This window comes from Nocardia donostiensis, from assembly GCF_002081715.1.
Taxonomy (GTDB): Bacteria; Actinomycetota; Actinomycetes; order Mycobacteriales; family Mycobacteriaceae; genus Nocardia; species Nocardia donostiensis.
The window spans coordinates 113,020-154,603 of record NZ_MUKP01000012.1; the positions used below are offsets into that span (position 1 = coordinate 113,020).

The 41,584-nt window shown below is 65.6% G+C and carries 44 protein-coding genes, 1 other RNA gene and 1 pseudogene (1 of these 46 cut by a window edge); 16 read left to right on the forward strand and 30 right to left on the reverse strand.

The genetic code is table 11. The features are described from left to right. Positions 1-926, reverse strand: the 5' portion of a protein-coding gene (casG, locus tag B0T44_RS10715; RefSeq protein ID WP_077117210.1) for a steroid-24-oyl-CoA synthetase. 718 nt of this gene lie to the left of the window's left edge; the window shows 926 of its 1,644 coding nt (coding positions 1-926); its start codon is at positions 924-926; the stop codon falls past the left edge of the window. 174 nt (positions 927-1,100) lie between these two features. On the opposite strand from casG, the gene B0T44_RS10720 reads away from it, so the two are divergent. Then, a complete protein-coding gene (locus B0T44_RS10720) occupies positions 1,101-1,856 on the forward strand; it encodes a DUF6319 family protein (RefSeq protein WP_077117411.1) in 756 nt (251 codons plus the stop codon). Between the two features lie 67 nt (positions 1,857-1,923). Here the strand turns inward: B0T44_RS10720 and B0T44_RS10725 are convergent, their stop codons facing one another. The 3 genes from B0T44_RS10725 to B0T44_RS10735 are packed head-to-tail and all read right to left on the reverse strand — an operon-like array spanning position 1,924 to position 4,606. After that, a complete protein-coding gene (locus B0T44_RS10725) occupies positions 1,924-3,444 on the reverse strand; it encodes a GGDEF domain-containing protein (RefSeq protein WP_077117212.1) in 1,521 nt (506 codons plus the stop codon). Further along, positions 3,444-4,031, reverse strand: a complete 588-nt coding sequence (locus B0T44_RS10730; RefSeq protein ID WP_245839462.1) for a hypothetical protein — start codon at positions 4,029-4,031, stop codon at positions 3,444-3,446. The genes B0T44_RS10725 and B0T44_RS10730 overlap by 1 nt, the downstream gene beginning before the upstream one ends. Continuing rightward, a complete protein-coding gene (locus B0T44_RS10735) occupies positions 4,028-4,606 on the reverse strand; it encodes a pyruvoyl-dependent arginine decarboxylase (RefSeq protein WP_245839460.1) in 579 nt (192 codons plus the stop codon). Before B0T44_RS10735 ends, B0T44_RS10730 begins: the two co-directional genes overlap by 4 nt. A gap of 435 nt (positions 4,607-5,041) precedes the next feature. Here B0T44_RS10735 and galK point away from each other — a divergent pair, with 435 nt between their 5' ends. Then, entirely contained in the window at positions 5,042-6,190 is a 1,149-nt protein-coding gene (galK, locus tag B0T44_RS10740; RefSeq protein WP_245839458.1) for a galactokinase, read from the forward strand. A 42-nt stretch (positions 6,191-6,232) separates the two neighbouring features. On the opposite strand, the gene B0T44_RS10745 is transcribed toward galK, so the two are convergent. The 12 genes and pseudogenes from B0T44_RS10745 to B0T44_RS10790 form a co-directional block, all read right to left on the reverse strand. Further along, entirely contained in the window at positions 6,233-7,684 is a 1,452-nt protein-coding gene (locus B0T44_RS10745; protein ID WP_077117218.1) for a PepSY-associated TM helix domain-containing protein, read from the reverse strand. A 209-nt stretch (positions 7,685-7,893) separates the two neighbouring features. After that, entirely contained in the window at positions 7,894-8,457 is a 564-nt protein-coding gene (locus B0T44_RS10750; RefSeq protein ID WP_077117220.1) for a hypothetical protein, read from the reverse strand. A 129-nt stretch (positions 8,458-8,586) separates the two neighbouring features. Next, positions 8,587-10,233 (reverse strand): acyl-CoA synthetase, encoded by a 1,647-nt coding sequence (locus tag B0T44_RS10755; protein ID WP_077117222.1) that lies wholly within the window; start codon positions 10,231-10,233, stop codon positions 8,587-8,589. Between the two features lie 178 nt (positions 10,234-10,411). Beyond that, on the reverse strand, positions 10,412-12,052 hold the full coding sequence (locus B0T44_RS10760; RefSeq protein WP_077117415.1) for an acyl-CoA synthetase: 1,641 nt from the start codon (positions 12,050-12,052) through the stop codon (positions 10,412-10,414). 362 nt (positions 12,053-12,414) lie between these two features. Next, positions 12,415-12,654: a DUF7660 family protein gene (locus B0T44_RS10765; protein ID WP_077117224.1), complete on the reverse strand. Its 240-nt coding sequence runs from the start codon at positions 12,652-12,654 to the stop codon at positions 12,415-12,417. Between the two features lie 529 nt (positions 12,655-13,183). Further along, positions 13,184-14,863, reverse strand: coding sequence for a coiled-coil domain-containing protein (locus tag B0T44_RS10770; RefSeq protein WP_077117226.1), 1,680 nt, complete (start codon positions 14,861-14,863; stop codon positions 13,184-13,186). Between the two features lie 32 nt (positions 14,864-14,895). After that, positions 14,896-15,441: a hypothetical protein gene (locus B0T44_RS10775; protein WP_139347826.1), complete on the reverse strand. Its 546-nt coding sequence runs from the start codon at positions 15,439-15,441 to the stop codon at positions 14,896-14,898. A 57-nt stretch (positions 15,442-15,498) separates the two neighbouring features. Then, positions 15,499-16,044: an SAM-dependent methyltransferase gene (locus B0T44_RS10780; RefSeq protein WP_254854193.1), complete on the reverse strand. Its 546-nt coding sequence runs from the start codon at positions 16,042-16,044 to the stop codon at positions 15,499-15,501. Between the two features lie 101 nt (positions 16,045-16,145). Then, positions 16,146-16,388, reverse strand: a pseudogene (locus B0T44_RS28535) (SAM-dependent methyltransferase); the annotation flags it as partial. A 151-nt stretch (positions 16,389-16,539) separates the two neighbouring features. Beyond that, positions 16,540-16,692, reverse strand: a complete 153-nt coding sequence (locus tag B0T44_RS27120; RefSeq protein ID WP_175648031.1) for a hypothetical protein — start codon at positions 16,690-16,692, stop codon at positions 16,540-16,542. Further along, on the reverse strand, positions 16,692-16,865 hold the full coding sequence (locus B0T44_RS27125; protein ID WP_175648032.1) for a hypothetical protein: 174 nt from the start codon (positions 16,863-16,865) through the stop codon (positions 16,692-16,694). Before B0T44_RS27125 ends, B0T44_RS27120 begins: the two co-directional genes overlap by 1 nt. Beyond that, a complete protein-coding gene (locus tag B0T44_RS10790) occupies positions 16,862-17,059 on the reverse strand; it encodes a hypothetical protein (protein WP_139347827.1) in 198 nt (65 codons plus the stop codon). The genes B0T44_RS27125 and B0T44_RS10790 overlap by 4 nt, the downstream gene beginning before the upstream one ends. A gap of 166 nt (positions 17,060-17,225) precedes the next feature. Here B0T44_RS10790 and B0T44_RS10795 point away from each other — a divergent pair, with 166 nt between their 5' ends. Both B0T44_RS10795 and B0T44_RS10800 read left to right on the forward strand, forming a co-directional pair. Beyond that, positions 17,226-18,413 (forward strand): helix-turn-helix domain-containing protein, encoded by a 1,188-nt coding sequence (locus tag B0T44_RS10795; protein ID WP_077117231.1) that lies wholly within the window; start codon positions 17,226-17,228, stop codon positions 18,411-18,413. Between the two features lie 139 nt (positions 18,414-18,552). Further along, positions 18,553-19,386 (forward strand): aldo/keto reductase, encoded by an 834-nt coding sequence (locus B0T44_RS10800; RefSeq protein ID WP_077117233.1) that lies wholly within the window; start codon positions 18,553-18,555, stop codon positions 19,384-19,386. 214 nt (positions 19,387-19,600) lie between these two features. On the opposite strand, the gene B0T44_RS10805 is transcribed toward B0T44_RS10800, so the two are convergent. Then, a complete protein-coding gene (locus B0T44_RS10805) occupies positions 19,601-19,945 on the reverse strand; it encodes a MerR family transcriptional regulator (RefSeq protein WP_077117235.1) in 345 nt (114 codons plus the stop codon). 377 nt (positions 19,946-20,322) lie between these two features. Between B0T44_RS10805 and B0T44_RS10810 the strand changes: the two genes are divergently transcribed. Next, complete coding sequence (locus B0T44_RS10810) at positions 20,323-20,913, forward strand: hypothetical protein (protein ID WP_077117237.1); 591 nt, start codon at positions 20,323-20,325, stop codon at positions 20,911-20,913. A 138-nt stretch (positions 20,914-21,051) separates the two neighbouring features. Here the strand turns inward: B0T44_RS10810 and B0T44_RS10815 are convergent, their stop codons facing one another. The 8 genes from B0T44_RS10815 to B0T44_RS10845 all read right to left on the reverse strand — a co-directional run bounded on the left by B0T44_RS10815 (position 21,052) and on the right by B0T44_RS10845 (position 28,724). Further along, entirely contained in the window at positions 21,052-22,278 is a 1,227-nt protein-coding gene (locus B0T44_RS10815) for an acyl-CoA dehydrogenase family protein (RefSeq protein ID WP_077117239.1), read from the reverse strand. A 32-nt stretch (positions 22,279-22,310) separates the two neighbouring features. After that, on the reverse strand, positions 22,311-23,717 hold the full coding sequence (locus B0T44_RS10820; RefSeq protein WP_081511915.1) for an acyl-CoA dehydrogenase family protein: 1,407 nt from the start codon (positions 23,715-23,717) through the stop codon (positions 22,311-22,313). A 161-nt stretch (positions 23,718-23,878) separates the two neighbouring features. Beyond that, a complete protein-coding gene (gene ftsX, locus B0T44_RS10825; RefSeq protein ID WP_077117243.1) occupies positions 23,879-24,784 on the reverse strand; it encodes a permease-like cell division protein FtsX in 906 nt (301 codons plus the stop codon). Further along, positions 24,784-25,464 carry a cell division ATP-binding protein FtsE gene (ftsE, locus tag B0T44_RS10830; RefSeq protein ID WP_425436860.1) on the reverse strand — a complete coding sequence of 227 codons (681 nt, stop codon included), beginning with the start codon at positions 25,462-25,464 and terminating at the stop codon, positions 24,784-24,786. Before ftsE ends, ftsX begins: the two co-directional genes overlap by 1 nt. 69 nt (positions 25,465-25,533) lie before the next feature. Then, positions 25,534-25,731 carry a WLR motif membrane protein gene (locus B0T44_RS28775; protein WP_497006530.1) on the reverse strand — a complete coding sequence of 66 codons (198 nt, stop codon included), beginning with the start codon at positions 25,729-25,731 and terminating at the stop codon, positions 25,534-25,536. Next, on the reverse strand, positions 25,670-26,521 hold the full coding sequence (locus B0T44_RS10835; RefSeq protein WP_175648039.1) for a mechanosensitive ion channel family protein: 852 nt from the start codon (positions 26,519-26,521) through the stop codon (positions 25,670-25,672). The genes B0T44_RS28775 and B0T44_RS10835 overlap by 62 nt, the downstream gene beginning before the upstream one ends. A gap of 29 nt (positions 26,522-26,550) precedes the next feature. After that, positions 26,551-27,666 carry a peptide chain release factor 2 gene (prfB, locus tag B0T44_RS10840; protein WP_077117417.1) on the reverse strand — a complete coding sequence of 372 codons (1,116 nt, stop codon included), beginning with the start codon at positions 27,664-27,666 and terminating at the stop codon, positions 26,551-26,553. A gap of 206 nt (positions 27,667-27,872) precedes the next feature. Further along, positions 27,873-28,724 (reverse strand): helix-turn-helix domain-containing protein, encoded by an 852-nt coding sequence (locus B0T44_RS10845; RefSeq protein ID WP_077117249.1) that lies wholly within the window; start codon positions 28,722-28,724, stop codon positions 27,873-27,875. Between the two features lie 143 nt (positions 28,725-28,867). Here B0T44_RS10845 and B0T44_RS10850 point away from each other — a divergent pair, with 143 nt between their 5' ends. The 6 genes from B0T44_RS10850 to ssrA all read left to right on the forward strand — a co-directional run bounded on the left by B0T44_RS10850 (position 28,868) and on the right by ssrA (position 33,958). Then, entirely contained in the window at positions 28,868-29,467 is a 600-nt protein-coding gene (locus B0T44_RS10850; RefSeq protein WP_077117251.1) for an NADPH-dependent FMN reductase, read from the forward strand. 110 nt (positions 29,468-29,577) lie between these two features. Next, positions 29,578-30,378: a histidinol-phosphatase gene (gene hisN / locus B0T44_RS10855; RefSeq protein WP_077117253.1), complete on the forward strand. Its 801-nt coding sequence runs from the start codon at positions 29,578-29,580 to the stop codon at positions 30,376-30,378. A gap of 330 nt (positions 30,379-30,708) precedes the next feature. Continuing rightward, on the forward strand, positions 30,709-32,610 hold the full coding sequence (gene recQ / locus B0T44_RS10860; protein ID WP_077117255.1) for a DNA helicase RecQ: 1,902 nt from the start codon (positions 30,709-30,711) through the stop codon (positions 32,608-32,610). A gap of 128 nt (positions 32,611-32,738) precedes the next feature. Then, positions 32,739-32,954: a WLR motif membrane protein gene (locus B0T44_RS10865; protein WP_077117257.1), complete on the forward strand. Its 216-nt coding sequence runs from the start codon at positions 32,739-32,741 to the stop codon at positions 32,952-32,954. Positions 32,955-33,019: 65 nt separating this feature from the next. Continuing rightward, positions 33,020-33,493, forward strand: a complete 474-nt coding sequence (gene smpB / locus B0T44_RS10870; protein WP_062972833.1) for an SsrA-binding protein SmpB — start codon at positions 33,020-33,022, stop codon at positions 33,491-33,493. A gap of 96 nt (positions 33,494-33,589) precedes the next feature. Further along, positions 33,590-33,958, forward strand: a transfer-messenger RNA (tmRNA) gene (gene ssrA / locus B0T44_RS10875). Between the two features lie 63 nt (positions 33,959-34,021). On the opposite strand, the gene B0T44_RS10880 is transcribed toward ssrA, so the two are convergent. Together B0T44_RS10880 and B0T44_RS10885 are read right to left on the reverse strand one after the other, a co-directional pair. Next, positions 34,022-34,651, reverse strand: coding sequence for a hypothetical protein (locus tag B0T44_RS10880; RefSeq protein ID WP_077117259.1), 630 nt, complete (start codon positions 34,649-34,651; stop codon positions 34,022-34,024). 120 nt (positions 34,652-34,771) lie between these two features. Further along, positions 34,772-34,960 (reverse strand): hypothetical protein, encoded by a 189-nt coding sequence (locus B0T44_RS10885; protein WP_245839453.1) that lies wholly within the window; start codon positions 34,958-34,960, stop codon positions 34,772-34,774. A 154-nt stretch (positions 34,961-35,114) separates the two neighbouring features. Here B0T44_RS10885 and B0T44_RS10890 point away from each other — a divergent pair, with 154 nt between their 5' ends. Continuing rightward, positions 35,115-35,858, forward strand: coding sequence for an SIR2 family NAD-dependent protein deacylase (locus B0T44_RS10890; protein ID WP_077117263.1), 744 nt, complete (start codon positions 35,115-35,117; stop codon positions 35,856-35,858). On the opposite strand, the gene B0T44_RS10895 is transcribed toward B0T44_RS10890, so the two are convergent. The 3 genes from B0T44_RS10895 to B0T44_RS27130 form a co-directional block, all read right to left on the reverse strand. Beyond that, the gene (locus tag B0T44_RS10895; RefSeq protein WP_077117265.1) at positions 35,823-37,154 is read right to left on the reverse strand and encodes a D-arabinono-1,4-lactone oxidase; all 1,332 of its coding nucleotides are present in this window, start codon (positions 37,152-37,154) and stop codon (positions 35,823-35,825) included. The two genes, B0T44_RS10890 and B0T44_RS10895, sit on opposite strands and share 36 nt — an antisense overlap. 64 nt (positions 37,155-37,218) lie before the next feature. After that, positions 37,219-37,884, reverse strand: a complete 666-nt coding sequence (locus B0T44_RS10900) for a TetR/AcrR family transcriptional regulator (protein ID WP_077117267.1) — start codon at positions 37,882-37,884, stop codon at positions 37,219-37,221. A 220-nt stretch (positions 37,885-38,104) separates the two neighbouring features. Then, entirely contained in the window at positions 38,105-38,290 is a 186-nt protein-coding gene (locus B0T44_RS27130; RefSeq protein WP_175648033.1) for a hypothetical protein, read from the reverse strand. Here B0T44_RS27130 and B0T44_RS28540 point away from each other — a divergent pair. The 4 genes from B0T44_RS28540 to B0T44_RS10920 form a co-directional block, all read left to right on the forward strand. Beyond that, positions 38,277-38,546, forward strand: a complete 270-nt coding sequence (locus tag B0T44_RS28540) for a fluoride efflux transporter FluC (RefSeq protein WP_367946989.1) — start codon at positions 38,277-38,279, stop codon at positions 38,544-38,546. The genes B0T44_RS27130 and B0T44_RS28540 overlap by 14 nt on opposite strands. 85 nt (positions 38,547-38,631) lie before the next feature. Then, a complete protein-coding gene (gene crcB / locus B0T44_RS10910; protein ID WP_077117269.1) occupies positions 38,632-38,994 on the forward strand; it encodes a fluoride efflux transporter CrcB in 363 nt (120 codons plus the stop codon). A 41-nt stretch (positions 38,995-39,035) separates the two neighbouring features. Beyond that, on the forward strand, positions 39,036-40,673 hold the full coding sequence (gene pgm, locus B0T44_RS10915) for a phosphoglucomutase (alpha-D-glucose-1,6-bisphosphate-dependent) (protein ID WP_077117271.1): 1,638 nt from the start codon (positions 39,036-39,038) through the stop codon (positions 40,671-40,673). A 12-nt stretch (positions 40,674-40,685) separates the two neighbouring features. Continuing rightward, positions 40,686-41,584 (forward strand): MFS transporter (locus tag B0T44_RS10920; RefSeq protein WP_081511934.1); only part of this gene is annotated, 899 nt, incomplete at its 3' end.

Genomic DNA, 41,584 nt, shown 5'->3' on the forward strand with positions numbered 1-41,584 from the left:
AGATCCTGTTCCAGAAGGCGGGCGGCCATGGTCGGCATCGCGCCCCAGTTGGTGACGCGCTCGCGCTCCATCAGCCGCAGCACCCGGTCGGCGTCGAACGAACCCTGATGGATGACCGCGGTATCACCGGTCACCAGTCGCGGCACCACCAGATTGTGCAGGCTGGCGATATGGAACAGCGGTGAGGTGAGCAGGAAACATCGCCGGCTCGGCTCCGCGCCGCTCAGCGCTGCGATCAGGGCATCGTTGTAGGCGTGGTAGCCGATGACCGCGATGAGGTTGCGATGCGAATGCGTGACGCCTTTCGGGCGTCCGCTGGTGCCGCTGGTGTAGAGGATCACGGCGGGTTCGTCTTCGCCCACCATGACGGGCTCGGGTGAGCGACCGGCGAATTCGCTGATCAGAGCAGGGATATCGCGTCCCATGGTCAGCACAGGCGTGCTCGTGGCTGATTCGGCGAGCACGGTGGCGCGGGTGGCGTCGGCGACCAGTACCGCGGGGCGGGTGTGGCCGAGCCCGTATTCGATTTCCGGCCTCGCCCACCACGCGTTGTAACCCACCGCGATCGCGCCGAGCAGCTGGGACGCCCAGAACGTGAGTACCCATTCGATGGTATTGGCGGCCAGGATCCCGACGCGATCGCCGCTGCCGATGCCGTAGCGTTCGCGCAGTGCGCAGGCCAGCGCGTTGGCCGCGGCGGCGTGCTCGGCGAACGACAGCCGCCGGTCCGCCGTCACCAGGTAGTCGCGCTCGCCCCACCGCATCGACTCCGCCAGCACATCACCGAGGCACCTGGCACGCTGCCGCAGCACGGGCATGGGTACGCCGCGCACTTCCTCGGTGACCATCTCGAACGGCCCGCCGGGGCCGGTCAGGGCGGTGACGGCCGCCGCGGTGCGCGTCTGCTGGTCCACTGAATCGCTCATCGGAGGGTCCGTCCTGCCTGTGAAATCACCTGCGCAAACACTGTAACGTGTTCTATTTTTTCGCATGGTAGTCCGGTATCACACCGCCGGGATGCAAATGTGTCGGAGCGGTGGGGCATCATCTGTGCTCGCAGCTATTTCACGAAACCGCGAGAATTGCCCGGAGAGCACACCATGTCGTCGCCGCGAACCAAGCCCAAACCCTTGTCGGAGCAGGAGATTCAGCAGATCGCCGCGGAAATTACCGAGGGCCGCCCACCGATGGTGTGGTTCACCGCCGCCGCGGTGGGCGTACCGGAAGGACGCTCGGGCAAGGTTGTGGCCCTGGGGGATCCAGCCGACGGTGATTTTCTGCAGGTCCGTCCCACCGGCTCCAAAGATGTGCTGTCGTTTTCCCCCACCGAGATCACCTTGACCAAACCGCCGCGTGATCGCGCGGCGGCTCCAGCGAAACAGCCGACCAGTAAGGAAAACAGCGTGCCCCAGCCGCCGTCCGCGCCGAGCCCCGTATCAGACGCTCCCACCGGCAGCGCGCCCCGCACACCGGCGAAAACCGCCCCCGCATCGACGGCAGGCACCGCCAAACCCGCTGCGCCGAAGCCGGCCGCGCCCGCCACCCCGGCCGCAGGCAAACCGGCCAAGTCGACCGCGCCCCGTAAAGCGAAAACACCCGAGGTGACGGTGACCCTCGTCGGTACAGCCGACGGCGAATGGACCGTCGATGTGGCCAGCGGTAAGAAGCGCACCGTGCGCGCGCTGCCGGTGGCCAGCTCGGCCGTGGCGCAGGCCGCGAAACTGCTGCACCCCGAAGTCGCCGACGTGGTGGCCGGGGTGCTGGAGGCCGCGCGCGACGCGCAGCAGGCGAAGGTGGAGCAGTTACAGGCCGAATTGGAGCAGGCCAAACGGCTGCTCGAGGATCTGTCGGACTGACACCGACCGGCCGGGCCCGAGCAGGCGCCGTCGCTACCCGCCCGCGCTCACAGCCGGGCGGGTTCGCTCACACCGCTGTTTCGCGGTGGTGCCAGGGGCGGGGCAACGATTCGGGCAGCGCGGTACGGATATCGTCGTGGAAGGCGTATCCGAGCGAGCACTCCTTCGCGTGGTACATCGCCGCGTCGGCGTCCCGGATCAGGTCGTGCACACCTGCCACACTGCTGCGCGGCCCACCGCAGGCCAACCCGACGCTGGCGGTGATGGGAACCTCGCCTGCGCTCAACTCGAACGGCCGCATGAACGCGCCGATCAGCCGTTCGGCAAGGCCGATCGCTTCCTGGCGATCCAGCGGCGCCACGATCACGAATTCGTCGCCGCCGTAGCGGGCCACCGCGTCGTCGCGCCGGACGGTGTGCCGGATCCGGGACGCCGCGTTGGCGATGAGCTCGTCGCCGACGGCGTGACCGTAGCTGTCGTTGACCATTTTGAATCCGTCCAGGTCGATGAACAGCACGCACAACGGCCGCTGCGCCCAGGTTTCCTGATTGCGGTCGAGGGTGCGCAGCAGCGCCGATCGGTTCAGCAGGCCGGTGAGCATATCGTGGTCGGCTTGGAATTGGGCGCGGCGTTCGCTGCGCGCGCTGCGCACGATCGCGCGTTCGCTGCGCACCAGCACTCCGATCAGTAGCAGCGCGAACAGCGAGGACACCACCACCCGGTCCAGCGTGCCCAGCCGCGACCCGACCACCGGCACCAGCGAGGCGACGATCAACGCCACCGCAATGAAACTGGCCCGCTGCCGGGAATGATGCGGGTGGATGGGCCGCGGGGCGCCGAGTGCGGCCATGGTCGGATGCAGCGCCGCGACACCCACCGTCGTATAGGCCACCAGCAGCGGCACCAGCAGCACCTCTCGGTCGGCGACCGGGGTGCCCGCAGTCTCCAGGCTGTAGCCCAGATCCCCCAGCAGTACCGCCAGCAGCCCCACATGCAGTAACCGCAGCGAGGTCTCGGAGCGGGTGGAGGTGGCGATCGAATGCGCGATCAGGGCGAGTAGCAGCGCGTCCAGCACCGGATAGATCGACGCGGTCACCAGATGCGCCGCATCGACATCGGTGCGCAGGATCGGCGAGATCAGGAACGTCCAGGAGGCGAGCAGCGCGCCCAAGCCGATCAGGCAGGAGTCCAGCAGCAGGTCGAAGTCGGTGCGGACCTGCCGGGGTCGCAGCCACAGCACGGCGGCCAGGCCGACCCCGAGGTAGCCCGCGAGGCTGAACATGTCGTCGAGCGGGCCGACCGCGGCCGCGACGAAATCGCGTAACGCGGTGCCCACCGCGAACAGCACCGCCGACACCGAGAGCACATACCAGGGCAGCGGCCTTGTCGGCCGGTGGCGGCAGACGCCGATCGCGATCATGGTGAGGGTGGCCGTTACAGCCACGGCCATGGTGAGCAGCCATAACGAGTAAGAACCGAGGAACAGATGCACAACGATCGGCACCGCTGCGACAGCGAGAAGTACCGCGAACAAACACATCCGGCAGTGCGAACGGACGTCAGCCGACTGCCCTCCGCTGAGCTCCATCAGTCCCCCTTCATCGCTCCATTCCCGGTGAACAGAGCCGCGTAGTAGGTCTGAGAATCCTCAACTGCTACCTCGACCTCGGCTTGCTCGTCGAGCACCGCGCGAATGCTGTCGGCGAAGGAGAATCGAGTATTGTTGTACGAGCAGATGTCCCAGCCGACTGCGGCGCGCTCGGCCACCAAAATCTGGACAACTGATCCGATCATGACATGAAAAGCCGCCCCTTGTCGCATAGTTGGCGCAACAAGAGTAAACCCCGCATAGTAAATTGCATTCCGGGCCGCGTGTTCCGGGTATCGCGCCGCGAAGTATTCAGGGCTGATCCACGGCACGGTTTCCAAATGCCTGGTCAGCGTGGTCAACCCGATCGGCTCGCCCGCCGCCGACCACGCCACATGCTTGAGCACTCGCGGATCGGTCATCTCGGCCCGGAATTCCTCGGGATGCAGCACCTGCCGCGCGGCCGCCCTGGTGCGCAAGGGGCCGAAAGTCTCCTCGTACAGCCGCTGGAACATCGCGATCCCGTCGTCGGGGACGACCGTCTCGACAGTAACGTGTAAGCCGTTCATTCCCTCCGCGTCGGTCATACCCGCCCCCAACCACGCGCCGCATAGGCGGCCAAGACCAGCGCACACGCCGGCCCACCGTCGGAGCGGGTTTCGCTGGTACACACTTGCACCGGCCCGAAACCGCCCGGCCGATGCCGGGTCATGTCGGCCAGGCTGGACCGCACCAGTTCCTCCACTTCTTCGGCGGTTTCCGCTTCGTGCTCGACGAAAAGCCCCGCACCGGAGCCATCGTCACGCACCGTCCAGCCCATGCCCGCAGCGGCCCGTTCACCCCGCTTGCCCGCATGCCGCACCGCGTAGACGCAGTAGAGCCGATCCCCCCAGTCGATGGGCTGTCCTACCCGCCCCATCCGCCGCAGCCGCGCCCGTGGGGGGATCACCGACGAGAGCCGGATCAGATTCGCATCCCCGACACCCAGACTGCGCAACGCCGCGTCGAACGCCGCCAACGATGTCGGACCCGCCCCGGTGGAGCCGCCGATCTCGATGGTCAGCGGCAGCGTGAAACCGCTCGCCACCAGCTGCCGCGGCCGGCGTAATCGTTCCAGCCATGTTGCGCTCAGCCCGCTGTCATATCCCGTCCGATGAAACACGTGAACTCCCCATACTGTTCGGTCCGCATTGCGCGGGCCGGTCTTCCTTCGAATCGAGCTGGTTTCAGAATTCCCCATTGCGCGCTGTGCGGCGGCGAAACCCGTTCCAGCGCGGCATATCTCACTGCGACAGGACGGGCCGCCGATAGGCGCACAGGTGCGACAGTGTATTGGTTTCCCAGGAAAGCGCGCTCGGGCGAACAACCGCCGCAACGAAACCGGTGCGTTGTCTCCGGCGGCGATCGCCTCGGTGACGGCACTCAGCCGACTTGGCCGCCGCAGTTGTTCGGGTGAGTATTCCGCGCTGACATGCGGATCACGATCTGCGGACAGCGACGGGACGCCCCGCGACACGCAGAGTATCGAGGTCGGGTGCAAAGCTACGGGGTAGCGGGGATCGGATGCGTCTCGAGGCGCGCGGAGCGGAGGTAGCGGTTGCGGGATACGGAGTCCGATGGGCGGCGACAACAGACGGCCCGAGTGTGGCGAGCACCGGGGCGGGTCAACCTGATCGGCGAGCACACCGACTACAACGACGGATTGGTGCTGCCGATCGCGGTGCCGCTGGTGGTGACCTGTGCGGCGCGGCCGACGACAGACGGTGTGGTTCGGGTTGTTTCCGTGCAGCGGCCCGGCGAACGGATCGGTGTGCCGGTAGGGGCGTTGACGACCGAGCGGGACCGAGTGCCGGACTGGGCGCGGTACCCGGTGGGTGTGGTCGCCGAGTTCGTGCGTCGCGGGCACCGCGTGGACGGGGTGGAGTTACGGCTGGACGGGCAGGTGCCGATCGGGGCTGGTTTGTCGTCGTCTGCCGCGTTGTGCTGTTCGGTCGCGGTGGCGATCCGCGATCTGTACACAACCGGTGTCGGGGACAGGGAACTGATCGATATGGCGCAGGCGGCCGAAAACGAGTACGTGGGCGTGCCGACCGGTGTGCTCGATCACGCCGCGTCGCTGTTGTGCACGGCGGGTCATGCGCTTTTCCTGGATGTGCGCCGGTTCCGCGAGACCGGAAACGCAGGGTATGAACATATTCCGTTCGATCTTCCCCGGCACGGACTGAGCCTGCTGGTGATCGATACCGGCCAACCGCACCGGCTGGCCGACGGCGGTTACGCACGGCGGCGCGCCGAGTGTGCAGCGGCGGCGGACGCACTGGGCGTCGCCGTTTTGCGTGATGCCGAGCTCACCGACGTCCAACGATTGGACGATTCGGTGCTGCGGCGGCGGGCCAGGCACGTCGTCACCGAGAACGAGCGGGTGCGCGCCGTCGCAGACCTGCTGCGCGGGGGCGCGGACCCGCGCGAAACAGGTCCCCTGCTGCGTACAGGCCATATTTCCCTGCGCGACGATTTCGACGTCTCCACACCGGCGCTCGATACCGCTGTCGACGCCGCGCTGACCGCCGGAGCGTACGGCGCGCGGATGGTCGGCGGCGGGTTCGGCGGCAGTGTAATCGCGTTGGTCGACGACGCTGCCGCGGACAAGACGGGCGATGCGGTGCGTGCGGCGTTCGCTCGGGCCGATTTCGCCGAGCCCCGGATCAGCCGGGTGATCGCCGCAGCGGGCGCGGTGGGGAAGTGATTTCCGGTCGTCTTGTCCTGGTGCGGCGGCGTCGCCGGTTCGTCATGCGGCGGCGCGGAACCGTTGTTTCAGTCCGACCAGTGCGTCGACCAGCAGGAAACCGAGCAGGCTCAGCCCGAACAGAGGGGCGAACACACCGATCATCACTGCGGTGGCGGTCACCGGTACGGCGATCACTACCCCGGCACGACGCAGCCCACCGCGCTGGGGTGGGCGACCTGCGGCGAAGCGGCCCGCCCCGGTGGTGGGCCGTCGCCGCCACCACATCACATAGCCGCGCACGATCACCGCGACCAGCCCGATCATCGACGCCAACAGCAGCAACTGGTTGAGCAGACCGAACATCAGACCCATATGGAATTGAATGCCCCAATTCGCGAGCTTGGCCATCAGCGGCCAGTCGGAGTAGGGGAGGCGCGCGGTGATGGTGCCGGTCGCCCCGTCGACGGCGACGGAATCGACCGTGTACACCCCGGGCATCCGCCGTTCCTTCACCGCGAACGCCGTCCCGTCAGCCGCAGGCACGGCGATTTCGGCGGGATGGGTCACTCCGGCCGCGTGTGCCGCCACCACGACCCGGTCGAGTTGCGCGATCCGATCCCCGGCATCGGCGGGCGCTACGGATGCCGCCGCGCCGTCGTGATGATGATGCTCACCCGGCGTGGGCCCCGTATCGGTCGCACCGGGTAAGGCGGTGCTGACGGCAGGCGTAGCCCAATTGAGGCTCTCCCGCAAGGAAGTGACGTTCTCACCGGCGTAGGTCGACCAGGTCAGGCCGGTCGCCGACAACAACAGCAGTACCGGCAGAATCCACACCCCGACCGCACCGTGCCAGTTCAGGGTGCGGACGCGCCCCTGGGAGCGGTCGGGGAGGAACACCCATCCTGCCGAGTTGCGGTTACGGCGGGCGCGGACCCGGCGCACCCACAGCAGCAGCCCGGCGAGCGCTACCACCCACAGCCACGACGCCGCCAGTTCGGCGTAGAGCCGCCCCGGTTCGCCCAGATGCAGATTGCGGTGCAGCAGGTCGATCCAGGTGCGGGTAGGCAGCGCGCCGGAACTGCCGTAGACGACGGATTCGCCCACGGGTGTCGCGGTTACCGGGTCGACGAATACCGCGTGCCGCTGCGATTCGCCCAGCGTCGGGTCGGCGAACAGCACCCTGGTGGTTTCCCCGTCCCCGGGGGCTGGGGCGACGGCGACCAACGCCAGGTCCGGGCGTGTGGCGACTGCGGCACCCACCTGCTCGGACAGCGGGCGCGGGGGTCCGCTGGAATCCACCCGCAGCAGATCCCGGTCGAGGAAGGATTCGAGGGTGGGTGAGATTGCGTACAGTCCCCCGGTCACCGCGGCGATCAGGAGGAACGGGCCGACGAATATGCCCGCGTAGAAGTGCAGCCGCAGGGCGAGAGCGCGTAGCGCCCCGCCGGTCCGCCGCTGTCCGTTCGGTGGCGCAGCTTCCTGCTTCGGCGCCGCGTCGTCAATAGTGCTCATGAATTGGCAGTCCTGTGCTGAAACCCGGCACACGGCACAGCACGGCGACAGTGCTCGAAATACGCCGCGCTTGTATGCCGCTGGCCACAACTGGCGCAAAGGCCGGGTCGAGGTGGGCCCGGGCGTTGCTGAGGTGAAGCCGGGCACTGTGCGACGAGCTGCCGTCGACAATTCCGCGGCTCACCCGACAGTGCCCGGGTGAGAGGAAATCAGAAACAGGCAGCCAGGGGAGGAGCTCGGGTCCGAGCCGTATCAGCCGCGAAGACGCGAAGAATGACCCGATCGGTGTGGGTGGTGTGCAGCGGCGCGGGATCGTCGGCCGGTTGCGGGTTACCGAGCACCCGCACAACCTGCGTCAGCACCGCGGTAGCGACCTGGTAGGCGAACTCGGCGCCGCGTATGACGAGCGCGGCGGCCAGGGCGGCAGCTGTGTGCGCGCCGATCATGGCAGGCGTGAGCTGGGCGTCGCCGTGATGCAGATGACCGGAATCCCAGCCCATACCGATATGGCCGAGGAGCTGCCCGCCGACGAGCGCGGCGACCAGGCCCGTCGAGCGGGTCCGTAACGAGGCGATGCTGGTGACCAGCGCGCCGATCACCGCAGAGGTGGCGGCGAGCAGCATGAGCGAGGTACCTCCGGGGGCCGTGCCCCCGGACGCCCACCCATGCGCCGCGACCGAAATCGCCCCCGAGATCAGTCCGGCCGCGCCACCGCGAATCCGCGCGATGTCGCTACGGTCGCCCGCAGCGCCGGGGCCGTGCCTGCAACTCACCCGCTGATGGTAGCTGAGCGCACTGACGCCCCTGGCTGTCTCGAGGCCCGGCTACCCGCTCGAACATCTCCGAGCGTGCGCGCGTCCCGGCTGTGCGACCCTGGCCGACGGCGGCCTGGGCTGCCGGAGTCAGTCGGCGATCTCCATCTCCGCCAGCGGCTTGCGCAGCAGTTTTCCGGTGGCATTGCGCGGGAGTTCGTCGAGGAAGATCACGTCGCGGGGCACCTTGTAGCGGGCCAGGTTCTGTTTGACGTAGTCCTTGATCTCCTGGGCGTCGCGGGTGGAATCCGGGCCGGGGACGACGAACGCTCGCAGCCGTTTACCGAATTCGCGGTCGTCGACGCCGACCACGGCTGCCTCGAGCACATCGGGCCGGTTCGACAGCAGGTGCTCGACCTCCTGCGGGAAGACGTTCTCGCCGCCGGAGACGATCATGTCGTCGTCGCGGCCGTCGATGAACAGTAGGCCGTTTTCGTCGAAATGCCCGACGTCGCCGCTGTTCATCATGCCGTTGACGCGTTCTTTGGTGCGGCCGTCGGTGTAGGCGGTGAACGCGTGGGCGTTATCGATGAAGATCGTGCCGGTGACGTTCGGTTCGGTGATGCGGTTGCGGTTCTCGTCCAGCAGCGCCAGCCGGATGCCGACCGGTGGGCGGCCCGCCGTGCTCGGCGCGATTCGCAGGTCCTGTGGGGTGGCAACGGTGATCACGGTGCATTCGGTGGACCCGTACAGGTTGTAGAGCACGTCGCCGAAGTGTTCGCCGGCGCGCACCACTACGTCCGGCGGGATCGCCGAACCGGCTGCGAAGATCACTTTCAGTGACGAAACATCGTATGCGGCGAGTACGTCCCTGGGCAGGTCGAGGATGCGCTGCAGCATGGTCGGCACCACGACCAGCGAATCGGCTTTGTGCTCGGCGATATTGGCCAGGGTGCGTTCCGGGTCGAATTTGCGCTGCTGGAAGACGACCCGATTGCCCAGCGCCAGACCGAGCAAGAACTGTGACAGGCCGGTGCCGTGGAAGATCGGTGCGGCCATCACCATGGTGCCGTGGTTGGGCAGCGGTACCCGGTCGATGAACTGCGCGGAGATGAACGGGCTCACCTTGTCGCGCGGGGCGCCCTTCGGGGCGCCGGTGGTGCCGCTGGTGAGGATCACCAGACCACCGGGCTTATCGGGAGTCTTCACCGGCGCTGAGGACCGTCCCGCCGACAGCGATGCGACGGTATCGATGGCCGGGTCGGCGTTGTCCTTGTCGTCGACCCAGGTCAGGATGCGCGGGACCGAGTCGGGGATCGCGCTCATCAACTCGATGAACTCGCTGTCGTGCAGCACTGCCTTGACCTTTTCGCGCTCGGCGACACCGGCGAACTGTGGTGTGGCGAACCCGGTGTTCATCAGCACCGCACGCACACCCAGCTTGCCGGTGGCCAGCAGGCTCAGCACCATACCGCGGTGGTCGCGGGCCAGCACGGCCACAACGTCACCGGGCCGCAGCCCGCGCTCGCTCAGTCCGCGGGCCAGGGAATTGGACAGGCGGTCGAGCTGGCGGAAGGTCAGTTCGCCCTGTTCGTCCACAATCGCGGCTGCGTCGGGCCTGGTCTGCACGGCGTGCATGACGACCCCTGCGAACGGGCCGTATTTGGTGACGTTGTAGGCCGAGCGGAGCGCAAGGTCGGGACGCAGCGGGTTGAACAGCCCACGCTTGCGCATGACGTTCACACCGAGGGCGATATCGCCTGCTTTCTGAACAGGCGCGGGGAACGACAAAGACATCGGCGACAACCTTCCGCGTCCCGCCCACCGTGACCGCGGTGACGTGGACCGCATATCGAGATCCAGTGCTGGCGCCCACAGTAGCAAGCAATGGTGGGACTTTGTGTCACACATATCGGACACGCCGAAGGCCAGGCATCATCTTGTGAAATGTCCTGGTCTTCGGGCCGAAACTTGGTTACTTGGCCGTATTGGTTTCGTCGGCGTCGTATTCCACCAGCACCCGGCGCAGCAGTTTGCCGGTCTGGTTGCGCGGCAGGTCGTCGAGGAAGATCACCTCGCGCGGCACCTTGTAGCGGGCCAGGTTCTGCTTGACGTAGTCCTTGATCTCTTCGCCGTCGGGGTTGTGACCCGGCTCCGGGACGACGAATGCGCGCAGCCGCTTGCCGAACTCCACATCGTCGACGCCGACCACAGCCACATCGAACACGTCCTCACGTTCCAGCAGCAGGTTCTCCACTTCCTGCGGGAAGACGTTCTCGCCGCCGGAGACGATCATGTCGTCGTCGCGGCCGTCGACCATGAGCAGCCCGTGGTCGTCGAAGTGGCCCACGTCACCGCTGGACATATAGCCGTCGATGATCTGCTTGTGCCTGCCGTCGGTGTAGCCCTCGAACGGCGCGCCGCTGCGGACGAAGATACGCGCGGTGACGTTCTTGTCGGTGACGCGCTTGTCGTTGTCGTCGTAGAGCCGCACATCGCAGGTGATCGGAGGGCGGCCGACGGTGCCGGGGGCCTTGGCGAGTTCGTCCGGCTGGGCGATGGTGGCGATCGCGACCTCAGTGGAGCCGTACAGGTTGTACAGGACCGGCCCGAAAACCTCGGCCCCGCGGGTGCACAGTTCCGGTGACAGTGCGGAACCGGCGAGCACGATCGCCTTCAGCGACGAGGTGTCGTACTTGGCGCGCACCTCGTCGGGCAGTTCGACCATGCGGTGCAGCATGGTCGGCACTGCGACCAACATATCGGCCTTGTGGTCGGAGACCAGCTTCAGCGTCGCCTCGGCGTCGAACCGGCGGCGCATCACGACCTTGTTCGACAGCACAGTGCTGACCAGCCAGGTGCCGATACCGGTGCTGTGGAAGATCGGCGAGACGATAACGACGGTGCCGCGTTTGGGGAACGGCATCCGGTCCACGAACTGCGCGGTGGCCAGCGGGGTCACCTTGGTGCGCGGAGCGCCCTTGGGCAGCCCGGTGGTGCCGCTGGTCAGGATGATGAAACCACCCGGTTTGCTCGGGGCGGGTAGCGGCTCGGTCGAGTTGGCGGCGATCAGGTCGTCGAAGGTCTGCGCCCCCTCGGGCAGTTCGGTGCCCTCGTCGACCCAGGTCAGGTAGCGGGGCAGTTCCGGGGGCAGGGCGTCGAGCAGGCCGAGGAACTCGCTGTCGTGCAGCACCGCCTTGACCTTTTCGCGTTCACAGACCTCGGCGAACTGCGGTTTGGCGAAGCCGGTGTTCATCAGCGCGATCCGGACGCCGAGCTTGCCTGCCGCGACCATCGACATGATCAGCCCGCGGTGGTCGCGGGCCAGGACCGCGATGACCATCCCCTGAGTGATACCCGCTGCTCGGAGGCCGCGGGCGATCGCAGTCGACTGCTCGTCGAGTTCGCGGTAGGTCAGTTCGCCACGTTCATCGACCAAGCCGGGCTGATCGGGAGCCACCCGAGCCGAGTGTCGGACCAGGGTGGCCTGCGGGCCGTAAACCTTGGATTCGCGCATAGTTCGCAGTGTTTCCAAGGGCGCTTTCGGGTCGCTGACCCCGCGCGAACGTAGTACCCCGAACGCTTTTACGGTTTCCAGCGCGTGCGCCAGGTTCACCTCGAACACCTCCACATAACCCTCGCGTCGGTACTCGACCTAGCGAATCGGACGTCATTTGGTTGCCAACCGTAGCAGCGGAGGTGTGTCAAATCACAGGTAAAGGCGACAAAACGGACTTTTGGTCGGTTGACCGGTACGTATCGGGTTCGCGTGCCGCCGGATCGCCTGATACGCCATGTCGGCGAGGAACCCCGGTGTCCGCGCGAACGCCGCACCCCGGACTCACCGGCGTCGCCGCCCCTCTCTGAGCCCCAGGTCAGCGGAGTGTGCTCCCTGATGCGATCAGCAACGACACCCCTGCGCCCTGATTCTCACAACCGGGGTCCGCTTCCCGATATCGGATCAAACGGGAACTCCGTCTACTCGTACATGAGACCCGCGACGAGCAGTTGAGCAACAAATCTCCATTTATCGAATGTGTCGATATCCTGATGGTTCACCCTCGCATCCTCCAGCCAAGCGGCAAGGCTCTCCAGGAAATCTGCGGAACCTACGTTTGGATAGGCGGTAGAATCTTCGATAAGACCATTTGAAAGGCTGCGCGCAAACCTGATGAACGAATCGAAATCATTGACGTCGTCAGGAACTGGTGGGGGCATATGAATACTCCTTCGCCTCATATTCGGATATCCAGCACCTCTGGCCGCCGCGTACGTAAACCTCTTTATGCTGCTGTCCGGAAAACACGTCACCTCGAGAAACTACAGGGCCAGGTCATGCCGCATTACGAGCTCTCCCCGCGCGGCTTCTAGCTGAGCTTCCGACTCTATCGCGTTGAGCTCTGGATTCATATACGCAAGGATGGAGCCTCTGGTATCTTGTCGCGGAATACCGCAATATTTCGACAGCAATCACATGAAGTTCAATGGCGATAGCCTGAATCCGTCGCTCCTGGCAAGAAAATTCAGCAGATCCCGAAGAGCGTATCCCGACTCCACCGTATGTCGAACATCATGTTCTGCAGACACTCGAGCGCAACGCCTTTCCTTACAGCCATTGCGTGCTTAGTATTGCACCTCTCACGGTTTTCCGCGAGATTTACCGATTCTCGTATCGGTGACGGTCGGTGGGGACAGCTGATCGGTTTATCTTCAGAAGCCATCCCATGCCCTTGGAGCTGCTTTTCTGTTATCGGTCGCGATAGATACCGAGTTCGCGGCCGTGTCCCGGCGACTCATGTCCACGTGTCACCACCGGCGGCGGCTCCGGTATCCGTCCTTCCGCCGCGGCACGCGCGATTTCCGGTGCGATCCCCTGCTCCAGCAGCCGTGCTTCTGCCCGCTCGGCTTCGCGATTGCGACTCGATTGCCGCTGCCCGGGCGGCGGGGAGGGGAGCTGCACCAATACCACGGCACGCGCGTGATCCTCGGGCACACCACGTGCCACCAGCCTCGCGACCCGCTGTTCCGTTGCCCGTTCACGTGCGAGGGAGTGTTCGCGGTCGCGTTGCGCTATCTCACGTACCAGCTCACGGGGGTCTTTTCCGCGGTCGGAGTCCCGCAGCAGCGGCGCGGGCAGCACGACCGCTTGTGCACGCGCTTGTTCCGGGTCCATACCTTGGACGATCAACCGCTCCCGGTTCACTTCTATCGCGAGGCGGGAGAGTTCAGCGCGTTCCCGTGCTGCTGTCTCACGTTCCACGGCAGCTCCGATAGCACCGATCTGTTGCGCGACCGGCCGGTCTATCTCTTGCCGCGTAGCCTCGGCTTCCCGCAGGAACTCGACGGCGCGTTCATGTGGGACATCACGCGCGATCTCCTGATGATGCTCACGCTCCAGCGATTGAATCTTTCCCAGCGTGTAGGCCAAACCGAGGAACTGTTCACGCTGCTGCACCAGATCCATGGTCGGCAACTGCCGGGCCATCTCGTCGGTATGGCGGGATAGCTGTTCCCGCTCGCGCGCGATCAACTCGATGCGGAGCGGGTCGAGTGCCCGCATCCGGGCGATGTGCTGGGCCTCCAACTCCGCGGCCTGCACCTGCGCTAGATCCCGCGCAGCGTGGTAGCCGAGCCCGAGAGCTTTACGGTCCGCGGCGGCCTGGTCGTGATTGGCGCGCTGCTCCGCGGCGGCCAACTCGCGCAGCGCTTCCGTTACATACCGGAGTTGTTCGATGCCGACGTGACGGCCCTCTGCTTTTATGCGTTCGATGTCGCGGACGTAGTCGCGGGCAATCTGCTCGACGCTCAACGCTGACGGCTCCCGTTCAGGCAGCCGGGCCAGGTCGTTTTCGATGCGCTGTTGAATGTCTCGTGCCACCTGTCGTGCGCCAACCGCGAGGATCCGCTGATACACGCGTTCGCTCATTTGTTTGTGCACGAACTGGTCGGGGAATTCCCGCTCGAGCTGCGCGATCTTCTCTCGGGCTGCTGTGTTGTGTTCCTTCGATTTCGAAGCTCTCGTATAGTAGAAGACTTTTTCGCCTTCACGCAGTTTCGCAATGTACCCATCCAATTGCTGGACATCGCGGTCTTTCAAGGAACCGGATTTTATTTCCACGTTCCGGGCGACCATGTCCGGTGTGTGGTGGCGTTCCAGTCGCCGGTCGATGCGGATACGTTCGTCGGGTTTGTACTGGTATGAGCGCTCAGCCTGCCACCCGGCCTGCGGGAGCCCGAACACGACATCGAACCCCCGTTCCAACGATTTGCCCTGTAGCCATTGGACGCGTCGGAATGAGCTGGCTTGCTGCCAGCTGATCGGGGTGCGCGGTATCTCGTTCTTGGCGAGTTTCTTCGGGATATACCGGTTCTCGTATTGGTGACGGTCGGCTGGGGACAGTCGATCGGGTTTATCTTCAGAAGCCATCCCATGCCTACACGGAAGTATTTATTGTGGGGCTACTGACTAAGTCGGGCGGCGGAAAGACGCCGGAACTCGGTAGCGGAGGGTTTACCGGCTTCGACCCACAGGGCGTGGTCTTCGACGACGTTGCCGTACACCCACACCAGCAGCCCGTCGGGGTGCCGGGTTTTGGCGTACACGTCGAGGAGTCGATCGTGCGGGTCGAGGAAGGTGCTGTAGGGGCGGGAGATCACCGGCCAAAAGTCGACATTGTCGCGTTTGCCGGGGAGGTTGAACCAGCTCCCGTCGGATGCCATGCGGAAGGCCTCGCCGAAGTAGCGTCGGTACCCGTCCAGGGCGGGGTGGTTCATGGCGACAACGTCCTTGGGATCGGGGAACGCGGCTTTGAGTGATTCGGCGGCAGTCTTGATTCCCTGTGTGGTCCATGGGTCTTCGAGTGCGCCGACGCGGGGCGCGTCCTGGGTGAAAAACCGTTCGAGTTCGTTGTCCATGTCGGCGAGCCAGTGCAGGAACGCGGGTGCCTGCTGGTCGCGCTCCTGTTGTTGGAGTTCGGCGCGGCTCATTTTCTGAATCCCACCCACGATGCGTCCCCTATTCGTCGTTGTCGATGTGATCCCGCGAGTTTCCCAGATTCAGGCCTACCCAGACCGCAACTGTGTGGCCTTGCGATGGCGTTTGTACCCGACGCCGACGAGCATCAACCGCTCCTCAGGCATCCGGCCGTGTAGCTGGGGTCCGGCGGGCCACCAGTCGTCCGGCTCCACCAGGCCGGGGGCGAGTAGTTCGAGTCCTGGGAGGTAAATGGCGATTTCGTCGCGGGAACGGAACCACCCTGTTCCGAGCCCATCCAGGTGGCGCTGCTGTATCTCGATTGCTACGTCCCGGGTTTCTGGATCGTCGTCGGGCGCCCAATAGTGTGTGATCATCACGTGTGAGCCGTCGGGTAGCAGGTCGATGAGTCGTTGCATGGTCTCGGCGGGGTTCAGGTCGTCGGGGATGTGGTGCAGCAGCCCGCATATGAGGACACCGACTGGGCGGGACAGGTAGATGCGTGCCCGTAGTTGCGGGTTGTTGAGCAGTTCGAAGGGTTCGAGGAGATTGCCGCGCAGGTAGCGGGTGGTGTCGTTGTCCCAGTACGCCATTCCGTGTGCGACGCAGACGGGGTCGTTGTCGACGTACACCACCGGTATCTGATCCAGGTATGCCGTGTGGCGTGCTCGGGGTTCACGATTTCGTGAGTGGCGCGGCCGGTCGGGTAGGTGGGGAGCCCGGCACCGATCTCGAGGAATTGGTCGATACCCGCGTTCTCGGCGAGGTAGCGCAGGGCGCGTTCCTGGAATCGGCGGCCCGCGATAAGGGTGTTTCGCCAGCGGGGAGCGATCTCGCTGATGCTGTTGCGGACGGCGCGGTCGGCGTCGTAGTTGTCTTTCCCGCCGAGGGTGGCGTCGTAGACGCGGGAGATGCTGGCCCTCGTGTTGTCGACTCCGACGGGTTCGTGGGCGCCGGTTTTCGGCGCGGTTTCTGTCATCGGGGTGCGGCTCCGTAGGTCGAGCGGTGTCGGGGAGTGTGGTTGGTATAGGCGAGGACTCGCATCGCCCACCGTTTGCGGGCGCAGTCGGTGATGTCGCAGCAGCGGTGCCGGTGAGCGATGCGTTGCAGTTCCTCGATGGGGATGGCGGTCACTGCACGCCGTCGGTGTCCGGGTTGTCGAGGGTCCGTAGCCCGTGCGCGATCTGCTCCAGGATCTCGATTTCCGGAAGTTCTTCTAGGACAGATGCTGTCGATGCCCCAGCCGGTAGCTGCTCCCCCGGAGCGCGGTGCGGTTCGGGCATCACATCACCGCCGCGGTGTAGGCGAGACCGTCGAGGTAGCGGCGGCAGCCGCCGTGCCCGGCGTGAGTGGAGAGCAGGTAGCGGGCGTGCTCGAGGTTTTCCGGGCTGCCGTGGTCGCCGCACTTCTGCATGTGCCACCGGTTGGTCTGCTCCGGTGTGGCGTTCGCGATCATCGCGTCCTGCCTACGTCTGGCTTGATGCGTCCGGCGTCGACCAGGGTGTCCCACGCGGCCCGTTTCCGGGCGCATTCTTCGCGCAGGCAACTACGGTGGCGCTGCATGGCCTGATGGGCTTCGGTGATGCTGAGCGGCTGGTCGGGTGCTTCATGCGGCCAGCCTGGCGCCCACATGGTGTCGATCTCTGTCATGGAGACCTCGATGGCGTTGTGAGTGTGGTTGGTAGCCACCCGGTTCGGCATCGGGTGGTACTTGAAACGTAAGCCTGTCCACACCTGTCAAGGGGGACGTCTTGTCCTCCTCTTACGACGATTTCTCGGTACCCTCGCAATGAAGGGGCACAGCGAAGGGTCGACTATGGACAGCACGATCGGCGCGCAGATCCGCCGGTTCCGAGGCAAAGCGCTGACACAAAAACAGCTCGCCGAGCAAGCTGGCGTGAGCCTCGACCTCATCAAGAAGCTGGAGCAGGGCGCTCGGCAGGGGGCGAGCATCGCCAGCCTGCAGAAGATCGCCAAGGCGCTCGACGTCGATATCGCCGACCTCGTCGGCAAGCGGTACGGCATCCCGTCCGAGGACCCGGGTGCGGGTGTGGTTGCGATCAGGCGTGCCTTGAACTCGGTGGATGATCTGATCGGGCTCGACACGGACGAGCCGCCGGTCACCTTGGGGGAGGCACGGCATGCGGTGAACTATGCGTGGGGCGCGTACTGGAACGGCCGCTACGAAACGTTGACGCGCGTCCTGCCGCCGGGTATTTCACAGCTGCGGGCGACCGCGCATGCCGCTCAGAACGGGGACGTCGCGATCGCGCATGAACTGCTTGCGCGCATGTACTGGGTGACCGGGTGCACGCTGGTCCACCTCGGGCAAGCCGACCCAGCATTCACCGCTATCCGGTCCGCGCTCACCGCAGCGGAACGTGGTAACGATCCGCTGCTCGCAGCGACCTTGCGTGGTTCGGTGGCGTGGCAGCTGCTGGTCCAGGGCCGGTACGAGGAATCCCACAAGGTGGCGTTGAAGGCGGCGGCGTCGGTGGAGCCGACCGGAGAAGTCTCCGAAGAGCACCTGGCGGTGTACGGGTCGCTCGTGCTGCAGGGCGCGACTGCGGCCGGGCGTGACCAGCGCGTCCGCGATGCCCTGGATATTGCGGGTGAGGCGCAGGAGGTAGCGTCCCGCCTGCCCGGTGACACCAAACACTATGAGTGCAACTTCGGTCCGTCACAGGTGGTAATGCAAACCGTCGACATCAATGTGTCATCGGAACGATACTCGGAGGCGTTGAAGTCCGCGAAGGCCATGCCGAACCACGGTGAAGGGTTGACGCAGGTGAGCCGCGCACGGCACCTGCTGGACCAGGCGACGGCCTTGACACAGACGGGGCAGCATCAGCGGGCGCTCGACATGCTGCTCACGGCGGAGCGGATCGGCGGTTCGGACTGGGTGAAGTATCAAACCCTGTTGAAACAGGTCGTCGAGGAGCTGTTGGAGAAGGAGCGACACAACTCCCTGCGCGGGTTGGCACACCGCGCCGGAGTGCGATAGTCGCGACAGCAACAGCTCGGCCGAACGAATTAGTAAGGGGCGCTGGCGAAGTGATGCTGGCTGTGATCGCCGCTGATACCGTCCGAATGAGTTACCGCTTCCCGATCCCTGACTGACATCACGCAAGGAGAATTGCGATATGCCGCCGTCCTCGATACCCGTGGTCGCCCTCAATGACGGTACGTCGATCCCGCAGCTCGGATTCGGTGTGTTCCGGGTGCCGGATGAGGAGGCGATGGCCGCTGTCGCCGCTGCCCTTGACGCCGGATATCGGGCGATCGACACAGCCGCCTACTACCGGAACGAGCGTGGGACGGGTGCGGCTATCGCTGGTTCGGGGATACCTCGGGGCGAGCTGCATGTCACGACGAAGGTGTGGCACACGGATCTGGGGTTCGACTCCACGATGCGGGCTGTGGATGCCAGTCTCGCGAACCTGGGTGTCGACTACCTGGATTTGTATCTGATTCATTGGCCGGTTCCGTCCCGCGGCCTGTATGTGGACACGTGGCGGGCGTTGGAGAAGATCAAGAGCGATGGGTTGGCGCGCTCGATCGGGGTGTCGAACTTTCCTCCGGAAGTGGTTGAGCGGCTGCTCGCGGAGACGGACACAGTTCCTGCGGTGAACCAGGTGGAGTTGCATCCGTGGTTGCCGCAAACGGAGCTGCGGGAGTTCAACTCTCGGCATGGGATTGCAACGCAGGCGTGGAGTCCGCTCGCGCACGGCCGACTGGTAGATGATCCGACGGTGGCCGGAGTAGCGGAGCGGCATGGCCGGACACCGGCTCAGGTGTTGCTGCGGTGGAATCTCGAACTCGGCAACCTGGTGGTGTCGAAGTCTGTGACGCCGGAGCGGATTCGTTCGAATACGGATGTATTCAGTTTCGAGTTGTCGGCTGGTGATCACGCTGTGTTGGCGTCGCTGGAGTCTGGGGTCAGGACTGGGCCGGACCCGAACGTCTACGGCGCCTGAACAGACAGACTGAGTGCCCGGTAGACGGTGACAACGTTTGCGGCGGCCACGCTTTCCCTGCGGTTGATCATCTCGATGGCGGTATTCGATGACGCCCGTCAGGTGTCTTCGGCATCGTAGATGTCTGGTGTGGCGTCGTTGGGATCAGCGCGAAGTATCCGCTGCAAGGGCGATGCTGCCCTAACGGCGACCCCGCTCGGCGCGTTGTTCGCGCTCAGGTTGTTCCGCTGCTCAACAGCGCGTCGAGTTGGGCGCGTTTCGCGGTGAGTTCGCGCATCTGCTGTTCGATACCGCGCACGGTGTCGGCGATGACGGCTTGAACGCTGGGGCACATGTCGACCGCTTGCCCGTTCATGCAGGGCAGGGTCAGGGCGATTTTCTCGGTGTTGAGGCCTGCGTCGAGGAGGAGGCGGATCTGCCCGACGATGCGCACCGAATCTTCCGGGTAGTCGCGGTATCCGTTGGTGTTGCGTTCGGCGGTGAGCAGGCCCTGTTCCTCGTAGTAGCGCAGGGCGCGGGTCGATGTTCCGGTTCGGGTGGCGAGTTCTCCGATGCGCATGAGACTCCTTCTCGGGCGACGTCCGGACTTGACCTTAACATTGACGTAAAGGTTTACCGTCCACTGTCATGACGACAACGACAGTGATCAGCGAACCTGTGGAAGCCGAGCAATGGATTGCGGATATCCGCAGCTTCCTGCGGGCACGGCAACTGTGAAAGCCCGGCAGTTCATCACATCGGACGCGGGCGGGTCTCGCCGTAGTTCCTGTCGCGGCCGCAACGCTGCGGCGGGATCTGATTACCGCGGTGCTCATGGTGACAGCGCATGCCCAGTTCGCGACGGCCTGCAGATCATGAGTGCGGATTCGTTGGTGAGTGCGCCTGTCGGTGCCTGTTGGCATAGTCCGTATCGCCATTGACGAGGAAGGGTGGCGGATGGGTGACTTTTTCGAGCGGATCGTCGACTTGGACGTGCGGGCCAAGGACGCACAAGCGCTGGGGGAGCGGACGATCGAGTGGATGGTTTCGCGCGGCTACCTGACCCGGGAAATGTCCGGCGAGCGGATGTACAGCCTGAACGTGGACGAGGGTTACCTTCCCGGTCCCGACTGGGCGGAGATCGTGCTCAGCCGCGGCGATGAGATTCCCGGCCCGGTCGCCGTCATCGTCGGCCGGGAAGACCACATCGGCGGGCAGGGAGAAACCGAACCCGAGTCGGCGGTGTGCCCCCGTTGCCGGACCAAAACGGTGATCATCGACTACCCCGAACGCTGGGAGGCCGACGCGGAAGCCTGGCGCCCGTTCGCCGAAGCCATCGGTGTCTGGAAGCGCACTGGCAGCGCAAGCGCGTCGTGTCAGGCCTGCGGCGCATCGGTGCCGATCACCGAGTGGGAGTGGCCGTCCGGGTTCGCGCTGGGCACTCTCGCCCTCGACTTCTGGAGCTGGCCCCCACTGAGCGACGGTTTCGTCGTTGAAATACAACGCCTATGGGGGCACCGGATCGAGCACCACATGGGGAAGTTCTGAGCGTTCCGCATCGCGGGCCGTGGGTCGGATGCTTGGCAATGCGGGCTGAAGTGCTGCCCGGTCGAACTAAGAGCAGCTACCGAAGAAACCGGTGCGGGTCGGTAGTCCGACTCGCACCGGTCCTCGTCGTGAATAGGTCTACTTCAGCTCGGCGCTGGTCTTGTTCAGCACCCGCCGGGCGACGATGAGCTGCTGGATCTGCTGTGTCCCCTCGAAGATGTCGAGGATCTTCGAGTCGCGACCCCACTTCTCCAGCAGGGTCCGCTGCGAGTAGCCGATGGTGCCGGCGAGCTCGACGGCTTTGAGGGTCACATCGGTGCCGGTGCGGCCTGCCTTCGCTTTGGACATGGAGGCTTCCAGCGAGTTCGGCTTCTTGTTGTCGGCCATCCACGCCGCGCGCAGGGCGAGCAGGTAGGCGGCTTCGTAATCGGCTTCCATGCGCAGGAATTCGGCGGCCGCGGCGTGCTGGGTGTTCGCCGGAGCGTCGTAGGAGATCTCGATACCCGCATCGGCCAGGATCGCGCGCAGCTCCTCGAGAGCGGCGCGGGTGACACCGACCGCCATGGCGGCGACGAGGGGGCGGGTGTTGTCGAAGGTCTGCATGACCCCCGCGAAACCCTTCTCCACGTTCACTTCCGGGCTGCCGAGGATATTGTCCTTCGGGATCCGGCAGTCCTGCAGCAGCAGCACCGCGGTATCGGAGGCCTTGATGCCGAGTTTGTGTTCGAGCCGGGCCACCGACAGGCCGGGGGCGTCACGCGGCACGACGAACGATTTGATCGCGGCCCGGCCCAGGCTGCGGTCCAGCGACGCCCACACCACGATATGGGTGGAACGCTCACCGGCGGTGACGAAGATCTTCTCGCCGTTGAGGACCCATTCGTCGCCGTCGAGGACGGCGGTGGTGGTGACGGCGGCCGAGTCGGAGCCGAAGCTGGGTTCGGTGATGGCCATCGACGCCCACACCTTGCCGAACCGCTGCAACTGCTCGTCGGTGGCGACCGCGGCGATGGCGGCGTTACCCAGGCCCTGGTAGGGGATCGACAGCATCAGGCCGACATCGCCCCAGGAGGTTTCCAGCGCGTTGAGCAGCGCCGACATATTGCCGCCGTTGGTGTTGACGAGCACGTTGGTTGCGCCGTCGGTTTCACTGTCCCCGGAGCGCCCGCCGGTGGCGCCGCTGATCTTCTGGGTGCCGGAGTCGGCGAGGCCTTCGACCATGGCCGACATGGTGTCCAGCTCGACGGGGTATTCGTGCTCGGCCAGATCGTATTTACGTGAGATCGGCCGGAAGATCTGCGCAGCCACCTGATGCGCCTGATTCGCGCTGGCCCGCAGCTTTTTGGGGAGTTCGAGATTGATCATGAGAAGTCTCCTGAATATGAACCGAGCGCCATTTACACCAGCACGACACCTTCGGCGATCCCGATGCCGCGCAGGTCGCGGTACCAGCGTTCGACTGGGTGTTCTTTGGTGTAGCCGTGACCGCCGAGTAGCTGCACACCGTCGAGGCCGAACTGCATGCCCTTGTCGGTGGCCAGCTTCTTGGCCAGTGCGGCTTCGCGATGGAAGGACAGTCCCTGTTCGGCGCGGGCAGCGCCACGCAGCGTCACCAGGCGCAGGCCGTCGAGTTCGATGGCAATGTTGGCGACCATGAACGCGACCGCCTGCCGGTGGCTGATCGGCTCGCCGAACGCCTCCCGCTCGTTGACGTAGGGGATCACGTAATCCAGCACGGCCTGTCCGGTGCCCACCGCCAGCGACGCCCAGCCCAGCCGGGCCAGCTGCACTGCGTCGGCGTACTCCTGCGCGCGCTGTATCGCATCGCCGTCGCCGAGCACGGCGTCGGCGGATACCGCGACATCCTCGAGGATCAGCCGGCCCAGACCCGCGGCGCGCAGACCCATGCTCGGGTCGGCTTCCACCACCAGGCCCTTCGCGTCGGATTCCACGAGGAACAGTGCGGGGCGTCCGTCGAGTTCGGCGGCGATGATGAACAGTTCGGCGTCCGCCGCGGCGGGGACCAGGCTCTTCACGCCCGAAATCCGGTAGCCGCTGGGGGAGCGCACCGCCTTGGTTTGCAGGCTGAACGGGTCGAACAGGGCGCGCGGTTCGGCGATCACCACCGATGATTGCGGCACGTTTTCCCCGGTGAAGGCGGGCAGGTAGGTCTGCTGCTGAGCGTCGGTGCCCCACTGCGATAGCGCGACCGCGACACCGCTGGGCGCGAGCAGTGGCAGGGCCAGACCCATATCGCCGTGTGCGAGCGCCTCGGCCACCATCGAGTTGGTGACCGCGCCGCGTTCGGTGGCCGCGCCTTCCAGCTCCTCCGGGACATTGATGAGTGTGATGCCGAGCTCGGCGGCGCGACCGAGCAGATCCTGCGGCGCGGCGGCGGCTTCGTCGGCGTCGTGGGCGGCCGGGCGCAGGATCTCGGCGGCGAATTCGCGCACCGTCTCGGTGATCATCTGCTGTTCGTCGGTGGGGGTGAGGTCGAAGTAGTCCTTGGTCTTCGCCTCGTTGTCGGCCAGTCGTTTGGGCTGGCCGCCGCCTGCCACCTTGTTGAATACGCGGGTGGCTGCCCCGAGGGTGCGAAAACCGGTTTTGGTGCTCTCGTAGGTGACCCGCTCGATCGGCTTGCGTAAGTTGTACTTCTCGGCGAGTTCCGAGCCGGTAATCGTGCTCATGACCCGCATCGCCGTGCCCATCCAATCCCGTTTGGGTGGGTTCAGGCCGACCGCGGTCTCGTGTCCGCGGCCGTCCGGACGCCGCTTGGTCGCGCTGTCTCGAGTGCTCATCATCACCTGGTTTTCTCGGATGGGGTGAGGTCTGGCCCCAACAATCTTACTCCTGAGTAAGGCTATCTTACTCGAGAGTAAGAAAGACGTCGAGGCGAAAGAGCCGCCCCGGATATGCGAAAGGCCGGTCCACCTCTAGGGGACCGGCCCTTCGCGACGGCCAGACGCTATTCACGCACGTAGTAGCGCAGGGTGGCGTATGCGGTGATCCCGGCGAACACCACGCCGACCGGGGCGATGATCAGCGCCGTCGTCGCGATGTCCTCACCGGTGATGCGGGGGAACACCTTACTGGCGAACAGGTCGCCGAGGGCTCGGTCGATCACCAGCGGCCGGGCCAGGAACAGCCCTGCCACCGCCAGCAGTGAACCGGCCAGGGCGGCGACCACCGCTTCCAGCAGGAACGGCAACTGGGTATACCAACGCGTGGCGCCGACCAAGCGCATGATGCCGACCTCGGTGCGGCGCGTGAACGCGGCGATCTGCACCATATTCGCAATCAGCAGCAGCGCCGCCAGCGCCTGCAACAGGGCGAGGCCGAACGCGGCGTTGCGCAGCCCGTCGAACAGGCTGACCAGCCGGTCGACAATATCCTTGTCATTGCGCACCATACCGACGCCAGGGCGGTCGTAGAACTGCTCGTAGATCGTCGGATACAGCTCGGCGTCGGTCATCTTCACCCGCAGCGAGGCGGGCAGCGGGGTTTCGCTCACGTATTCGGCCAGCTCCGGCTGGTCTTTGAAGGTTTTCTCCTTCGCCTCCCGGATCGCGTCGTCCCGATTGAGGAACTGCACCGATTCCACGCCCTCGACCGCTTTCAGTGCCGACATGAGCGTGCTGCACGGCTCCTGCGAACAATCCGGGTCGTTGGCCGAAACATCCTCGGTCAGATACAGCCGCACCTCGAGCCGGTCGAGGAAATACTGTTCCGTTTTGTCCGCGATCCGAACTGCCAGCAGACCGCCGCCGAGCATGGTCAGCGATACGGCGGTGGTGAGGACCATGGCGATCGTCATCGTCACATTCCGGCGCAGGCCCTCGGAAACCTCGCCGAACAGAAAACTCGCCCGCATTACCGCCCCACCCCGTACACGCCGGTCGCTTCGTCGCGCATCAAACGGCCGCGATCGAGTTCCACCACCCGCCTGCGCATCGAATCGACAATGTGATTGTCGTGTGTCGCCATCAGCACCGTGGTGCCGATGCGGTTGATGCGTTCCAGCAGCATCATGATGTCGGCGCTGGTCTCCGGGTCGAGGTTGCCGGTCGGTTCATCGGCGAGCAGCACCAGCGGCCGGTTCACGAACGCGCGAGCGATCGCCACCCGCTGCTGTTCACCACCGGAAAGCTCGCTCGGCAGCCGGTCGGCCTTACCTGCCAAACCCACCATGTCCAGCACTTCAGGAACGCTGCGTTCGATGAATTGCCGCCGCTTGCCGATCACCTCCAACGCGAACGCCACATTCTGGGCGACGGTCTTCTGCTGCAGCAGCCGGAAATCCTGGAACACACAACCGATGCGCTGACGCAGCTTCGGGACCCGGCGCCCGGGCAATCGGTCGACCCGGAAGTCGGCGACCTGGATCTCACCCGCGGTCGGAGTCTCCTCTTTCAACAACAACCGCATAAAAGTCGATTTGCCGGACCCGGAAGGCCCGATGATGAAGACGAATTCACCTTTTGCCACATCGACGGTGATGTTGTCCAGCGCGGGCCGCGTCGAGGTCTTGTACGACTTACTGACGTTGCGCATGGTGATCACGGGGAGCCAGTGTAACCAGCGCGGATATGTGACCCCGGCCCGCCGCAGCCGGGCAGGGCGCTACTTCGCCGAATTCACTGCTACCGGAGCGGTATTCACCGGAGGCACCGATTTCGCAGGCGCTGGGGTATCGGGTTTGACGAACAAATACAGCACGAATGTGGCGACCCAGGTTCCCATCAGGACCGCGGTCGATTTACGTGGTCTCACTGATTCCCTCCCGGCGCAGCGCCGCCGCCACCCGGACCCGGAGCTCACGGCTCACATCGAATTGTTTACCGGGCAGGGTGCGCGCCACCATCCGAATGTTCATCTGGTCCACGGTGAGATCTTCGACACCCATCACCGTCGGCTCGTCCAACAGCAGCGGTTCGAGCCTGCGGTCGCGGTAAGCGTCCTTACCCACCTCGTGCAACACTTCGTTGATCCTGGTGATATCGGCGCTGGCCGCCACCGGGACATCGATCGCCGCCCGCGCCCAATCCTTCGACAGATTCGTCACTTTGACGATCTGACCGTTAGGAACGATGATCACCTCGCCATCAGGATTGCGCAATGTGGTGATCCGCAACGTCACATCCTCGACCGTGCCTTCGGCCGGGTCCCCCGCGCCGGTGACCGAAATACGCACCACATCCCCGAACCCGTACTGGCGCTCGGTGATCAGAAAAAACCCCGCCAATATGTCCTGCACGATCCGCTGCGCACCGAAACCCAACGCTGCGCCGAGCACCGCCGCCGGGGCAACCAGACCGGTCATCGCGAAACCGAGCCGCTGCAGCACCTCCATCCCGACCAGCACATACGCGATGGTCAACACCACCCACGTCAGGACCTGCGCCAGCGCATGCCGATGCTTGGCGGCCTCCGAACGCACCAGCACATCGCTGCCCTGGAACCCCGCGTCGATCCGCCTGGTGACCCGGTCCCGGACGTAGGTGGCGAACCTGCCGAACAGCACCGCCCCCAGCACCAGCAGCACGATCTCCAGCCCCGAAGACCGCAACCAGGAGGTGAAGTCGGCGGACAAGGACAACGACAATGCCATGACGGCGGTCTCGCTGCCCGAGAGGTGCATCAGGCCACCTGCTCTCGCATTCGCCAGCGAATACCGCTTTCGATGAACCCATCGATCTCACCGTCGAGTACCGCCGACGGATTGTTGACCTCGTAGTTGGTGCGCAGATCCTTGACCATCTGGTACGGGTGCAGCACATACGAGCGCATCTGGTTGCCCCAGGAAGCGCCCTCATTGGTTTTGAGCGCATCCATTTCGGCGCGCTCCTGCTGCCGTTTGCGCTCCAGCAGTTTGGCCTGCAGCACTCGCATGGCCGCGACCTTGTTCTGCAGCTGCGATTTCTCGTTCTGACAGGTGACCACGATGCCAGTCGGGATATGGGTGATGCGGACCGCGGAGTCAGTGGTGTTGACGCTCTGGCCACCCGGACCCGACGAGCGGTACACGTCGACCCGGATATCGGTTTCCGGTACCTCGATATGGTCGGTGGTCTCCACCACCGGCAGCACCTCGACCTCGGCGAACGAGGTCTGCCTACGCCCCTGGTTGTCGAACGGGCTGATCCGGACCAGCCGGTGCGTGCCCATCTCCACCGACAGCGTGCCGTAAGCGTACGGGGTCTTCACGGCGAAGGTGGCGCTCTTGATCCCGGCCTCTTCGGCATAGGAGGTCTCGTAAACCTCCACCGAATACTTGTGCCGGTCGGCCCAGCGGATGTACATGCGCATCAGCATCTCCGCCCAGTCGGCGGCGTCCACACCACCCGCACCGGAGCGGATATTGACCAGCGCGTCACGTTTGTCGTATTCGCCCGATAGCAGCGTGCGGACCTCCATGGCCTCCACATCGCTGCGCAACGTGGCACGCTCGGCGTCGGCGTCGGCCATGGCGGCGGTTTTGGCCTCGCCCTCTTCCTCCTCCGCCAGCTCGTAGAGCACCGGCATATCCTCCAGCCGCTGCCGCAGCTCCTCCACCCGGCGCAGCTCGCCCTGGGCATGAGACAGCTCGCTGGTCACCCGCTGCGCATGCTCCTGGTCGTTCCACAACTCGGGATCGGCTGCCTGATGCTCCAGCTCGTCGATACGACGGCGCAGCTCCTCGATATCGAGGACAGACTCGACGGTCTTCAAGGTCGCGTCGAGTTCGGCGAGATCGGCGGTAACGTCTGGCTGCACGATGAACAAGGCTACTAGGCGTACCTCCGCCTTCGCTCCGGCCGTGCGCATTTATCCGCACCACTGCCTAAGTGCGGCTGTTGGGGTCTGCCCGTCTACCGCTTTTGCTCGAACACGCGGCCTGCTCGGCGGGCTCGCGTTGAGAGGGAAGGGGTGCCGTCGTCAGGCACGCATCCACGTCGGTGTGCTGGTCGAGGGGCCGCTGGTTATCCGGACACCGCGCGTAGCGCGCCGGGGTGTCTGCCGGTGAGCTCGTCCAGTGCGGTGGAGGTGGCGGCGTCGGCGGGGAGGTACACAATGAGTTGCTGGTCGTCGTCGGCGGACAGGTCCAGGGTTTCGTAGGCCAGCCGCAACGCGCCGACCCAGGGATGGTCCAGCCTGGTTACGCCGGTGGCCGCGGGCAGGTTCGGTACGGTCGTCACCCGATCGGTGAATTCCGCGCCCGCGGTAATGGTCAGCTGGTCTGCCAAGGCTGCGATCTCGGGGTCGGCGCGGAACGGTCCCTGTTTGAGTGAGGCGACCAGATGATCGGCCATATGCCCCCACTCCGGGTAGAGCTCGCGTGCCCGTTCATCGGAGAAGACGAACTGGGCGAGGTTCACGTGCGGCTCGTCGTCGAACAGCCCGGCAGGCTCCATCAGCCGCCGGAAGCCGTCGGTGTAGGCCAACACCTCGGTGAGTCCGTTGACGACCATCGCCGCGGCGGGTTCCAATCGCCCTAGCAAGGCCCTGACCTGGGCGCGGACCTGCTGGTTCGGCCGGGCACCGCCCAAACAGTGGAAACCGCTGTCGCCCTTGGTCAACCGGTGCAGGTGGACACGTTCGGTGGGGGTCAGGCACAACGCGTCGGCGAGCGCGGCCAGAACCTGCGGTGACGGGTTCCGGTCGCGACCCTGCTCGAGCCGGGTGATGTACTCCACGCTCACCCCGGCAAGAGTCGCCAGCTCCGCTCGCCGCAACCCCGGTGCGCGACGGCGCGGACCGGTGGGCAGCCCCACCCGCGCCGGATTCAGCGCGTCACGACGGCTGCGTAGGAACAACCCGAGCTCGTTACTCACTGGTCCAACGTAGCGGGATCGGATCGGCTCAGGGTGGCCGTGGCAGTACCACTCTCGCGACGGTCTCCCCACCGTGCCAGCCGGGCGGCAGATTGTCGGGCAGGTGGTGGCCGACCGGTCACCCGACGTGAAGGAGAACACCAATGACCGGTACCTCGTTACGACTCGGCGTGATCGTCGGCAGTGTGCGCGACGGCCGCTTCGGTCCCGTGGTCGCCTCGTGGTTCGCCGCCGAGGCTGCGCGGCACGGCCGTTTCGAGATCGACGTGATCGACCTCGCCGAATTCGATATCCCGCTGGAACTGCCCGCGGTGCCCCCGGCGCTGGAGCCGAACCCCGAACGCCCGGCGGGAATGCGCGAGCTGAGCCGGCGCCTGGAGGCCGCCGACGCGTTCGTGATCGTCACCCCCGATTACAACCGCAGCTTCCCTGCCTCGCTGAAAGCCGTGATCGACTGGCATTTCACTCAGTGGCAGGCGAAAGCGGTCGCCTTCGTCGGTTACAGCGGCGCCAGCGGCGGACTACTGGCCATCGAACAGCTACGGCAGGTATTCAACGAACTCGACGCGCACACGGTCCGGGAGTACGTGTCCTTCCCCCGCTACTACCTGTCGTTCGACGAGGAAGGCCGGTTGCGTGAGCCCGAAGAACCTGCTGCCGCGGCGCGAACCGTGCTCGACCGGCTGCACTGGTGGGCGGAGGCGCTGGCGGTAGCGCGGAGGGTGCCGGCCGCGGCCTCGTAGTCGGCAGCGGGTTGCCCAGCCTCGGTCCGATCGGTGCGCGGGGCGGCAGTGGCCTCGCCGAGCTCTGTGGCGGTCGTGACCGTATGCGGGCTGCCCGATAGGGTCGGTACGTGGCTGCTCACTCCTCCGATCTGGAACTCGCCCTGCGGCTCGCCGACGAGGCGGATGCGATCACCCGGGAACGGTTCGGTGCGCTGGATCTGAAGGTCGACGCCAAACCAGATCTGACGCCCGTCTCCGACGCCGATGTGGCGGTGGAGCAGGCGATCCGCCGGATGCTGCGGCACGGCAGACCCGAAGATCCGGTGCTGGGGGAGGAATTCGGCGGGGATGCCGAATTCACCGGGCGGCAGTGGGTGATCGACCCCATCGACGGGACGAAGAACTTCGTACGTGGTGTCCCGGTGTGGGCGACCCTGATCGCATTACTGGAGGACGGTGTGCCGGTGGTGGGTGTGGTCAGCGCCCCCGCCTTGGCACGCCGCTGGTGGGCGGGGGTCGGGCAGGGAGCATGGTCCAGCTTCCATCCGGGTGCGCCGAAGCCGATCACCGTGTCGGCGGTCACCGGCCTCGACTCGGCCAGCCTCGCCATCTCCAGCCTGTCCGGGTGGCGCGACCGCGGCCTGCGGGAGCAGCTCATCGACTTCACCGACGAGGTGTGGCGGGTGCGCGGCTACGGCGATTTCCTCAACTACTGCCTGGTCGCCGAAGGTGCGGTCGATATCGCCACCGAACCCGAGGTGTCGCTGTGGGATCTCGCGGCCCTGGACATCCTCGTCCGCGAGGCAGGCGGCACCTTCACCTCGCTGTCCGGCGAACCCGGCCCGCACGGTGGGGACGCGATCGCCACCAACGGCCACCTGCATGAGGAAGCCCTGCGCCGACTACAGCCTCGAGCTACCGGACAATAGCCAAGGCTCAGGACCGGTTGCCAAGGATTTCTCGAACAGCATGACACTGGCGGGGCCCTGGCACTGCGGCGGAAGCGGGAACTCACGGAACTCGGTGAAACCGTGGGTCACGTGTCACCTTCGTGGTCCGAGGAGTGGCGGCCACCGGAGCGGTACGGTGGCGTGGAATTCAACCGCCATGGAAGACAAATCAGTCCACGCTGCCGCACCGGACCCGTGGAGAGCGGCGGGCGACCGGGGTTTGTCCGCATGTGGACAACTTTCGCGAAGCGGCTGCTCGAGCAGCCTTGGCGGGGTCCGGGTGTCGGGCGGCGCTCGTAGGATGGCCGCGTGACTTCCGCCGACACCCAGCACCTCGCGAATCCCACCGCCGACACCGACATCGATGCGGCGCATCAGGTTCTACGCCGGGTATTCGGTTACGACAGTTTCCGTGGTGAACAGCGTGCCATCGTGAACCATGTGGTCGGCGGCGGCGATGCGCTGGTGCTCATGCCCACCGGAGGCGGGAAATCGCTGTGCTACCAGGTGCCTGCGCTTGTCCGGCCGGGCGTCGGGATCGTGGTGTCGCCGCTGATCGCGCTCATGCAGGATCAGGTGGATGCGCTCAGCGCGCTCGGGGTCCGCGCCGGATTCTTGAACTCCACCCAGAATCCGGACGAGCGCCGCATGGTCGAGGCGCAGTTCGTGGCCGGTGAACTCGATCTGCTCTATCTGGCGCCGGAACGGCTGCGCTTGGAAGCCACCGCGCGGCTGTTCGACCGCGGCAAGATCGCGCTGTTCGCCATCGACGAAGCGCACTGCGTCTCCCAATGGGGCCACGATTTCCGGCCCGACTATCTGGCGCTGTCGCTGCTGCACGAACGCTGGCCCGACGTTCCCCGGATCGCGCTCACCGCCACAGCCACCCAGAAAACCCGCGACGAGATCATCGAACGCCTGGACCTGCACGGTGCGCGCCGATTCGTCGCCAGTTTCGATCGGCCCAACATCCAGTACCGGATCGAACCGAAGAACCGCCCCGACCGGCAACTGCTCGACTTCATCCGCACCGAGCACCCCGGCGACGCGGGCATCGTCTACTGCCTGTCCCGCAATTCCGTGGAGAAGACCGCGGCGTTCCTCACCGAAAACGGTGTCACCGCCGTGCCGTATCACGCTGGTCTGGACAACCGCACCCGCGCCGAGAACCAGGCTCGTTTCCTGCGCGAAGACGGTCTCGTGGTGGTCGCCACCATCGCCTTCGGGATGGGCATCGACAAACCCGATGTCCGCTTCGTCGCCCACCTCGACCTGCCGAAATCGGTGGAGGGCTACTACCAGGAAACCGGGCGAGCGGGCCGGGACGGGCTGGCCTCGACCGCATGGATGGTCTATGGCCTCAACGATGTGGTGCAGCAGCGCAAACTGATCGATGCCTCCGAAGGCGACGCCGCCCACCGCAGGCAACTGCAGCTGCACCTGGACGCGATGCTCGCCCTGTGCGAAACGGTGCACTGCCGCCGTACCCAGCTCCTCGCCTATTTCGGCCAGCCCGCCGAGCCGTGCGGTAACTGCGACACCTGCCTCACCCCGCCCGAATCCTGGGACGGGACGGTGGCCGCGCAGAAACTCCTGTCGACGGTGCTGCGGCTGAAACGCGAACGCGGGCAGAGTTTCGGCGCGGGCCACCTGATCGACATCCTGCTCGGCAAGATGAACCAGAAGGTGCAGCAGTACGACCACCATGAGCTGACCGTCTTCGGCGTCGGTACCGAACTGCGTGATGTGGAGTGGCGCGGTGTGATCCGGCAACTGCTCGCCCAGCGGCTGCTCGCGGTGCACGGCGACTACGGTGTGCTCACCCTGACCGAAGACAGCAACGCCGTGCTGTTCGACGGGCGCAAGGTGCTGTTACGCCGGGAACCTGAACAGGCCACCCCTGCCCGCGCGGTCCGCTCCGCCAAAACCGCCAGGGCCGCCAAGGCCACCCCCGCCGATCTGGCGCCCGAAGACGTTGCGCTGTTCGAGCAGCTGCGCGAGTGGCGCGCCACCACCGCCAAGGAGCAGGGTGTACCCGCCTACGTCGTCTTCCACGACGCCACCCTCCGCGATATCGCCGCCAGCAAACCCACCGACCTGCCCGGCCTCGCCGCGATCAGCGGAGTGGGGGATAGCAAACTCGCCCGCTACGGCGAACAGGTGATCGAGCTGCTCGCCACTGCGATGGACACATCCGGGGCGCAGGTGTGAGAAATCTGCCCACCATGCCGCGGGCCCACTGTTCCGGCGGGGCATAAGGGGCGGCCGGGACGAAACGGCAGCACACTCCCCGTTCGTCTTTCTCCACCGGGACCGGGCCGGCGACTAGCGTGCCATCTATGACATCCGGTGACGAGCTCGGCAGCGACGGCTTCCCCAACTCGCCGGCCCCCGATCTGCCGCCGATGAACCACCGGCGCACGGATCCCGCCGTCGACACCGGCTGGCTGAACCGCGGCGGACAGGCTCGGCGGCGCCGTAGGCTACCCCGCCTGTCGACCGTGCTGCTGGTCGCCGCGTTCCTCGCGATCCTTGTGCTGTACCTGGCGCTGTGACCGAACCGACTCGCGTCGGTACTCCGGGAATAAACCGGTTGCTCCGCGGCCTTATGGTTGTCGGCATGAAGGAGAAAGGGCGCAAGGTCATCGCGACCAACCGCCGGGCGCGGCACAACTACACGATTCTGGACACCTATGAGGCCGGGATCGCGCTGGTCGGTACCGAGGTCAAGAGTCTGCGCGAGGGCAAGGCCTCGCTGGTGGACGCCTTCGCGACGGTGGACAACGGCGAAGTGTGGCTGCGTGGCCTGCACATCCCGGAGTTCAGCCACGGCACCTGGACCAACCACTCCCCGCGCCGGGTGCGGAAGCTGCTACTGCACAAACGCGAGATCGAACGCCTGGTCGGCAAGTCGCGCGAAGGAAACCAGACCCTGGTGCCGCTGTCGATGTACTTCTCCGACGGCAAGGTGAAGGTCGAGCTGGCCCTGGCGAAGGGTAAACAGGACTACGACAAGCGCCAAGACCTGGCTCGCCGCACCGCCGAACGTGAGGTGACCAGGGAGCTCGGCAGGCGCATCAAAGGCATGCGCTGAGCCCGGTTCCTCGGTGTGAGCCGTGGCGAAAAATGGGAATGAATCTTGGTGAGCAAGGTGTTAACATGACTAGCCCGGCAAGGTGCCGGGACGTACGGGGCTGAACGGTTTCGACTGCGTACGTTGATTCAGGGGAAGCGTGTCGGTGCAGGCAAGAGACCACCGTAAGCGTCGTTGCAACCAATTAAGCGCCGATTCTCATCAGCGCGAGTACGCTCTCGCTGCCTAAGCGACAGCGTCTCTGTCGGCCCGGAATATGCCCTCGGTTCCGGTGCCGGCATCAGCTAGAGGGCTCACCGTTCTACTCGGTCGCGGAGTAGGGCGGGACATTCAACAGCGACTGGGATCGTCATCCCGGCTTGTTCGCGAGACCGGGAGATCCGAGTAGAGGCACAGCGAACTGCACACGGAGAAGCCTTGATGACGCGGCGGAGGACCCGGGTTCGATTCCCGGCAGCTCCACCAGGGCCCCTCACCTGTTCCCCAGGTGAGGGGCTTTTTCTTTGCCCGTCGGTAGTAACCCGGCCCTCACGCGGGGGCTGATGAGTGGCCGAGGGAGACGCCGGTGATGAAGGTGGCGAGGATGGAGCCGTCGGATTGTTTGTCCCCGTAGACGGCGACCGGTGCGCCGACGCCGATATCGGCTAGCCGGGTCGCGACCAGGACCAGAACCTTGGTGCCGGAGTCGGCGCGGACTGTGGTGACGGTGCCGAGGGGGCTCGCGACTTTCAAAGTGGTGCCGTCGTTTGCGACGACCTTGCCGAACGTCACCCCCTTACCGTGAACGACCGTGCGCGGGGTGGTTGTGGTCGGCGTTGCCGTGGCCACGGGGACTGTGGGGGCTGCCAAGGGCACCGGTGCGGGGTCGTTCGAGCGGTCGACCAGCAAGAAGCCGGACACGATCAGCAGGGCGACACCGATGCAGATGCCGATGAGGGCCGCCGTTCCCGTGTGCGGCGCGGGTTCGGAAACGGGTTCCGGGAGCTCGCGAGGCTCGGTCCGGCCTGATCTGGGGAACGTCCGGTTGATGTTGTCGACGTAGCTGGGCGGCAGAACGTCCCGAGCGTGAGCTCTGGTGGTGGTGTGGGTTTGCCCGGTAGCCCCTTTCTGCTCGTCAGGGCAGTCGTCGGCCGACCACGGATCGCTCGGGAGGGGCATACATCAAGAGTAGGTTCGGCTGCCGGGGAGACTATTGTCACGGAGGGGAGCAGCCGGTCGGCCTGGAAAAGCATCGGTTCGGCCCCCTGCGGACCGGACCAACGCTGAATTGCCGAGCGTTTACTGGATCGGCCGCAGGATTTTGAGGGTCACGGCCAGGCCCGCAGCGATACTCGCGGACGCTATGAGGATGGTGGCGACGGAGCGGGTCATGGTCGCGATACCGGCGGTGAACATGAGGCAGGTGGCCAAGGCCAGCAGCGCGGTGCCCCATTCCATACCGGCAATCCGGGTGGGTCGGTTGCGCATTGCTGTCATAGTTCAGTGATACCCGCCGTAGCCAGTTACCAAACCGTTATCAGCAAACTCTCAGCAAAAATCTGATCGGGTGGCTCGCCCGCTGGGTGTTTAGGCTGGCGAATATGACGACACCGACCCCTGACGCAACGCGGCGGTCACCCCGATGACCCGGTGGTATGAGCGGACCGGGCGTATCGGCGTACTCACCGGCGCCGGTATCTCCACCGATTCGGGGATCCCCGATTTCCGGGGCCCGCGCGGGGCGTGGACGAAAGATCCGATGGCCGAGCTGCTGTCGACCTATGACAACTACCTGGCCGACCCCGAGCTGCGGGAACGTTCCTGGCTGGCCCGCCGCGACAATCCGGCTTGGCATGCCGAACCGAACGCCGCGCATACCGCGCTGGTCGAGCTGGAACGCGCAGGTCGCGCGGTCACCATCGTCACGCAGAATATCGACCGGCTGCATCAGCGCGCGGGGTCCTCACCTGATCGGGTGATCGAAATCCACGGCAATATGTTCGACGTCGTCTGCGTGGGCTGTGCCTACCGGTCGACGATGGCGGCGACGCTGCAGCGGGTGGCTGCGGGTGAGGCCGATCCGCCGTGCCCCGACTGCGGCGGAGTGCTGAAGGCGGGCACGATCATGTTCGGGCAGGCGCTGGATGCGCGGTCGTTGCTGAAGGCGTCGCTGGCGGCGGAGGTCAGCGATATTTTTCTGGCCTTGGGCACGTCGCTGCAGGTGGAGCCCGCCGCGTCGCTGTGTGCGCGAGCGGTTGAGGCCGGCGCGGATCTGGTGATCGTCAATGCTGAGCCGACCCCGTACGACAGTATCGCGACCGAGGTCGTGCGTGACCCGATCGGTGTAGCGCTACCCCGTCTGGTGGAACGGATACTCAGGGCGTGAGCTGACCGGGCCGAGGACGCGGTCGAGGTAGTCGTTGGCGAAGCGGCCTTGCGGGTCGAGCCGGGCGCGGACATCGGCGAAACGTTCCCAGTCCGGATAGCGGGTGCGCAGTGTTTCGGCGGTCTGGAAGTGTCGTTTACCCCAGTGCGGGCGGCCCTGGTAACGGTCGAAAACCGTTTCGCAGGCACGGAAGTACGGTTCGTAGTCCATGCCCTGATAGGTGTGTACCGCGATATAGCAGGTGTCGCGGCCGCTCGCCGGGGAGAGGAACGCGTCGTCGGCGGCGACCCAGCGGACCTCGATCGGCATCACCGTGTCGTATTTCGTGGAAAGCTCTTTGATCTCACGGATGGCGGCGGCCGACACCTCCCGGGGCACGGCGTATTCCATTTCGGTGAACCGAATCGTGCGCGGTGTAGCGAAGACTCGATACGAGCGGTCCACCTGACGCCGGTAGCTCCCGGCGTATGCCGCTCCGCGCTGGATCCACGGCACCAGCTGAGGCTGTTTTCGCCCGACTCGGCACAGAGCGTCGAAAAGGTGGTTCTGCACGAGGATGTCGGCGAACCAGTCGACGGCCTTGTGGCGGGGCTGTTCGGGCAGGTCGATCCGGTTGTTGCGTTTGGTCATAGCTGTCGGACTGTGCGCGAACATGTAGAACTCGAAATGTTCGTTGCTGTCGAGATAGGAGTCCAGGTCGGCGAGTACCTCGTCAACCGGCACCGGCCGCTCGATACCTTCCAGGACGAACGAGGGCACGAGTTGCAGGGTCATCGCGGTGACCACGCCGAGCGCGCCGATATTGACGCGCGCGGCCCGCCAGCCCTCGGGATCTGATTGCTCGTCGACCTCAACGGTGCTCCCGTCGGCGAGCATCAACTCGACCGAATGGATCGCGGCCGAGATGTTCTGCAGCCGCGCGCCGGTCCCGTGTGTCGCGGTCGCGGTGGCGCCCGCGATGGTCTGCACGTCGATATCACCCAGATTCGGGAAGGCCAGGCCGTGTTCGTGCAGGGCAGCGCTGGCTGCGTTGAGCGTCAGCCCGCCTTCGACCCTGGCCAGGCCGCTCGAGCTGTCGATATCGACGATCCGGTTCATCTGCGACAGGTTCAGCAGCACACCGTCGGTGAGGCAGGTGTCGGTGAACGAATGACCGGAGCCGGCCACGCGTACCCGATGGTTGTCGTCGGCAGCGCGGGCAAGGACTTCGGTGAGTTCCGCGCGATCACGCGGGGTGGCAATACGTGCCGGAGCGCATCGTTGGTCCCCGGCCCAGTTCACCCAAGAATTGGTCACATGTCCAACTTTAGGGGACGGGGTGTGACGCGCGCTACCCCGGGGTGAACTGGTTATCGGATGGTCAGCGACGGCACAGTGCGGTCTTGGCCGCTTCGACCTCGTCGAAAGTGAGGGCGCGCACCGGCAGTGGCTGGCGTGGAGTGCTATCGGCGCGGATCCCGTTGAGAGTGAGCGCCATATAGCGACGCCAGACCTGGGGATTGACGGGTTTGGCGAATTCGGCCAGGCCTTCGACCATATGGATCAGCGCGAAGAAGTCCGTGGCTTCGATATCGGGCTGGATGATGCCCGCGTCCCGTGCGCGTGCCACGATCGCCGCCACGGTCGGGGTTATCCGGTCGCGGGCGCAGTGGAAACGCTCGATATCGTCGTCCATTTCGAGCAGAACTTCGCCGAGACCACGGTTGGTTGCCATGTGATGGCAGGCGTATTCGAAGAACTCGACCAGGCCGGCCCAGGGGTCGGGATGCTCGTAGCCCCGGTCGGCGGCATCGGCGAATTCGCCGACGTGATGTTCGAAGACCTCGGAAATGAGCTCCTTCTTGTTTGCGAAACGCCGGTAGACGGTGCCGACACCGACACCCGCTCGCTCGGCCACATCGTCGAGGGTGATCTCCAGTCCGCGGTCGGCGAAGAGTTCGCGCGCGGCCTCGACGATGCGTTGCTGATTGCGCGCCGCGTCGGCACGCAACCGGCGGGGTGCGGGCGTAGTCGTGGCGTGTTTCACATACGCAGTCTAACAAGGCGAAAATTAAGTGGAGGATATTCCTCCACTACTGGGTGGTCGTGGCCACGCCGTGGCGCCTGCTGGTTGCCGGAACCGGATTATTCGGGGTGTCGGCCGTTCTGGTTGTCGGTAGCTACCGATACCGTTGCGGCCGTGTGTTCATCGCCGATGTCACCGACGGCCCTTCGTCGGTTCTGGGGAGGAGGCGGATATGGCAGGTTCAGCGCGACCGCTGACTGTGAACCCAGTGATATTGCTGGTAGTAGCGGTTGGTGCCGGTCTCGATGCGCTGCTGAGCTACGGCGTCACGACCGCGTGGCCGCCGCAGGCCGGCCATATCCCGTGGGGCTTTCGTTGTCGGCATCACCGGATACGCCGCCATCGGAATTCTGATGGTTCTGAGCACCGAAGTATGGGTAGCCAACAGGTTGCTGCGACCCTTACTCGGTGTCGGCGTACTCGGCGGGTTCACCACCTATAGTGCGGAGACCCGCACCCTCCTCGATTCCGGAGCGGTGGGTGAGGCTCTCGCGTATCTGGGGGGAAACCATGGTGGCATGTCTGAGCGCTGTCGTGCTCGGGATCGGCCTGGTGCGAGGGGTAATGGGCAGGGCGCGGTAGACAACATGAACGGTATGACGGAAAGGGTCGCAGGGCAATGACCGGATCACCGGTGGATGCGGGGCAGTGGATGCAGCAACGCGGGTTGCGGCAACACGGGTTGCGGCAACGCGGCGAGGTGGCCGGATGACGGCGGCATGGGTCGCCGCAGGCGGGATGCTGGGGGCTGCGGCGCGCTATCTGCCGGACCGCACCGTCTCCGCACGCTGGGAGACCAAACTGCCGCTGGGCACACTGAGCGTTAGCATTATCGGTTCGGCGCTACTCGGTGCGCTGATCGGAACGGAAACAAACGGGTTGCTGCTGGCAGACGCGGGTACCGGTTTCTGCGGTGCGCTCACCACCTTCAGCACCTTCGGCTACGAGACGATCAGACTGGCGGCTGAGGGCGCCTACGTGCACGCCGTCAGCAATATCGTGCTCAACGTCGCGTCCTGCCTGGCCGTGGTGTACACCGCGGCGGCCACGACCGCGGGGTTGGCGTCATGATGACGAGCCGGGCGCAGCCGACCTCGAAGGGAGAACCGACCATGGCCCACGACCGAGCCGGGCGAGCAGCGCGCCCCGGCGACCTGATCGACGTTCCGGGACTGGTGACCGCCTACTACAGCCACCTCCCCGACCCAGGAGAGCCGCGGCAGCGCGTGATGTTCGGCACCTCGGGGCATCGCGGCTCCAGCCTCGACACCACCTTCAACGAGGCACATATCCTCGCCATCACCCAGGCGATCGTCGAATACCGCGCCACCAGGAACATCACCGGGCCGGTGTATCTGGCCCGCGACACCCACGCCCTGTCCGAGCCTGCGTGGACCACAGTGCTCGAGGTGCTCGCGGGCAACGGAGTCGGCGCGGTCATCGACTCCCGCGGCCGCTACACCCCGACCCCCGCCCTGAGCCACGCGGTGCTGCGGCACAACGCGGGCGGCGCGAAACACCAGGCCGACGGCATCGTGGTGACACCGTCGCACAACCCGCCCCGCGACGGCGGTATCAAATACAATCCGCCACACGGTGGCCCGGCCGACACCTCGGCCACCGATACCATCGCCGAACGAGCCAACGAGCTGCTGCGCGGCGGACTGTCCGGTGTCAAACGCGGAACGCTCGCCCAGGCGATGTCCACCGCCGAACGCTACGACTACCTCGACCACTACATCGCCGACCTGCCGTCGGTGCTCAACCTCGACGCCATCCGCGGTGCGGGCATCCGCCTCGGCGCCGACCCGATGGGCGGGGCGAGCGTCGACTACTGGGAGGAAATCGGGCAGCGCTACGACCTGGAATTGGAAGTGGTGAACCCGACGGTCGACCCGACGTGGCGGTTCATGCCGCTCGACAGCGACGGCGCCATCCGGATGGACCCGTCCTCGGAGCATGCGATGGCGTCGCTGGTCGCCATCAGAGACGACTACGACATCTCGACCGGCAACGACGCCGACGCCGACCGACACGGCATCGTCACCCCCGACGGCGGGCTGATGAACCCCAACCATTTCCTCGCGGTCGCGATCGAATATCTGATCGCCAACCGGATGGGGTGGGATGCGCTCACCAAGATCGGCAAGACCGTGGTCACGTCATCGATGATCGACCGGGTCGTCGGTGTGCTCGGGCGAGACGTGTACGAGGTGCCGGTCGGCTTCAAATGGTTCGTGCCCGGTTTGTTCAGCGGCAGCCTGGCTTTCGGCGGAGAGGAGAGCGCGGGCGCGTCGCTGTTGCGGATGGACAGCACTGCCTGGACCACCGAGAAGGACGGTATCGTGCTGGCCCTGCTGGCTGCCGAGATCGCGGCCGTCACCGGACAGAGCCCGTCGGCCCGCTACACCGAACTCGAACGCCGCTACGGCAGCCCCGCCTACGCTCGTATCGATGCCCCCGCCACACCGGAGCAGAAAAAGTTGCTCGCGGGGCTTTCCGCCGAACAGGTCACCGGCGACGAGATCGCAGGCGAACCGGTGACCGCAGTACTCACCAAGGCTCGCGGTAACGGGGCAGCGCTGGGCGGGTTGAAAGTGACCACCCAGAACGCATGGTTCGCGGCACGGCCGTCGGGCACCGAGGACAAATACAAGATCTACGCCGAATCCTTCCACGGACCCGACCACCTGGCGCAGGTGCAGGCGGCCGCCGAGGACATGGTGAGCAGGACGCTGGCCGGTGAATAGTCATTGCAGTTGTTGAGTAGTAGAAGTAAGCCCCTGCCCAGCGAGATCTGGGTGCTCGTCGGGGCCGCGTTCGTTATCGCCATCGGGTTCGGGCTGGTCTCGCCGGTGCTGCCGCAATTCGCGCTCGGTTTCGGTGTGGGAATCGCAGCGGCATCGGCGATCGTCAGCGCGTTCGCGCTCATGCGGTTGCTGTTCGCGCCGGTGAGCGGGCGGCTGGTGCAGCGGCTCGGGGAGCGCCGCGTGTATTTGAGCGGACTGCTGATCGTCGCGGTGTCCACCGGGGCGAGTGCCTTCGCGCAAACCTACTGGCAGCTGATGGTGTTGCGATCCCTCGGCGGGATCGGGTCGACGATGTTCACCGTCTCCTCGATGGCGTTGGTGATCCGGCTTTCGCCACCCGACCAGCGTGGCCGGGTCTCCGGTCTGTGGTCGACCAGTTTCCTCATCGGGTCGTTGGCAGGGCCGCTGGTCGGCGGTGCGCTGGCCGGTTTCGGTCTGCGCGTGCCGTTCCTCATCTACGCCATCGCGCTGCTCATCGCCAGCGCCGTGGTCTATTTCAACCTGCGCAACTCCCAGCTCGCCGAGCCCGATACGACGAGCACCGCACCGGCGATGACCTTCCGCGCCGGACTGGCCCGACCCGAATACCGGGCCGTGCTGTGGTCGAACTTCGCCAACGGCGCCGCCGTGTACGGGGTGCGGATGGCGCTGGTGCCGCTGCTGGTGGTGGAGGTGCTCGACCAGCCCTCCGGCATGGCCGGGGTGGCGTTGACAGTGTTCGCGGCAGGTAACGCGGCCGTGCTGTTCGTTTCCGGGCGGCTGTCGGACCGCTGGGGGCGGCGGCCGCTGCTGATCACCGGGGCAGTGGTGTGCGCGGTCGGCACCACCGGGCTCGGTATCGCGCCGAACCT

Bases quoted from the DNA above. Each gene is read 5' to 3' on its own strand.
- B0T44_RS10720 (WP_077117411.1), top strand. From the start codon at position 1,101: ATGTCGTCGCCGCGAACCAAGCCCAAACCCTTGTCGGAGCAGGAGATT.
- B0T44_RS10725 (WP_077117212.1), bottom strand. From the start codon at position 3,444: ATGGAGCTCAGCGGAGGGCAGTCGGCTGACGTCCGTTCGCACTGCCGG.
- B0T44_RS10730 (WP_245839462.1), bottom strand. From the start codon at position 4,031: ATGACCGACGCGGAGGGAATGAACGGCTTACACGTTACTGTCGAGACG.
- B0T44_RS10745 (WP_077117218.1), bottom strand. From the start codon at position 7,684: ATGAGCACTATTGACGACGCGGCGCCGAAGCAGGAAGCTGCGCCACCG.
- B0T44_RS10755 (WP_077117222.1), bottom strand. From the start codon at position 10,233: ATGTCTTTGTCGTTCCCCGCGCCTGTTCAGAAAGCAGGCGATATCGCC.
- B0T44_RS10765 (WP_077117224.1), bottom strand. From the start codon at position 12,654: ATGCCCCCACCAGTTCCTGACGACGTCAATGATTTCGATTCGTTCATC.
- B0T44_RS10770 (WP_077117226.1), bottom strand. From the start codon at position 14,863: ATGGCTTCTGAAGATAAACCCGATCGACTGTCCCCAGCCGACCGTCAC.
- B0T44_RS27120 (WP_175648031.1), bottom strand. From the start codon at position 16,692: ATGCCCGAACCGCACCGCGCTCCGGGGGAGCAGCTACCGGCTGGGGCA.
- B0T44_RS27125 (WP_175648032.1), bottom strand. From the start codon at position 16,865: ATGATCGCGAACGCCACACCGGAGCAGACCAACCGGTGGCACATGCAG.
- B0T44_RS10790 (WP_139347827.1), bottom strand. From the start codon at position 17,059: ATGACAGAGATCGACACCATGTGGGCGCCAGGCTGGCCGCATGAAGCA.
- B0T44_RS10795 (WP_077117231.1), top strand. From the start codon at position 17,226: ATGGACAGCACGATCGGCGCGCAGATCCGCCGGTTCCGAGGCAAAGCG.
- B0T44_RS10800 (WP_077117233.1), top strand. From the start codon at position 18,553: ATGCCGCCGTCCTCGATACCCGTGGTCGCCCTCAATGACGGTACGTCG.
- B0T44_RS10805 (WP_077117235.1), bottom strand. From the start codon at position 19,945: ATGCGCATCGGAGAACTCGCCACCCGAACCGGAACATCGACCCGCGCC.
- B0T44_RS10810 (WP_077117237.1), top strand. From the start codon at position 20,323: ATGGGTGACTTTTTCGAGCGGATCGTCGACTTGGACGTGCGGGCCAAG.
- B0T44_RS10815 (WP_077117239.1), bottom strand. From the start codon at position 22,278: ATGATCAATCTCGAACTCCCCAAAAAGCTGCGGGCCAGCGCGAATCAG.
- ftsX (WP_077117243.1), bottom strand. From the start codon at position 24,784: ATGCGGGCGAGTTTTCTGTTCGGCGAGGTTTCCGAGGGCCTGCGCCGG.
- ftsE (WP_425436860.1), bottom strand. From the start codon at position 25,464: ATGCGCAACGTCAGTAAGTCGTACAAGACCTCGACGCGGCCCGCGCTG.
- B0T44_RS10835 (WP_175648039.1), bottom strand. From the start codon at position 26,521: ATGGCATTGTCGTTGTCCTTGTCCGCCGACTTCACCTCCTGGTTGCGG.
- B0T44_RS10850 (WP_077117251.1), top strand. From the start codon at position 28,868: ATGACCGGTACCTCGTTACGACTCGGCGTGATCGTCGGCAGTGTGCGC.
- B0T44_RS10865 (WP_077117257.1), top strand. From the start codon at position 32,739: ATGACATCCGGTGACGAGCTCGGCAGCGACGGCTTCCCCAACTCGCCG.
- smpB (WP_062972833.1), top strand. From the start codon at position 33,020: ATGAAGGAGAAAGGGCGCAAGGTCATCGCGACCAACCGCCGGGCGCGG.
- B0T44_RS10880 (WP_077117259.1), bottom strand. From the start codon at position 34,651: ATGCCCCTCCCGAGCGATCCGTGGTCGGCCGACGACTGCCCTGACGAG.
- B0T44_RS10885 (WP_245839453.1), bottom strand. From the start codon at position 34,960: ATGCGCAACCGACCCACCCGGATTGCCGGTATGGAATGGGGCACCGCG.
- B0T44_RS10890 (WP_077117263.1), top strand. From the start codon at position 35,115: ATGACCCGGTGGTATGAGCGGACCGGGCGTATCGGCGTACTCACCGGC.
- B0T44_RS28540 (WP_367946989.1), top strand. From the start codon at position 38,277: ATGGTTCTGAGCACCGAAGTATGGGTAGCCAACAGGTTGCTGCGACCC.
- crcB (WP_077117269.1), top strand. From the start codon at position 38,632: ATGACGGCGGCATGGGTCGCCGCAGGCGGGATGCTGGGGGCTGCGGCG.
- pgm (WP_077117271.1), top strand. From the start codon at position 39,036: ATGGCCCACGACCGAGCCGGGCGAGCAGCGCGCCCCGGCGACCTGATC.